The sequence below is a fragment of the Modestobacter sp. Leaf380 genome, from assembly GCF_001424485.1.
Lineage (GTDB): Bacteria > Actinomycetota > Actinomycetes > Mycobacteriales > Geodermatophilaceae > Klenkia.
On the sequence record NZ_LMQC01000002.1, the window covers coordinates 1 to 57,671 of the forward strand.

The 57,671-nt window shown below is 73.7% G+C and carries 50 protein-coding genes and 1 pseudogene (1 of these 51 running past the window's edge); 24 read left to right on the forward strand and 27 right to left on the reverse strand.

What is annotated here, in order from left to right; all coding sequences use genetic code 11:
* From ASG41_RS04085 to ASG41_RS04100, 3 genes and pseudogenes are all read right to left on the reverse strand, one after another.
* Positions 1–773 (reverse strand): annotated as a pseudogene (locus tag ASG41_RS04085) (hypothetical protein); the annotation flags it as partial.
* 484 nt (positions 774–1,257) lie between these two features.
* Positions 1,258–2,286, reverse strand: a complete 1,029-nt coding sequence (locus ASG41_RS04095) for a hypothetical protein (RefSeq protein ID WP_056290397.1) — start codon at positions 2,284–2,286, stop codon at positions 1,258–1,260.
* Between the two features lie 409 nt (positions 2,287–2,695).
* Positions 2,696–3,862, reverse strand: coding sequence for an MFS transporter (locus ASG41_RS04100; RefSeq protein WP_162245528.1), 1,167 nt, complete (start codon positions 3,860–3,862; stop codon positions 2,696–2,698).
* A 166-nt stretch (positions 3,863–4,028) separates the two neighbouring features.
* Here ASG41_RS04100 and ASG41_RS04105 point away from each other — a divergent pair, with 166 nt between their 5' ends.
* Together ASG41_RS04105 and ASG41_RS04110 are read left to right on the forward strand one after the other, a co-directional pair.
* Positions 4,029–4,607, forward strand: a complete 579-nt coding sequence (locus ASG41_RS04105) for a hypothetical protein (RefSeq protein WP_056290406.1) — start codon at positions 4,029–4,031, stop codon at positions 4,605–4,607.
* Between the two features lie 530 nt (positions 4,608–5,137).
* Complete coding sequence (locus ASG41_RS04110; protein ID WP_157519020.1) at positions 5,138–5,677, forward strand: endonuclease domain-containing protein; 540 nt, start codon at positions 5,138–5,140, stop codon at positions 5,675–5,677.
* A gap of 90 nt (positions 5,678–5,767) precedes the next feature.
* Here ASG41_RS04110 and ASG41_RS04115 read toward each other — a convergent pair whose 3' ends face one another.
* The 5 genes from ASG41_RS04115 to ASG41_RS04135 all read right to left on the reverse strand — a co-directional run bounded on the left by ASG41_RS04115 (position 5,768) and on the right by ASG41_RS04135 (position 10,296).
* Complete coding sequence (locus ASG41_RS04115) at positions 5,768–7,051, reverse strand: cyclopropane-fatty-acyl-phospholipid synthase family protein (protein ID WP_056290412.1); 1,284 nt, start codon at positions 7,049–7,051, stop codon at positions 5,768–5,770.
* Positions 7,048–7,884, reverse strand: coding sequence for a DUF1365 domain-containing protein (locus ASG41_RS04120; protein ID WP_200938712.1), 837 nt, complete (start codon positions 7,882–7,884; stop codon positions 7,048–7,050). Before ASG41_RS04120 ends, ASG41_RS04115 begins: the two co-directional genes overlap by 4 nt.
* Positions 7,881–9,179, reverse strand: a complete 1,299-nt coding sequence (locus ASG41_RS04125) for an NAD(P)/FAD-dependent oxidoreductase (protein WP_056290655.1) — start codon at positions 9,177–9,179, stop codon at positions 7,881–7,883. Before ASG41_RS04125 ends, ASG41_RS04120 begins: the two co-directional genes overlap by 4 nt.
* An 11-nt stretch (positions 9,180–9,190) precedes the next feature.
* On the reverse strand, positions 9,191–9,544 hold the full coding sequence (locus ASG41_RS04130; RefSeq protein WP_056290417.1) for a hypothetical protein: 354 nt from the start codon (positions 9,542–9,544) through the stop codon (positions 9,191–9,193).
* Positions 9,545–9,606: 62 nt separating this feature from the next.
* Complete coding sequence (locus ASG41_RS04135) at positions 9,607–10,296, reverse strand: alpha/beta hydrolase (RefSeq protein ID WP_056290420.1); 690 nt, start codon at positions 10,294–10,296, stop codon at positions 9,607–9,609.
* A gap of 105 nt (positions 10,297–10,401) precedes the next feature.
* Between ASG41_RS04135 and ASG41_RS04140 the strand changes: the two genes are divergently transcribed.
* The gene (locus ASG41_RS04140) at positions 10,402–12,186 is read left to right on the forward strand and encodes a bifunctional diguanylate cyclase/phosphodiesterase (RefSeq protein WP_056290423.1); all 1,785 of its coding nucleotides are present in this window, start codon (positions 10,402–10,404) and stop codon (positions 12,184–12,186) included.
* 18 nt (positions 12,187–12,204) lie between these two features.
* Here ASG41_RS04140 and ASG41_RS04145 read toward each other — a convergent pair whose 3' ends face one another.
* Positions 12,205–12,417 carry a hypothetical protein gene (locus ASG41_RS04145; protein ID WP_056290428.1) on the reverse strand — a complete coding sequence of 71 codons (213 nt, stop codon included), beginning with the start codon at positions 12,415–12,417 and terminating at the stop codon, positions 12,205–12,207.
* Between the two features lie 84 nt (positions 12,418–12,501).
* Positions 12,502–13,524, reverse strand: a complete 1,023-nt coding sequence (locus ASG41_RS04150) for an NADP-dependent oxidoreductase (RefSeq protein WP_056290431.1) — start codon at positions 13,522–13,524, stop codon at positions 12,502–12,504.
* Positions 13,525–13,622: 98 nt separating this feature from the next.
* On the opposite strand from ASG41_RS04150, the gene msrA reads away from it, so the two are divergent.
* Positions 13,623–14,279 (forward strand): peptide-methionine (S)-S-oxide reductase MsrA, encoded by a 657-nt coding sequence (gene msrA / locus ASG41_RS04155; RefSeq protein WP_056290434.1) that lies wholly within the window; start codon positions 13,623–13,625, stop codon positions 14,277–14,279.
* A 67-nt stretch (positions 14,280–14,346) separates the two neighbouring features.
* Here msrA and ASG41_RS04160 read toward each other — a convergent pair whose 3' ends face one another.
* Positions 14,347–14,778, reverse strand: a complete 432-nt coding sequence (locus tag ASG41_RS04160; RefSeq protein ID WP_056290437.1) for a hypothetical protein — start codon at positions 14,776–14,778, stop codon at positions 14,347–14,349.
* Between the two features lie 99 nt (positions 14,779–14,877).
* Here ASG41_RS04160 and ASG41_RS04165 point away from each other — a divergent pair, with 99 nt between their 5' ends.
* Positions 14,878–16,014, forward strand: a complete 1,137-nt coding sequence (locus ASG41_RS04165) for a class I SAM-dependent methyltransferase (RefSeq protein ID WP_200938713.1) — start codon at positions 14,878–14,880, stop codon at positions 16,012–16,014.
* Positions 16,015–16,155: 141 nt separating this feature from the next.
* Positions 16,156–17,778: a methyl-accepting chemotaxis protein gene (locus ASG41_RS04170; RefSeq protein ID WP_082556555.1), complete on the forward strand. Its 1,623-nt coding sequence runs from the start codon at positions 16,156–16,158 to the stop codon at positions 17,776–17,778.
* Between the two features lie 6 nt (positions 17,779–17,784).
* Here the strand turns inward: ASG41_RS04170 and ASG41_RS04175 are convergent, their stop codons facing one another.
* From ASG41_RS04175 to uraD, 4 genes are all read right to left on the reverse strand, one after another.
* The gene (locus ASG41_RS04175; protein WP_056290447.1) at positions 17,785–18,282 is read right to left on the reverse strand and encodes a phosphoribosyltransferase; all 498 of its coding nucleotides are present in this window, start codon (positions 18,280–18,282) and stop codon (positions 17,785–17,787) included.
* A 10-nt stretch (positions 18,283–18,292) separates the two neighbouring features.
* Complete coding sequence (pucL, locus tag ASG41_RS04180; protein WP_056290450.1) at positions 18,293–19,198, reverse strand: factor-independent urate hydroxylase; 906 nt, start codon at positions 19,196–19,198, stop codon at positions 18,293–18,295.
* A 74-nt stretch (positions 19,199–19,272) separates the two neighbouring features.
* Positions 19,273–19,590, reverse strand: a complete 318-nt coding sequence (gene uraH / locus ASG41_RS04185; RefSeq protein WP_056290453.1) for a hydroxyisourate hydrolase — start codon at positions 19,588–19,590, stop codon at positions 19,273–19,275.
* Positions 19,587–20,096: a 2-oxo-4-hydroxy-4-carboxy-5-ureidoimidazoline decarboxylase gene (uraD, locus tag ASG41_RS04190; RefSeq protein WP_056290455.1), complete on the reverse strand. Its 510-nt coding sequence runs from the start codon at positions 20,094–20,096 to the stop codon at positions 19,587–19,589. Before uraD ends, uraH begins: the two co-directional genes overlap by 4 nt.
* Positions 20,097–20,142: 46 nt before the next feature.
* Here uraD and aceB point away from each other — a divergent pair, with 46 nt between their 5' ends.
* The 5 genes from aceB (at position 20,143) to ASG41_RS04215 (ending at position 25,563) form a co-directional block, all read left to right on the forward strand.
* Positions 20,143–21,714, forward strand: coding sequence for a malate synthase A (aceB, locus tag ASG41_RS04195; protein ID WP_200938714.1), 1,572 nt, complete (start codon positions 20,143–20,145; stop codon positions 21,712–21,714).
* Positions 21,715–21,724: 10 nt separating this feature from the next.
* Positions 21,725–22,924 carry an aldolase gene (locus ASG41_RS04200; protein ID WP_056290458.1) on the forward strand — a complete coding sequence of 400 codons (1,200 nt, stop codon included), beginning with the start codon at positions 21,725–21,727 and terminating at the stop codon, positions 22,922–22,924.
* Between the two features lie 202 nt (positions 22,925–23,126).
* Positions 23,127–24,152 (forward strand): sensor histidine kinase, encoded by a 1,026-nt coding sequence (locus ASG41_RS04205; RefSeq protein WP_056290460.1) that lies wholly within the window; start codon positions 23,127–23,129, stop codon positions 24,150–24,152.
* Between the two features lie 56 nt (positions 24,153–24,208).
* A complete protein-coding gene (locus ASG41_RS04210; RefSeq protein WP_235564468.1) occupies positions 24,209–25,039 on the forward strand; it encodes an SDR family oxidoreductase in 831 nt (276 codons plus the stop codon).
* 5 nt (positions 25,040–25,044) lie between these two features.
* Complete coding sequence (locus ASG41_RS04215) at positions 25,045–25,563, forward strand: MarR family winged helix-turn-helix transcriptional regulator (RefSeq protein WP_056290662.1); 519 nt, start codon at positions 25,045–25,047, stop codon at positions 25,561–25,563.
* An 18-nt stretch (positions 25,564–25,581) separates the two neighbouring features.
* On the opposite strand, the gene ASG41_RS04220 is transcribed toward ASG41_RS04215, so the two are convergent.
* Positions 25,582–26,568, reverse strand: coding sequence for a LacI family DNA-binding transcriptional regulator (locus tag ASG41_RS04220; protein WP_056290466.1), 987 nt, complete (start codon positions 26,566–26,568; stop codon positions 25,582–25,584).
* 135 nt (positions 26,569–26,703) lie between these two features.
* Between ASG41_RS04220 and ASG41_RS04225 the strand changes: the two genes are divergently transcribed.
* Positions 26,704–27,777, forward strand: a complete 1,074-nt coding sequence (locus ASG41_RS04225; protein WP_056290663.1) for an ABC transporter ATP-binding protein — start codon at positions 26,704–26,706, stop codon at positions 27,775–27,777.
* An 82-nt stretch (positions 27,778–27,859) separates the two neighbouring features.
* Here ASG41_RS04225 and ASG41_RS04230 read toward each other — a convergent pair whose 3' ends face one another.
* Positions 27,860–28,870, reverse strand: a complete 1,011-nt coding sequence (locus ASG41_RS04230) for a LacI family DNA-binding transcriptional regulator (RefSeq protein ID WP_235564469.1) — start codon at positions 28,868–28,870, stop codon at positions 27,860–27,862.
* A gap of 243 nt (positions 28,871–29,113) precedes the next feature.
* Here ASG41_RS04230 and ASG41_RS04235 point away from each other — a divergent pair, with 243 nt between their 5' ends.
* From ASG41_RS04235 to ASG41_RS04255, 5 genes are all read left to right on the forward strand, one after another.
* On the forward strand, positions 29,114–31,213 hold the full coding sequence (locus tag ASG41_RS04235) for a beta-galactosidase (protein WP_056290472.1): 2,100 nt from the start codon (positions 29,114–29,116) through the stop codon (positions 31,211–31,213).
* A gap of 50 nt (positions 31,214–31,263) precedes the next feature.
* Complete coding sequence (locus tag ASG41_RS04240) at positions 31,264–32,619, forward strand: ABC transporter substrate-binding protein (RefSeq protein ID WP_200938715.1); 1,356 nt, start codon at positions 31,264–31,266, stop codon at positions 32,617–32,619.
* Positions 32,620–32,687: 68 nt separating this feature from the next.
* Positions 32,688–33,614 (forward strand): carbohydrate ABC transporter permease, encoded by a 927-nt coding sequence (locus ASG41_RS04245; RefSeq protein ID WP_056290476.1) that lies wholly within the window; start codon positions 32,688–32,690, stop codon positions 33,612–33,614.
* Positions 33,611–34,528, forward strand: a complete 918-nt coding sequence (locus ASG41_RS04250) for a carbohydrate ABC transporter permease (protein ID WP_082556558.1) — start codon at positions 33,611–33,613, stop codon at positions 34,526–34,528. Before ASG41_RS04245 ends, ASG41_RS04250 begins: the two co-directional genes overlap by 4 nt.
* Entirely contained in the window at positions 34,525–36,471 is a 1,947-nt protein-coding gene (locus ASG41_RS04255; protein WP_056290479.1) for a beta-galactosidase, read from the forward strand. Before ASG41_RS04250 ends, ASG41_RS04255 begins: the two co-directional genes overlap by 4 nt.
* 566 nt (positions 36,472–37,037) lie before the next feature.
* Here ASG41_RS04255 and ASG41_RS24100 read toward each other — a convergent pair.
* The 4 genes from ASG41_RS24100 to ASG41_RS04275 form a co-directional block, all read right to left on the reverse strand.
* Positions 37,038–40,469: an RICIN domain-containing protein gene (locus tag ASG41_RS24100; RefSeq protein ID WP_200938716.1), complete on the reverse strand. Its 3,432-nt coding sequence runs from the start codon at positions 40,467–40,469 to the stop codon at positions 37,038–37,040.
* Positions 40,470–40,767: 298 nt separating this feature from the next.
* Positions 40,768–41,490 (reverse strand): class I SAM-dependent methyltransferase, encoded by a 723-nt coding sequence (locus ASG41_RS04265; protein WP_056290483.1) that lies wholly within the window; start codon positions 41,488–41,490, stop codon positions 40,768–40,770.
* Between the two features lie 164 nt (positions 41,491–41,654).
* Positions 41,655–42,770 (reverse strand): alkene reductase, encoded by a 1,116-nt coding sequence (locus tag ASG41_RS04270; protein ID WP_056290486.1) that lies wholly within the window; start codon positions 42,768–42,770, stop codon positions 41,655–41,657.
* A 41-nt stretch (positions 42,771–42,811) separates the two neighbouring features.
* The gene (locus ASG41_RS04275) at positions 42,812–43,651 is read right to left on the reverse strand and encodes an SDR family oxidoreductase (RefSeq protein WP_056290489.1); all 840 of its coding nucleotides are present in this window, start codon (positions 43,649–43,651) and stop codon (positions 42,812–42,814) included.
* A gap of 177 nt (positions 43,652–43,828) precedes the next feature.
* Here ASG41_RS04275 and ASG41_RS04280 point away from each other — a divergent pair, with 177 nt between their 5' ends.
* Together ASG41_RS04280 and gndA are read left to right on the forward strand one after the other, a co-directional pair.
* A complete protein-coding gene (locus tag ASG41_RS04280) occupies positions 43,829–44,713 on the forward strand; it encodes a helix-turn-helix domain-containing protein (RefSeq protein WP_056290493.1) in 885 nt (294 codons plus the stop codon).
* A 97-nt stretch (positions 44,714–44,810) separates the two neighbouring features.
* Positions 44,811–46,277, forward strand: coding sequence for an NADP-dependent phosphogluconate dehydrogenase (gndA, locus tag ASG41_RS04285; RefSeq protein WP_200938717.1), 1,467 nt, complete (start codon positions 44,811–44,813; stop codon positions 46,275–46,277).
* Between the two features lie 24 nt (positions 46,278–46,301).
* Here the strand turns inward: gndA and ASG41_RS04290 are convergent, their stop codons facing one another.
* Positions 46,302–47,183 (reverse strand): helix-turn-helix domain-containing protein, encoded by an 882-nt coding sequence (locus ASG41_RS04290; RefSeq protein WP_056290496.1) that lies wholly within the window; start codon positions 47,181–47,183, stop codon positions 46,302–46,304.
* A 130-nt stretch (positions 47,184–47,313) separates the two neighbouring features.
* Here ASG41_RS04290 and ASG41_RS04295 point away from each other — a divergent pair, with 130 nt between their 5' ends.
* The gene (locus tag ASG41_RS04295) at positions 47,314–48,294 is read left to right on the forward strand and encodes an aldo/keto reductase (protein ID WP_056290501.1); all 981 of its coding nucleotides are present in this window, start codon (positions 47,314–47,316) and stop codon (positions 48,292–48,294) included.
* 46 nt (positions 48,295–48,340) lie between these two features.
* Here ASG41_RS04295 and ASG41_RS04300 read toward each other — a convergent pair whose 3' ends face one another.
* A complete protein-coding gene (locus tag ASG41_RS04300) occupies positions 48,341–49,552 on the reverse strand; it encodes a metallophosphoesterase (protein ID WP_235564470.1) in 1,212 nt (403 codons plus the stop codon).
* A 148-nt stretch (positions 49,553–49,700) separates the two neighbouring features.
* On the opposite strand from ASG41_RS04300, the gene ASG41_RS04305 reads away from it, so the two are divergent.
* The gene (locus tag ASG41_RS04305; protein ID WP_056290505.1) at positions 49,701–50,468 is read left to right on the forward strand and encodes an SDR family oxidoreductase; all 768 of its coding nucleotides are present in this window, start codon (positions 49,701–49,703) and stop codon (positions 50,466–50,468) included.
* A gap of 29 nt (positions 50,469–50,497) precedes the next feature.
* On the opposite strand, the gene ald is transcribed toward ASG41_RS04305, so the two are convergent.
* On the reverse strand, positions 50,498–51,649 hold the full coding sequence (ald, locus tag ASG41_RS04310; protein ID WP_235564472.1) for an alanine dehydrogenase: 1,152 nt from the start codon (positions 51,647–51,649) through the stop codon (positions 50,498–50,500).
* A 97-nt stretch (positions 51,650–51,746) separates the two neighbouring features.
* Between ald and ASG41_RS04315 the strand changes: the two genes are divergently transcribed.
* Positions 51,747–52,217, forward strand: coding sequence for an Lrp/AsnC family transcriptional regulator (locus ASG41_RS04315; protein ID WP_056290511.1), 471 nt, complete (start codon positions 51,747–51,749; stop codon positions 52,215–52,217).
* A 16-nt stretch (positions 52,218–52,233) separates the two neighbouring features.
* Positions 52,234–52,845, forward strand: a complete 612-nt coding sequence (locus tag ASG41_RS04320; protein WP_056290514.1) for a dihydrofolate reductase family protein — start codon at positions 52,234–52,236, stop codon at positions 52,843–52,845.
* Here ASG41_RS04320 and ASG41_RS04325 read toward each other — a convergent pair.
* From ASG41_RS04325 to ASG41_RS04335, 3 genes are all read right to left on the reverse strand, one after another.
* Positions 52,842–54,437, reverse strand: coding sequence for a methyl-accepting chemotaxis protein (locus ASG41_RS04325; protein ID WP_082556561.1), 1,596 nt, complete (start codon positions 54,435–54,437; stop codon positions 52,842–52,844). The genes ASG41_RS04320 and ASG41_RS04325 overlap by 4 nt on opposite strands.
* 157 nt (positions 54,438–54,594) lie before the next feature.
* Positions 54,595–55,329, reverse strand: a complete 735-nt coding sequence (locus ASG41_RS04330) for a response regulator (protein ID WP_056290521.1) — start codon at positions 55,327–55,329, stop codon at positions 54,595–54,597.
* Positions 55,326–56,933: a sensor histidine kinase gene (locus ASG41_RS04335; RefSeq protein ID WP_200938718.1), complete on the reverse strand. Its 1,608-nt coding sequence runs from the start codon at positions 56,931–56,933 to the stop codon at positions 55,326–55,328. Before ASG41_RS04335 ends, ASG41_RS04330 begins: the two co-directional genes overlap by 4 nt.
* Before the next feature lie 144 nt (positions 56,934–57,077).
* Between ASG41_RS04335 and ASG41_RS04340 the strand changes: the two genes are divergently transcribed.
* Positions 57,078–57,671, forward strand: the 5' portion of a protein-coding gene (locus ASG41_RS04340) for a tripartite tricarboxylate transporter substrate binding protein (RefSeq protein ID WP_056290524.1). Its footprint extends 444 nt past the window's final position; the window shows 594 of its 1,038 coding nt (coding positions 1–594); its start codon is at positions 57,078–57,080; the stop codon falls past the right edge of the window.

Below are 57,671 nucleotides of genomic sequence, written 5' to 3' on the forward strand. Positions count from 1 at the left end.
GCGGGAGCGGCCGGGGTGGTGGGGGTGGTGCAGGTGGCGGTGGCGTCACCCAGGACGCCGATGCCGTTGCCGCAGGCGGTGATCGGTGCGGTGACGGTGATGCCGTCGCCGGTGCCACTGCCGGTGCCGGTCCCTGCGGTCGGGGCGGTGGTGCCGGTGGAGGTGGCGTCCCCGCCGATGCCGACGGCGTTGCCGACGATGCTGACCGGGGCGGTCACGTCGATGCCGGAGCCGGTGGAGCCGGTCGGGGCGGGGGCGGTGGTGCCCCCGGTGGAGGTCGCGTCACCCAGGACGCCGACGGCGTTCCCGCCGACGGTGACCGGTGCGGTCACGTCCAGCCCGGAGCCCGTGGAGGCGGCCGGTGTGGGGACGGTGGTCGTCCCGGTCGAGGTGGCGTCACCGACGACGCCGATGGCGTTGCCGCCGATGGTGACCGGCACGGTGACGTCCAGCCCTGAACCGGAGTCGGCGCCGGAGTCGGCGGGGACGGGGGTGGAGGTCGGGGGTCCGGTGTAGCCGGTCTCGTCGGCGATCTGCGCGCCACCGGTCACGTCCGGCGCCGGCGCCGGGGCGGGAGCCGGGGCGGGGGTGGTGCTGCCGCCGATGGCGGCGGTGTTGTCCCCGATGGTGATCGGGACCGAGACGCTGGCGGGGCCCAGGTCCAGGGTGAGGTCGGCGTCCAGGGCGGGCAGCTCCAGGCCGCTGGTGGCGGTGGCGGTGGCGTCGGTGAGGACGCCCAGGGTGTTGTCGGTGATCGTGACCGGGACGGTCACGTCGATGTTGTCGTCGGCTCTCCAGGCCGCTGGTGGCGGTGGCGGTGGCGTCGGTGAGGACGCCCAGGGTGTTGTCGGTGATCGTGACCGGGACGGTCACGTCGATGTTGTCGTCGGCTGAGGCGATCCCGCTGCCGACGGCCAGGAGGCCGCCGGTGAGCAGGGCCGTCTGGAGGCCGCGCTTGACCCACAGGTTCATCACGAGAGTTCCTTCTCCAGGAGTGGTGCTCGACTGAGGTGGACCAGCACCCGCACGAGAGGCGGGGGGCTGGGGACTGCCGGGCTCAGCGCGCAGAGGCTGAGCGGGCGGCGGTGTCAGTCGGGGGAGAANGGGCGCAGCCGCCACTCCGGGTCCAGGGCCAGGCCGACGTAGGGGTTCCTTCTCCAGGAGTGGTGCTCGACTGAGGTGGACCAGCACCCGCACGAGAGGCGGGGGGCTGGGGACTGCCGGGCTCAGCGCGCAGAGGCTGAGCGGGCGGCGGTGTCAGTCGGGGGAGAAGGAGGGGTCGAACGCGGTGTTGCCCGCAGCATCGCGGGCGGTGTCGGCGACGGCGGACAGGCCCGCGCCGAGGGCGGCCAGGGTGGCGTCCGACAGGTCGGCCGCCGTCTGGTCGGAGGAGGGGGAGCCACCGGCGGCACCGGCAGCAGGACCGCTCACCGGGGAGACCGGGGCGGCAGGGACGGCGGGAGTCGACGGCGCAGGGACCGCACCGTTCGGCACGGCGGTCGCAGCGGTCACGGAGCCGACGGGACCGGCAGACGTCACGCCGGACACGGGGGAGACCCGGGGCCCAGCCGCCAGCGTCGGGCCATCCGCGGCGGGACGGGCCGCGGTGGGGGCCGGGGTGCCGGGACCCGCGGCCAGGACCCGAGCCGGCGTCGCGAGGACCGGACCGGCCACCGGGGCCAGCGGCCCGAGAGCGGGGGTCAGCGGACCGACGACCGGCTCGACGGCCGGGACCAAGGCCCCGGTCACCGGCGACAGCGACGACACGATCGGCGCCAGCGCACCGGTCACCGGCGCCAGCAGGTCGACCACGGGAGCAGCCGCGCCGGCGATCGGGGCGAGAGCCTCCGCGACCGGCGCCACGAGCCCGGTCACCGGGACCAGCACGGGCGCGGCCGCCTCGACCACCGGCGCCGCGACCTGCACGACCGGGGTCACGACGGGTGCTGTGAGCTGCGCCACCGGGGCAGCCACCTGCGCCACCGGCGCCGCGACCTGCGCGACCACCGGAGCCACCGGAGCAGCGACCTGCGCGACGGTGGGTGCGACCGGGGCGACGACCTGCGCGACCACCGGAGCCACCGGGGCAGCCACCTGGGCCACCACCGGACTCACCGGCGCCGTCACCGTCGTCACCAGGTCAGCGACCGGTGCCGTCACCCCGGCCAGCGCAGAACCCAGTGAGGGGGCCTCATCGGCCTGCGCGGTCGCCTGACCGGCCAGCCACACCCCCACACCCAGCCCAGCAACGGTCAGGGCCCGCCCGGCGACCCGGGACAGACGCACACCACGACGAGAAGACACAGTGCACACCTCCACCCAGGGTCGACGGACGACGACACCCAGTACAACGGAACCAAGGGGTTCCAGGCACGGGGGAAGTTGNGAGGAGGGGGCCCGCCTGCTGGACACCCCCACGCCCAGCCCAGCAACGGTCAGGGCCCGCCCGGCGACCCGGGACAGACGCACACCACGACGAGAAGACACAGTGCACACCTCCACCCAGGGTCGACGGACGACGACACCCAGTACAACGGAACCAAGGGGTTCCAGGCACGGGGGCGGACGTCCTCCGATGGGGTGGACCGGCGGAACCGGCCGGTCACGTTCCGTAGGGCCCCCGGGGTCCCTGGGGCGCCCAGGCCACCCGCGGCACGGCGTCCGAGACCGGTGGCGGGGGTGCGGCCAGCCGCCCTCAGGCGGGGGTCGGGTGCCGCCGGGTGAGGACGGCGGCCAGCGCCGACAGCACCAGCACCAGGACCGCCAGCGCGACAGCGGCGGTGGTCAGCGAGCTGGCGGTCGCGATCTCACCGACCCCGACCACCGGCACCGTGATCCCCAGGTAGGCCACCACGAAGAAGCTCGACGTCACGGCGGCCCGCTCGTCGGGGGAGGCGAGACCACCGACCCGGGCGACCGCGGACTGGAAGGAGAACCCGACGCCGGCTCCGGCCACCACCGCGGACAGCAGGAAGAGCACCAGCGACCCGGCTGCCAGTGCGACGACGACCAGCGCCGTCCCCAGCGGGAGCAGCAGCGCACCGACCAGAGCGGCGCGGTCCGGGTCCCACCGCTGCACCAGCAGCTGCGCCGCGACCGCGGCCACGAACATCACCGCCACCGACAACCCGACGGTCTGTGGCCCGGGGTCGCCCAGCTCCTGCCCCAGGAACGACGACGTCAGGGAGGTGAACAGCCCGAGCACCGCGAACGCGGCGAACCCACCGACCGCAGCGGCGACGAACCTCGGCCGCCCGGCGCGGGGCACCGACAACCGCTGCGGCCGGACGGCGCCCAGCAGCCCGGTGGTCCGCGGCCGGGTCTCGGGCAGCAGCGGCAGGGCGAGCACCGGCAGCAGCAGGACCAGGAAGGCCACGTAGGGCCCGGTCGTCGGGCCCGGCAGGTGCTGGGCGACCAGGCCGGAGACGACCGGACCCAGGCCCAGCCCGCCCATGTTGGCCACCGTCGCCAGGGTGGTCGCGGTGCGCCGGTCGGGGTGCAGCTCGGCGATGGCAGCGGTCGCCGTCCCGGTGGTCAGCCCGACCGAGAGCCCGGACAGCACCCGGGCGACCAGCAGGCCCGGCAGCGTCGGGGCCAGCAGGAACACCGCGGTCGACGCGACCGCGATGCCGACGGCGAGGGCCAGCACCGGCCGCCGTCCGAGCCGGTCGGACAGGCCGCCGCCCAGCAGCAGCGCCGTCAGGGTGCCGACGGCGTAGGCGGCGAAGACCACCGTCACCTGCAGCTCGGAGAGGTCCAGGGAACGCACGTAGAACGGGTAGAGCGGTGCCGGCACCGTCCCGCCGAGCATGACCACCGTGAACAGCCAGACGACCAACCAGACCGCTCCGCGTCCCCGCACGGGGTGACCGTAGGCCCCGGCGTCACCGCTCATCACCGTGGGTGAGTGCGTCGGGCGGACGTTCATCCTTTCGTGGCTCGATCGTCCACGCACGGCGAGCTGCCCTCACGATCAGTCACCGGAGAGGCCGCCATCCCGGGTGGCCCGAGCTGGATACGGAGCGTCGATGACCACCCCGCACCACGGCCGCCCCCTGCAGGTGCAGCGGCTGCAGACGGTCCCCGCCGACCTGGTCGACTCCTTCTACGAGCTGTACCGCGCCGCCTTCGAGCCGCTGCGCACCCTGGCCGCGGCCCGGCACGTGCTGTCCCCCGCGGAGTTCGCCGAGGAGATGGCCGACGAGCGCATCGACAAGTACGTGGCCTTCGGCGAGGACGGCACCGCCCTGGGGCTGACCACCTTCACCGGCGACCTGACCGCCGTCCCCTGGATCGAGCCGGCCTACTTCGCCGCCCGGCACCCCGCCCACGCCGCCCGGGACGCCATCTACTACCTGGGCTTCACGCTCACCCACCCCGACGTCCGCCGCAGCCTGGTCTTCCGCACGACCCTGCAGCCGATCATCGACCGGGTCGTCGCCGACCGGGGCGTCGTCGCCTTCGACATCTGCGCGCACAACGACACCGTCCAGCACATGAGCGCGACGTTGGAGCAGTGGATGGTCGGCGCCTGCGACGGCACGATGCGCGCCCCCGACCGGCAGACCTACTACGAGATGGAGGTCCACGGCCCCCGCGTCGCCTGACCCGTGCCTGGTGGGACCACTGCGTCACGCGGAGTGCTGAGGACGCAGTCCCGCGGCCGAGTGCGTCCGGAGCACTCGCGGTCCTCGTCCACAGGTGCGGTCGGTGTCCACAGATCGTGGCGAGGGGCTGTCGGCCGGCCTCCGGGGGGCAGCTTGGGGCGGTGACCGTCGACCTCCGTGCGCTCCTGGGCCCCGACGGCGTCGCCCGCGTCGCGGACCTCGCGGCGCTCACGCATCGCACCAGCGTCAGTCGGTGGGTGGCCAGCGGTCGACTGCTCCGCCCTCTGCCGGGGCTCGTCGCGCTGCCGGAAGCGGCTGGGCACTGGCGGCCGCGTGCCCGGGCAGCGGTGCTCTGGAGCGGTGGCCTGCTGGCGGGCCGGTCCGCCCTCGCGGCGTGGGACGTCGTCGCGCAGCCGGGACCGGTGGTCCACGTGGCAGTCGGCCGGACGCAGAACATCCCCCCGTTGCCTCCGTGGCTTCGTGTCCACCGCGTCGATCGACCCGGCGGTCGGGTGCAGGACGGTCTCCCGGTGACGGGGTTGGCTGCGTCGTTGGTGGACGCCTGGGGTCACGCCCACGCCCCCGGCAACCCGCCGCTCCCGGTCGAGGTGGCGCGCGCGGGCGTCATCGGGGCCGTCCGGCGCCGGATGGTCACGGCGGGTGCGTGCCGGGAGGCGGCGGCCGGACTCCCGAGGCTCGCGGGCCGCTCCTCGCTCACCGGGCTGCTGGACCTGGTGGACGGCGGCTGCCAGAGCGAGTTCGAGGTCTGGGGCCTGCGGCACCTGCTCGACGTCCCGGGCCTCCCGCCGGTGCGGCAGCAGCTCCCGCTGCGTACGCGCATCGGGACGCTGCACCTGGACGGTGCGTGGGAGGACGTCCGGCTGGGGGTCGAGCTGGACGGCGCGGCCTGGCACCGGCAGCCCGACCAGCGGGAGCGCGACCTGCGCCGGGACGCCGCCGCCCTCGCCGAGGGCTGGGTGGTGGTCCGGGTCAGCCACCGGAGGGGCACCACGGAGCCGGGAGCCGTCCGACTGGACCTGGCCCGCGCGTACGCCGCTCGGCGGCGTTGATCACCGGCGGAGGGAGTGCTGGCGCACCGTTCTGGGCTCAGACCGGTGCGCCGGCACTCCCTGTCCGACGACGGGCGCCGGGCGCCGGGGTCAGCGGGGGAAGGGGTCCCTGGCCAGGCCGAGCTGGCTGACGCCGAGGTAGCCCGAGCGGAAGCCGGCCTCGCAGTAGGCCAGGTAGAACTCCCACATCCGGCGGAAGGTGCCGTCGAAGGAGCCCTGCAGCTCCGGCCACGCGGCGATGAAGCGCTCGCGCCACATCTGCAGGGTGACCGCGTAGTGCGGGCCCAGGTCGCGGCGCTCGACGATGGACAGGCCGGTGTGCGCGGTGAGGTTGTCCTCGATGGAGCGGATCGAGGGGATGATCCCGCCGGGGAAGACGTACTTGTGGATCCAGGTGTAGCTGCGCCGGGTCGCCGTCATCCGGTCGTGCGGCATGGTGATCGACTGCAGGCCGACCCGCCCGCCCGGCGCCAGCAGGGTGTCCAGGGCGGTGAAGTAGGTGGCCCAGAACTGCTCGCCGACGGCCTCGATCATCTCCACGGAGACGACGGCGTCGTACTGGCCGGTGGCGTCCCGGTAGTCCTGCAGCTTCACGTCGACCAGGTGCGCGACGCCCGCGGCCTCGGCGCGGGCCCGGGCGAGGGCCTGCTGCTCGGAGGACAGCGTGAGCGTGGTGACCCGGGCGCCGCGCTGGGCGGCGCGGATGGCCAGGGCGCCCCAGCCGGAGCCGATCTCCAGCACGTGCATGCCCTCGCCGACCCGGGCCATGTCCAGCACGCCGTCGATCTTGCGGAGCTGGGCGGCGTCCAGGTCGTCGCCGGGCTCGAACCAGGCCGAGGAGTAGGTCATGGTCTCGTCGAGGAAGGCCTCGAAGAGCTCGTTGGACAGGTCGTAGTGCCGGCTGATGTTGTGCCGGCTGTTCTCCTTGGTGTTCACCTCGCCGATGGGCTGGGTGCGCTCCACCAGGTGCCGCAGCCGCTGCAGCGCCGGGTGCACCAGCGAGGCCATCCGGGCGGCGAACGGGGTGAGCAGGTCGGCCAGGTCGGTGTCCGGGCCGGTCGTCCAGTCCCCGGTCATGTAGGCCTCGCCGAAACCGATCTTGGCGTCGGCGCCGAGCCGGTGGAACACGTTGGCCGGGCGGACCATCCGCATCGTGGGGGCGTGCCGGTCGCCGGCACCGAGCACGGTGCCGTCGGGGAAGACCACCCGCACCGGCAGCGTGGAGACGGCGTGCCGGAACAGCCGCTCGGCGACCGCGGCCCGGAACGGGTCCCGCGGCGGGGTCGCCAGGCCCGGCCAGTGCGCCTCGTCCGGACGGGGCACGGGGAAGCGCGCGTCCTCGGTCCGGCTCGTGTTGTGGTGCACCGTCGTCATGGCCTGTCCTCGTTCGCGGTCGGGGCGTGCTGCCGGGCAGTGTTCGCAACGACCCCGGCAACCGGATCATGCGGGGGGCGGGGGACCAGCGGCAGACGCCGTGCCCACAGGCGGATGCCCTGGAAACGGATCAGCGTCGACACCCACAGGCTCATGAGGGGCCAGCGCACCAACCGGGTGACGACGGCGCGCGTGGTGGCCGCCGTGGACCGCCCCCGCAGGGTGGCCACGAACGGCGTCCGGCCGCCCACCTGCAGCGCCATGGTCACGTGCAGCTGCTCCCCGGGGCCGGTGAACCGCATCAGGTAGCGGCCGTCGACGGTGTTGAACGGGGAGACGTAGAAGTCCTTCTCGGCCTGCGCGCGCCCGGCGTCGTCCGGCCGCAGCAGGTAGGCGTGCCGCTCGCCGTAGGTGTTGTGCACCTCGGCGACGATGCAGGCCAGCGAGCCGTCGGCCCGGTAGCACCAGTGGGTGGACAGCGGGTTGAACACGTGCGGCCCGCTGCGGGCGTTGGCCAGCATCACCACCCGAGCGACGTCGTCCACGCCGTTCAGCGCGGCGAAGTGCGCCACGTTGGCCTTGATCGTCGACGACGGGTCACCCAGGTGGTCGGCGGCCTCGAACCGGGCGGCCCAGCCCAGCCCGCGGGGGAGCCGGGGCAGGTCGTCCAGGTCGACCAGCCACAGGTAGCCGCCGTGGTCGAAGGTGTGGCGCAGCGGGGCGGAGCGGGTGTGCCCGACCCGGACGTCGTACAGCGCCGGCGTCGCCACCGGGGTCCAGTCCTGGACCGTGCCGACGGTCGGGTCCGGGTCCGCCTGCACCCCAGCGGTCACCAGCCGCTGCCGAGGGACTCCGCGGCCCGCACGCCCGACGCGCAGCCGTCCTCGTGGAAGCCCCAGCCGTGGTACGCCCCGGCGAAGGCGGTGCGCCCGGTGTTGAGCGCGGGCAGCCGGCGTTGGGCGGCGACGGACTCCGGGGTGTAGGTCGGGTGGTCGTAGACCATCCGGCGCAGCACCGTCGTGGGGTCGATCCGGTCGGTGGCGTTGAGGGTGACCAGGTAGTCCACCGGCTCGTCGATCGCGTGCAGCTTGTTCATCCAGTAGGTCACCTGGACGGCCTGGGTGTCGTCGGCGCAGCCGGGCATCCGGTAGTTCCAGGACGCCTTGGCCTGCTCGGCGCGCGGCATGATCGAGGCGTCGGAGTGCAGCAGGGTCTCGTTGCGCGAGTACTCGAACGCGCCCAGGGTGGCCCGCTCGGCGTCGGTCGGGTCCCCGAGCAGTGCGAGGGCCTGGTCGGGGTGCGTGGCGACGACGACGACGTCGGCTGCGTGCCGCTGCCCGTCGGCGTCGGTGAGCTCGACGCCGTCGACGTGCCGGGTGAGCGTGGTGATGCCGGCGCCGGTCTGCACCGCCGTCAGGCCCTTGGCGGCCTTCTCGACGTAGGCCCGCGAGCCGCCGGTGACGGTGCGCCACTGCGGGGAGCCCGAGACCGAGAGCATCCCGTGGTTGGCCAGGAAGCGGAACAGGTAGACGGCCGGGTACTGCAGCGACAGCCCGGTGCCCGAGGACCACACGCAGGACACGACCGGGACCATGAAGTGCGCGACGAAGTAGTCGGAGTAGCCGCCCAGGGCCAGGAAGGCGCCGAGGGTCAGGCCGTCGAACTCGCTGGTCCCGCCGCCGCCGCGCTCGTGGTCGGCGCCGGCCAGCTCGAGCAGCCGGTGGGCCTGGCGGTGGAACCGCTTCACCTCGACGAGCATCCGCAGGTAGGCCGGGTTGGCCAGCTGCTTCTTCTGCGCGAAGACCCCGGACAGCCCGCGGGCGCCGGCGTACTCCAGCCCGCAGCCCTCGCAGACGATCGACATGCTCATCTCGGTGGGCTGGGTGGACACCCCCAGCTCGGCGAAGAGCTTGAGCAGGTTCGGGTAGGTCCGCTCGTTGTGCACGATGAACCCGGTGTCGATGGGGACGACCCGGTCGTCCGGCGTCGCCACGTCGTGGGTGTGCGCGTGCCCGCCGAGCCGGTTGTCGGTCTCGAAGAGGGTGACGTCGTGGGTGCGCTGCAGCAGGTGCGCCGCGGTCAGCCCGGAGACCCCGGACCCGACGACGGCGGCGCGGGGGCGCGCCATGGCCGCGGCCGTCACTTGCCGGCCCCCTTGAGGGACGCCGCGCACAGCGCCGCGTAGCCCAGCGCGACCGCCAGCGACTTGGCCTTCTTGTCCCCGGTCGGGGCGTTGAGCCCGAAGGAGACGGCGTCGGTGAGGTCGGAGACGATCCGCATCACGGTGGCGGCCTGCAGCTGCGGGCCGGCCGGGGCGACGGTCATCGCCACGCCGATCGCGATGTCGCGGGCGCCGAGGGAGTGGTGCAGGGTGCGCAGCGCCCGGGACGACGGGCCGAGGCCGGCGGCGTTGCCGTAGAGGTCGGTCTTGACGAACTCGAGCACGCCGAAACCGGCGGTGGCGACTCCGAGCACACGGGACAGGACGGGCATTCTCTACTCCTCGGCAGGGTGGGGCCTTCTCGGCACCGGTCCTCACCCCGAGGAGCGGGCCGTCACAGCGGGACGGCCAGGCCCTCCGGGCTCGGTTGCTGGAGGGCGTTCGTCACGTCCTCGCGCATCGGTTCGAGCCCCGTGCCGGCGAGCACGATGTCACGGGCGAACTCGTGCCAGCGGTGGGCCCTGCGCAGCATGGTGTGGCCGCCGGGCGTGGTGAAGCGCGCGACGCGCGCGCCGGCCCGCCGGGCGCGCACCGCGAAGTCCGCGGAGAGCCGCGCCGGGACCCACCGGTCACCGGACCCGTGCAGGATCGCGACGGTCTGGTCGCGCAGGTGCATGACCGGCTCGCCGGGCGGGGTCCAGGGCGCCAGCGCGCAGACGGCGGTGACCTGCGGGTCGCCGCCGGCCTTGAGCGCGGCCCGCCCGCCCATGGAGTGCCCGACCAGCACGATCGGCACGTCCTTGCCCAGGTCGTCGCGCAGCGCGTCGATGGAGTGCTGGACGTCGCGGTAGGCGTCGGCGGCGTCGCCGTTCCAGCCGGCCACCCGGTACCGGACGAGGGCGGTCTCGATGCCGCGCGGGCCCAGGTCGTTGCGCACGTAGGCCTCGAAGGCGCGCATCCGGACCAGGGAGAGGGCCTTCTCCTTGGGCGGGGCGATGCTGGCCGCCGTCCCGCCGTGGCAGAACAGCGCGACGCCGCGGGTCTCGCCGTCGACGGGGTGACGCTCGAGCTGGGGTTCGGTCACGGACACTCGTCGATCGTGGGCGCTGTGCGGACGTCCTGCACCCCCGAGGGGTGATCGCGGCCCGATCGGCTCATGTGATCCTCACCGCGCGCCGAAGGGACGACCATGGACCCGGGCCCGCAGCGCTGGTACGCGCGGACGACGCTGCCCGTCGCCGAGTGGGTCGTGCGGCACCGGTGGATCGCCCGCCTCGCCGTCGCCCAGGCCGTCGGGGTGGCCATGCTGGCCGGCTCCCTGGGCCTGGGCCGGCCCGTGGCCGCCCAGGTGCTGCTGGTGATCGGGGTGCCCGCGCTGCTGTCGCTGCCGGCTGCCCTGCCGCCCCGGGTGCGGACCATGCTGGCCACCGGGAGCCTGGCGCTGGGGGCCTCCGTGCTGGTGCCGCTCACCGGTCAGGGCGAGACGTTCGCCTGGCTGCTGCTGGCCCTCACCGTCAGCGCGCTGTACCAGGACTGGGTCATCGTGCCCACCGTGCTGGTCGTCACCGGCGCCCACTTCACCCTGATCGAGCTGGGCCCCAGCGGGCTGGACCCCTTCGACCTGGTGCCGCTGCTGGCCACCGTGCTGGCCGGCGCGGTGCACCACCGCAGCTGGCGGCTGGCCGAGGTCGAGGCCCGCACCGACCCGTTGACCGGCCTGGCCAACCGCCGGCGGCTGCGCGAGGCCGCGGACCGTCTGCTGCGCCGGGGCGGCCCCGCGAGCCTGCTCTTCCTGGACCTGGACGGCTTCAAGGCCGTCAACGACAGCCGTGGGCACGCCTTCGGCGACGCCCTCCTGGTGGAGGTCGCGGCCCGGCTGCGGGCCTGCGTCCGGGACGGCGACCTGGTGGTCCGGCTGGGCGGGGACGAGTTCGCCGTCCTGGTGCCGGGGGACCCCGTGCACGCCGAGGACGTCGCCCGCCGGGTGCGCGTCGACATGGCGGTGCCCGTGCAGCTCACCGGCCGGGCCGTGCGCGTGACGGCCAGCATCGGTGTCGCCCGGACGTCGGGTACCGCCGGGCGGCGCAGTGGTGCCGACCTGCTCCGGGACGCCGACGTCGCGATGTACCAGGCCAAGGCGGCCGGCCGGAACCGCGTGGTGGTGTGCGACGAGGGCATGGCGGAGGCCGTGCTGGACCGCGCGGCCCTGGCCGAGGACCTGCTCGCCGCCCTCGCCGCGGGCGACCAGCTGGCCGTGCACCACCAGCCCGTGGTCACCCTGCCCGCCGGCGTCACCGCCGGCTACGAGGCGCTGGTGCGCTGGCAGCACCCGGTGCGCGGTCCGGTACCGCCGCTGGACTTCGTGCCGCTGGCCGAGGAGACCGGAGCGGTGCTGGCGCTGGGCCGCTGGGTGCTGCGCCAGGCCACCCGGGACGCCGCGGCGGGCCTGGGCGGGGAGGTCGGACCCAGCAAGGTGGCCGTCAACGTGTCCTCCCGGCAGCTGGCCGACGACGGTTTCGTCGACGACGTCTGCGAGGCCCTGCGGGACAGCGGCCTGCCGGCGGACCGGCTCGTGCTGGAGGTGACCGAGACCTCGCTGGTCGAGGACCTGGACAGCGTCTGCGAGCGGCTGCAGGAGCTGCGCGCGCTGGGGGTGCGGATCGCCATCGACGACTTCGGCACGGGCTGGTCGAGCCTGTCCTACCTGCGCCGGCTGCCCGTCGACATCGTCAAGATCGACCGCAGCTTCATCACCGACCTGGGGCGGACCCCCGCGGCCACCGCGCTGGTGGCCACCATCGTCGAGCTGGCCCGCGGGCTGTCCCTCGACGTCGTCGCCGAGGGCGTGGAGCGGACCGACCAGCGGGACGAGCTGGCCCGGCTGGGTTGCGCGTTCGCCCAGGGCTGGCTCTTCGGCCGGCCCGTCCCGCGGGAGCCGGTGCGGCGCGCACCGGCGTCGCTCACCTCCGGCTGAGACCCAGCGGCGGGTGGCTCAGCGGCGGGTGCCGGTACCGCGCTTGCCGCGGAGCCGCCCGGCGCCCTGCTCGGCGAGGTCACCGGCCTTGATCAGGTTCCGGCTGACCGCCGAGGGGCCCTTCGCACGCTCGAGCCGCCGGCCGAGGGAGCGGAGCACCCGGGTGCCGAGCGGGACCAGGACGGTGAGCAGCAGCCACATGCGGATGCGCCGGGAGATGAAGAGCCACATGCGGCCCTCTCTGCCCCGCATCCACCCTGGTCAACCGCGTCGCCGGGAGCCCGGCGACGCGGTCCAGGAACCGGGAGGCGGTGCTCAGGCCGGGTCGGGGGCCAGCCGGACGACCATCTTCCCGGTGTTGCCGCCGCGCAGCAGGTCCAGGAACGCGGGGACGGCGTCGTCCAGGCCCTCGCGGACGGTCTCGCGGACCTGCAGCTCACCCGAGCGCAGCCAGCCGCTGACGGTCTCCACGAACTGCGGGCGCAGGTCGGCGTGGTCGCCGACGATGAACCCGCGCAGGCTCAGCTGCTTGCCCACCAGCAGGAACATGTTGCCCGGCCCGGCGGTGGGGCCGGTGGAGTTGTAGCCGGAGATCGCCCCGCAGAGCGCGGCCCGGCCGTGCACGCGGAAGACGTCGATGGCGGCCTCCAGGTGGTCCCCGCCGACGTTGTCGAAGAAGACGTCGATGCCGTCGGGGGCGGCCCGGCGCAGCAGGTCCCGGACCGGTCCGTCGTGGTAGTCGAAGCCGGCGGTGAAGCCCAGCTCCTCGGTGATCCAGCGGACCTTCTCCGGCGTCCCCGCACTGCCCACGACGCTGGCGGCGCCGGACAGCCGGGCGAACTGGCCGACCAGGCTGCCGACGGCGCCCGCGGCGCCGGAGACGAAGACGTCGTCCCCGGCGCGGAAGTCGGCCAGCCGGAACAGCCCCGCCCAGGCGGTCAGCCCGGGCATCCCGAGCACGCCCAGGTGCCAGGACAGCGGGATGCCTTCCAGGTCGGGGAGCACGCTGACCAGCGTGTCGTCCAGCACGGCGGTGTCGCGCCACCCGGCGTTGTGCAGCACCAGGGCACCCTCGGGGACGCGCTGCGAACGGGAGGTGACGACCCGGCCGACGGTGCCGCCCTGCATGGTCTCGCCGACCTCCCAGGCCGCGGCGTAGCTGGGGCCGGCGTTCATCCGGCCGCGCATGTAGGGGTCCACGCTCATCGCCACGTTGGCGACGACGACCTGGCCCTCGGTCGGGTCGGGGCGCTCACGCTCGACGAGCGCGAAGTCGGCGGGCGTGGGCTCACCGTGGGGGCGGGCGGCCAGCTGGACCTCGCGGGTGGTGATCGGCACGGGTGTCTCCTCTGCTCTCGGCGTCTCCTCCGGTCAGGGCGTGGGAGGCCGTCGGTGTTCCCGGGGCGGCGGTTGCGGGCCGGTCCTACATTCGGGGCATGTCGTTCTTCTCCCGCGCCAAGACGCAGTCCGTCACGGCCGAGGACGCCCTGCCGGGCCGCTCGGAGCCGATCCCGCACGTCCCCGAGCTGCACGCCGTCAACGGCAACCGCATCCAGCCGCCGTTCCCCGAGGGCATGCAGACCGCCGTCTTCGGCGCCGGCTGCTTCTGGGGCGTCGAGAAGGTGTTCTGGCAGCACGCGGGCGTCTACTCGACCGCGGCCGGCTACGCCGGTGGCTTCACCCCGAACCCGACCTACGACGAGGTCTGCTCGGCCCGCACCGGGCACACCGAGGTCGTGCTGGTCGTCTTCGACCCCGCCGTCGTGTCCTACGACGTGCTGCTCAAGGAGTTCTGGGAGGAGCACGACCCCACCCAGGGCATGCGCCAGGGCAACGACGTCGGCACCCAGTACCGCTCGGCGGTCTACTACACCTCGCCCGAGCAGCAGGCGGCCGCCGAGGCCTCCCGCGACCAGTACCAGGCGCGCCTGACGGCGGCCGGCTACGGCGACATCACCACCGAGATCCTGCCGCTGGGCGAGTTCTTCTACGCCGAGGACGTGCACCAGCAGTACTTGTACAAGGTCCCGAACGGCTACTGCCCGGTCAACGGCACCGGCGTCTCATGCCCGGTGGGCCTCACCGGCGTCTGACCCCGGACCGACACCGGCCGCCCCCCGCGCGAGAGCGGGGGGCGGCCGGTCGTGCGTCCGGGGACGGTCAGCGGGGAGGGGCGGGCGGCACCTGCTCCGGCGGCAGGTAGAACCGCTTGCGACGCTCCTTGCGGACCTCCTGGTCGTAGGCCTGCGCGAGCTCCGGGGAGGTCATCGCCTGGCCGCGCCGGGCGATCTCGGCCTCCCAGGCCAGCCGGGCGGCCGGGTCGGCCCGCCGGCGGCGCAGCACGCCCACCACGAACGCACCGACGAAGGCCAGGACGGCGACGACCAGCCCGCCGATCAGCTGATCGTGCATGAGCGACACCCGGTCGGCGTAGGACTGCTCGGACCCGTTGACGATGCAGCGGTCGCCGGGGGACATGACGTCGGCGCCGCACTCGACGCTGCCGGTCCCCAGCAGCAGGGCGAACGCCACACCCGCTGCGGCGACCACGAACAGCGGGATGCTGGGCCGGGAACTGACACCGGTGTCCACGAGGGTCTCCTCTCCCGGTGCGCCCCGTGCGACCGGTCCCGAGGAGCCTGCCGGACCACCGGTGCGGGCGCATCCTCCCGGTGGGGGACAGTGGACGGCGTGCCTGACCCCTTCTTCGACCAGCTCCGCCGCGAACCCGACGTGGACGCCCCCGACCTGGTCGCGGTCGACGCCACCGACCGGCTGCTGCTGGACGAGGCCGCCGCGGCGATCGCCGTGGCGCCGGACGCCGTCGTCACGATCGACGACTCGCACGGCGCGCTGACCCTGGGCGCGATCGCGCTGCACGGGGCCACCGGCGTCCGGGTGCACCAGGACCTGCGGGTGGGGGAGCGGGCGCTGGCCGCCAACGCCGAGCGCACCGGGCACACCGGCTCGTACACCCAGCACGGCCTGGACGCCGACCTGGTCCGGGGCGCTGAGCTGGTGCTGGTGCAGGCGCCCAAGAGCCTGGACGCGCTCCGGGAGATCGCCGAGACCGTCGCCCGCGACGCCGCCCCGGGCGTGACGCTGCTGGTCGGCGGCCGGGTCAAGCACATGACCCGGGCGATGAACGACGTGCTGGGCGACTCCTTCGGCCACGTGCACGCCACGCTGGCCCGGCAGAAGTCCCGGGTCCTGGTGGCGAGCGGCCCGACGCCGGGGGCCTCGAGCTTCCCCCGCCGGCAGGTCCACGCCGACCTCGGCGTCACCGTGCTGGCGCACGGCGCGGCCTTCGCCGGCACCAAGGTCGACCTGGGGACCCGGGCCCTGCTGGCCGCGCTGCCGGCGCAGGGCTCGGGCAGTGCCGTCGACCTGGGCTGCGGCACCGGCGTGCTGGCCGTGGCCCTCGCGCGCGCCGGGTACGACGTGCTGGCCAGCGACGCGAGCGCCGCCGCGGTCGCCTCGGCCCGGGCCACCGTGGAGGCCAACGGCGTCGCCGACCGGGTCACCGTCACCCGCGAGGACGCGCTGGACGGCGTCCCGGACGCCAGCGTCGACCTGGTCGTCTGCAACCCGCCGTTCCACCTCGGCGTCGCCGTGCACACCGGCGCGGCCGAGCGGCTCTTCGACGCCGCCGCCCGGGTGCTGCGGCCCGGCGGGGAGCTCTGGTGCGTCTACAACTCCCACCTGCCGCACCGGGCCACCCTGCAGCAGACGGTCGGCCCCACCCGGCAGCTGTCCCGGGACCCCAAGTTCACCGTGACGGCCTCCACCAAGCGGGCCGCGGGCGGCGGGATCCGCCGGATCGCGTGAGCGCCGAGCTCTGCCGGCGCGCGGCCTACCGGCTGGAGGCACTCGCCGCCCGGACGACACCGGGAGCTGGACCTCTCGGACTGCCCCGCTGAGCTGCGTGTTCGGCTCAACTCGGCTCGGACGGTGCCGTAAGCCCGGGGGATGCCCGCTGTCGCAGCGGACCGGTCCCTGGAGTCCACGATGGCGCACGCCCGCTGGTCCGACCTGCCCCTCGGCGGGAAGCTGTCCGTCCTCGTCGGCACGGGGGTGCTCGCCCTGGTGGGCGTGGCCACCGTCGGTGCGCTCGCGCAGGCCGGTGCGGTCGAGGGCGCTGCCGCGCAGAGCCGGGCTGCGGACGCGGTGCGGCTCACCATGCAGGCCGACATGATGCACGACGCGATCCGCGGCGACGTGCTGTCCGCGCTCGTCGCCCGCACGTCCGGCGACCTGACCGCGGCCGCTGCCGCCCTCGAGGAGCACTCGGCGACGCTGCGGTCGGACCTGGCTGCCGCGGCCGGCTCCGGCCTGGGCGCCGAGGTCACCCGGGCGGCCGACGCCGTCGGTCCGGACGTCGAGGCCTACGTCGCCGCCGCCGACGACCTGGTCCGCACCGCCGCCCAGGACCCCGACGCGGCGCTGGCCGCCTACCCCGACTTCGGCCGGGTGTTCAGCCGGCTGGAGCAGAGCCTGCCCACGGTCGCCACCGCCATCGACGCCCAGGAGGAGGCCGTCCGCGCCGAGACGCAGGCAGCCCAGTCGACCGCGCAGGCGGTGCTGGTGGGCACGGCCCTGGCCGCCACCGCGCTGCTGGTCGGGCTGGGCTGGGCGGTCACCCGCTCCGTCGTCCGGCCGCTGCGCGCGGTGGGCACCGTCGTCGCGGCACTGGCCGAGGGCGACCTGCGGGCGCAGACCGGCGTGGACAGCCGCGACGAGGTCGGCACGATCGCCCGCAGCCTGGACTCCTCGATGGTCGGTCTGCGCGGGCTGCTGGCCACCGTCGGGGCCAACGCCACGGCCGTCGCCACGGCCACCGGTCAGCTGGTCGCCACCTCCACGTCGGTGCTGGGCCTGGCCGGGCAGTCCGCCACCGGCACCGAGGACGCCTCGACGACGGCCGGCCAGGTGGCCGCCAGCGTCGACGACGCCGCCGCGGCGTCCCAGCAGCTCAGCTCCTCGGTGCGCACCATCGCCGCCAGCAGCGCCGAGGTGCTCGAGGTCGCCGCCCGCGCGGTCACCGTGGCCCGGTCCACCACCGAGACCGTCGCGCAGCTGGGCGTCTCCTCCCAGGAGATCGCCGGCGTCGTGGCCGTGGTCAGCTCCATCGCCGCGCAGACCAACCTGCTGGCGCTCAACGCCACCATCGAGGCGGCCCGCGCCGGGGAGTCCGGCAAGGGCTTCGCGGTCGTCGCCAACGAGGTCAAGGAGCTCGCGCAGGAGACCGCCCGGGCCACCCAGGACATCACCCGCCGGGTCGAGACCATCCGCGCCGACACCGAGCAGGCCGTGCAGGCCATCGCCGACATCACCGCGATCATCGGCCGCATCGACGGCGCGCAGCGGGACATCTCGCTGGTCCTGGAGCAGCAGGCCGGCACCGTGGCCAGCGTCGACGGCAGCGTCGGGGAGGCCTCCACCGGGGCGGCCCGGATCGCCCGCGCCACCGCCGGGGTGTCCGCCGTCGCCGCCCGCACCACCGAGGGCATGCAGGAGGCGCGGGTCGCGATCGACGAGGTGGCCCGGGTCGCCGGGGAGATGGAGAGCTCGATCAGCCGCTTCCGCTGGTGACCGCCCTCAGTGCGCGAGGCCCCCGCGCCGGTTGACGACCGGGGGCTGGACCGACCACGGGAAGTCGATCCAGTCGTCGGTGCGCTTCCAGACGTAGTCGCACTTCACCACCGAGCGCGGCTTCTCGTAGACCACCGCGGAGCGCACCTCGGCCACGTAGCCGGTGCAGAAGTCCCGGACCAGCTCCAGGGTCTTGCCGGTGTCGGCGACGTCGTCGGCGATGAGCACGTTCGAGCCGGTCAGGTCCACCCGGTCCAGGTTCGGCGGCAGCATCACCGGCAGCTCGAGCCGCTCGTCGACGCCGGTGTAGAACTCCACGTTCATCACGAAGAGGTTCTTCACGTCCAACGCGTAGCCCAGCGCCCCGCCCAGGAACAGCCCGCCACGGGCGATCGCCAGGATCAGGTCGGGCTCGAAGCCGTCGTCGGCGACCTGCTGGGCGAGGTCCCGGCTCGCCGTCCCGAAGGTCTCGTAGGTCAGCGTCTCGCGTTCCGGTGCGGTCACGACGGTGATCTCAGCAGAAGCCCGGCGTACCCGCCCAGGCCACCTCGGCCGGGGGGACGTCGTCGCGCAGCACCTGGCCCTCGATGAGCCCGTAGGGCCGGTCGGTGGCGTGGTAGACGGCGGCCGCGCTGCCCTCGGGGTCGTTGTCCAGGCCGAACGCGCCGAGGTCCTGCAGGAAGTGGTGCTTGTTCGGCATCGACATCCGCACCTCGGCGACCTCGGGCACCCTCTCCAGGACGGCGGTGCCCATCGCGAAGAGCGTCTGCTGCAGGGCCAGCGAGTGGGTCGAGGCGAAGGTCTCCAGCAACGTCGTGCGGACGGTGTCGAAGACGACGTCCCAGTCCAGGTCGGTGCCGACGTAGCGCCAGCGGGCGGTCACCGCGGTGGCCAGCACACGGTCCCGGGTCTCGGGCAGCGTCGTGTACGCATCGCGCGGGAAGCCCCAGAACTCCGACCCGGTCGACTTGAGCACCACCAGGTCGCTCAGCCCGGCCAGCACGTGCAGGTCGTCGCCGTCGGCGGTGACGACGGCGGTGCGCACCTCGCCACCGGCCCGGCGGAACGCGTGGTCGTGCGGCTGCCCGCCCACGCGGATCCGGTCCCACCCGTAGGACTCGACGGCGACCCGGGCGCCGGAGACCCAGTCGTAGGAGCCGGCGAAGTGGGTGGCCAGCCGGAGGCCGAACGCCTCGGGGCTGCCCACGCCGTCCCGGGCGAAGGCGAAGACGGTGTTCTTCTGCGCGTCCGTGGTCAGCACGTGGGCGTTGTCGCCGGTGAGGTGCGCGGCGGCGAAGTCACCCCGCAGCGCGGAGCTGACGTTCAGGTCGACCAGGGAGTGTCGCGGGGTGGAGCGGTCGACCGCGACCACCCGCACCTCGGCCTTCCCGTACTGGTTGGGTCCGAGCACGATCGCCATGCGCGCAGCCTCTCCGATCGGTGTTGCCGTGGTGTTGCACGTGGAACCACGAAGGGACCACGGGGGACGTCTCCTCACGAACCCCGGTAGGTGGAGAAGGCGAACGGGGCCAGCAGGAGCGGCACGTGGTGGTGCGCGGCCGGGTCGACGACGGAGAACTCCAGCGTCACCGAGGGGTAGAAGGTCTCCCGGTCCTGCGCGGCGAACCACTCCCCGGTGCCGAAGACCACCCGGTGCGGGCCCGCCTCGGTGTCGCCGTCGGCGAGACGGGCCCGGCCGTCGGCGTCGGTGACGCCCTCGGCCAGCACCGTGGAGCCGCGCAGCAGCTGCACCGTCATCCCCGCGGCGGGGCGGCCGAGCACCGAGTCCAGGACGTGCGTGGAGACGCTCACGCGACCAGCCCCCGGACCCGCAGCTCGGTGATCTGGGCGAGCTGCTCCAGCACCTCGGGTCGCTCCTGCTCCGGGGTGTGGGTCAGGCGGCGCTGCAGCTCGGCCAACATCTCCGCCGGGGTGCGGCCGGCGGCGCGGATGAGGAAGACGTGGTCGAAGCGGTCCTCGTACGCGCGGTTGCCCGCCAGGATCGCCTCCGTGACCTGCTCGTCGGCCGAGCCCATCGAGGACTGCTCCCGCCGGGAGGACGCCGCCTCCGCCGAGTCCCCGGACACCCGGTCGCCGATCCGGGGGTGCGCGGCCAGGGCCTGCGCGACCTCCTCCCACGGGAGCGCACGGGACACCTCGCCGGCCCGGGCGACCAGCGCGTCGGCCGAGCCGTAGGGCCGGCCGGCGGCCACCGCCGGGGCGAAGGAGGCGGCGGCGTTGCACGAGCGCAGCGCCGCCGTCACCTGAGCGACGTCCGCGGTGTCGAAGCTGGTCACGGTCCAGCCGTCGGAGGGCATGGCTGCGAGGATGCCAGGGCAGGTCCAACCGAGCTGAGGAGTGCGTGTGATCGACGTCCAGGTGGTCGGGCCCGAGGTCCAGCGGTCGGAGGAGGTGCTCACCCCGGAGGCGCTGCAGTTCATCGGGCAGCTGCAGCACCTCTTCGGCGCCAGCCGCGACGAGCTGCTGGCCACCCGCGCGCTGCGCCGGCAGGCCATCGCCGACGGCGAGCCGCTGGACTTCCGCAGCGAGACCGCCGACGTCCGGGAGATGGACTGGCAGGTCCCGCCGCCCCCGCCGGGCCTCACCCGGCGCCGGGTCGAGATCACCGGGCCGACCGAGCCGAAGATGGCGATCAACGCCCTCAACTGCGGTGCCGACGTGTGGCTGGCCGACCTGGAGGACGCCAACACCCCGCACTGGCACAACGTGGTCACCGGCCAGCTGGTGCTGCGCGACGCCGTCCGGGGGTCGCTGTCGTTCACCAGCCCCGAGGGCAAGCAGTACGCCGTCCGCCCGGACGCCGTGCTGCCCACGATCGTGCCCCGCCCGCGCGGCTGGCACCTGGACGAGCGGCACGTGCTCGTCGACGGCGACCCGGTGGTCGGCGCGTTCGTCGACGCCGGGCTGTACCTGTTCCACAACGCCGTCTCCCAGCTCGAGCGCGGCAGCGGGCCCTACTTCTACCTGCCCAAGATGGAGTCCCACCTGGAGGCGCGGCTGTGGGCCGACGTCTTCGTGCACTGCGAGCGCGAGCTGGGCATCCCGCGCGGCTCGATCCGGGCCACCATGCTCATCGAGACCATCCCGGCCGCGTTCGAGATGGACGAGATGCTCTACGAGCTCCGCGAGCACGCCACCGGCCTGAACGCGGGCCGCTGGGACTACCTGTTCAGCGTGGTCAAGGTCTTCCGGGACGCCGGGCCCGAGTTCGTGCTGCCCGACCGCTCCGCGGTCACGATGACCGCCCCGATGATGCGCGCCTACTCCGAGCAGCTGGTCGCGACCTGCCACCGCCGCGGCGCGATGGCGATCGGCGGGATGGCCGCGGCCATCCCCAGCCGCCGCGACGCCGAGGCCAACGAGCGGGCCCTGGCCAAGGTCCGTGAGGACAAGACCCGGGAGGCCGGCGACGGCTTCGACGGCTCCTGGGTCGCCCACCCGGACCTGGTCGGCGTCTGCCGCGAGGTGTTCGAGGGCGTCCTCGGGGACGCCGACAACCAGCTCACCCGGCAGCGGGACGACGTGCACGTGACCCGGGAGCAGCTGCTCGACGTCGCCGGCGTGCCCGGGGAGCGCACCGAGGTGGGCCTGCGGGCCAACGTCGAGGTCGGCATCCGCTACCTCGCCGCCTGGCTGTCCGGGAACGGCGCGGTCGGCATCCACGGTCTGATGGAGGACGCCGCCACCGCCGAGATCAGCCGCTCCCAGGTCTGGCAGTGGGTCCGCTCGGGCGTCGTGCTGGACACCGGGGAGACGGTGACCGCGGAGTTCGTGCACCGGGTCATCGAGGAGGAGGTCGCCGGCATCGGCGAGCTGGACCGGCTGGAGGACGCCCGCCGGCTCTTCGAGCAGGTCGCGCTCGCCGACGAGTTCCCGGACTTCCTCACCCTGCCCGCCTACGCGCTCATCGACTAGGGCCGGCGCCGTGATCCCCGAGGACGTCTACGCCGAGCTGGACCGGCGGCTCGCGCCGGTCGACGCGGCGCGGGCGGCGGCGTACCCGGGGGAGCGGTCCACCCGGCAGCCGGTGCACACCTGCTACGTGCCGGCCGACGCCGTCGTACCCGGGCTGACCACGGCCTGGGGGACGGCGGCGCTGGCCGCGCTGGACGAGCACGGCCTGCCCGACCTGGGGCTGGACCCCGGCCTGGTCGAGCAGGTGCTGCCCCGGGTGCGGGAGAAGCTGGCCCGCGAGCCCGTCGAGGACCTGCGGGTGGACAGCGAGGACGGCTACCGCGGCCCGCCCGACCGTGAGGACGACGACGTGACGACGGCGGCGCGGGTGCTGGCCGCCGAGCCGGTGCTGCCGCTGGTCTGGGGCACCCGGGCCAAGTCGCTGGAGGGCCCGACCCGGCACCGCGGTGTCCGGTCCCTGGACCTCTTCCTGGGCGGGCTGTCCGGCCGGGACCGGGCGGTGGTGACGCTGCCCAAGGTCACCGCCGTCGAGCAGGTGGCCGCGTTCCTCCCGGTGCTCGACGCGCTGGAGCAGGCGCACGGCCTGGCCCTGGACCTGGAGCTGCAGGTCGAGACCCCGCAGGCCGTGCTGGGGGCCGACGGCGTCGCCACGCTGGCGGCGATGCTGCACGCCGGCGGCGGGCGGGTGACGGGGCTGCACTACGGCACCTACGACTACTCGGCGTCCCTGGGCATCGCCGCGGCCCACCAGGCCAGCGACCACCCGGCCGCCGACCACGCCAAGGCCACGATGCAGGTCGCGGTCGCCGGAACCGGGGCGCGCGCGGTCGACGGCTCGACCAACGTGCTGCCGGTCGGTGACCGGGACGCGGTGCACCACGGGTGGCAGCTGCACGCCGGGCTGGTCCGCCGGGCCCTGGAGCGCGGCTTCTACCAGGGCTGGGACCTGCACCCCGCCCAGCTGGTCACCCGGTACGTGGCCACCTACGCCTTCTTCCGGGCCGCGCTGCCGGCTGCCGGGGCCCGGCTGGCGGCCTACGTCAGCCGGGTCGACGGCGGGGTCCTGGACGAGCCGGCCACCGCGCGTGCCCTGGCCACGGTGGTGCTGCGCGGTCTGGACTGCGGTGCGCTGGACGTCGCCGAGGTCGAGCAGGCCACGGGCCTGCGGCGCGACGACCTCGACGGCCTGGCCGGCCGGCGGGGAGCGTGATCACGACACGCCGGTATGTGCGCGCTCACATCTCGTGTCCGGACGAACGTCCAGGTCAGACGGGTGGTCGCCGGACAGTCGTCCAGACGGCGCGGGGGTGGCTGGCCCCCTGGGCCTGCAGTCCCCCATGATGGGCTGTCCGGACAGGTCGAGCCGGGTGGGTCGGGTGGGAGGTCACGTGGACACCGAGCGAGGTGCTGACGTGGCTGCGCCGTCCCCGCCGTCCCCGCCGCGCCTCTCGGCCGAGGCCCCGACCGCACCGGTCATCGTCGCCTCCCCGCTGCCCGGCGGTCCGGTGGACCGGCCCGGGACGGGACGGGTGCACCGCGTCGCCGTGGTCGGCGGTGACGACGAGCTGGTCGCCGTCGCCCTGGGCTGGCTGCGCGAGGGCGTCGCCGCGGGGGAGCTGACCGTGGCCGCCGTCTTGCCCGCCCTGGCCGCGCACGTGCGCGAGCAGCTGCCCGACGTGGAGGTCGTCGAGCTCACCGGGGACTCCCCGCGCGAGCCCGACGCCATCGCCTGCCAGCTCAAGCTGCTCGACCGGGCCACCGCCGAGGGGCGTCGACTGCGGGTGCTGGGCCAGGTCCGCGAGCGGGAGTCGCGGGCGTGGGACGAGCGGGTCCACGGCGAGGCCGCCCACCAGCACGTGTTCGCAGGTCAGCCGTTCGCCTCGCTGTGCGTCTACGACCGGCGGTCCACGCCGCCGGCCGTGCTGGAGGCCGCTGTCGCGGCCCACCCCGAGGTGGTCACCGACGACCGGACCGTGGCGAACGCCGGGTACCTGCCCCCGGAGCAGCTGCTGGCCTCGCTGCCCTGGCCGGTGGAGCCGCTGCAGGCCTACCCGCCGCTGCTCGCCGTGGAGGACGCGCCGTCCCTGCCCGAGCTCCGGCACCAGCTGGCCCGGGCGCTGCACGGCCGCGCCGGCAGCCGGGACGCCGAGGAGGACTTCCACCTGGCCGCGAGCGAGATCGCCGCGAACGCCTTCCGGCACGGTGGCCGCCCGGTCGGTGCCCGGGTGTGGGCGTCGGCGGACCGGCTGGTCTGCACCATCTCCGACGGCGGCCACGCCTACTCCGGCATCCTCTCCGGCTACCGCCCGGCCCACGGCGACGACCTGTCCCGCGGCGGCATGGGCCTCTGGCTGGCCCGCAAGCTCTGCGACCACGTCGACCTGCAGACCACCGAGGCCGGGCTCACCGTCCGGCTGTCCAGCGCCGTCCGGCACTGACCCCGCGTCGGGCTTGACTCGGACGGTCTCTCACCGCTGAGCTACCCCCTGTGATCGTGGTGACCGCGGCAGGCGGCAAGACCGGGACGGCGGTGGTCCGCGCGCTGCGGGCGCGCGGTGAGGACGTGCGCGCCGTGGTGGGCTCGGCCCGCCCACGTCCGGCGCTGGACGGCACGGGCGCCGAGGTCGTCGTCGCCGACCTGGTGGGCGCGCCCGGCGGGCTGCCGCTGGCGGGCGCGGACGCGCTGTACCTCATCTGGCCCAACGTCGAGCCCAGCGAGGCGGCCGGCGCGCCGACGGCCTTCCGGGCCGCGGCGGACGCCGGGGTGGGCCGCGTCGTCTACCACTCGGTGCTGCGACCGCAGCTGCGCTCGATGCCGCACCACGCGGCCAAGGACCGTGCCGAGGAGGCGCTGGACGGCGTCGGCGTGCCGTGGCGGGTGCTGCAGCCGTGCGCGTACGCCGACAACTTCGACGCCCAGCTGGCCACGGTCGCCGACACCGGGGAGCTGCGCAGCCCGTGGGGGCTGAGGACGGCGCAGTCGCTGGTGGACCTGCGAGACGTCGCCGAGGCCGCGGTCGTGCTGCTCACCGAGGACGGCCTGGACGGCGGCACGTTCGAGGCGGTCGGTCCGCAGCCGCTCACCGCGCCGGACCTGGCGGCCGCGGTCGGTACGCACCTGGGCCGGCCGGTGACCGCCGTCGACAGCCGGCCCGCCACGGGTGAGGACTACGCCGGCCGCTGCCTGCGCACGATGTTCGACTGGTACCGCGCGCACGGGTTCACCGGCAGCCCACGCGTGCTCACCACGCTGCTCGGCCGCCCGCCACGGACCTTCGCCGACCACCTCGCCGCGCTGACCAGCGACGACGCCGGGTTACGGTGACCGGCGTGGAGGACGCCCTGGACGTGATCCTGGCCCAGTGGGGCCGGGAACGGCCCGATCTGGACTGCTCGCCGATGGGCGTGATCGGCCGGATCAGCCAGCTGCAGCGCGAGGTGTTCCTGGCCCAGCGGGCCACCTTCGCCCGGCACGGGCTGGACGCGCCCTCCTTCGACGTGCTGGCCGCGCTGCGCCGGGCCGGGGAGCCCTACCAGCTGACCCCCACCGCACTGATGCGCACGGCGCTGGTCACCAGCGGTGCGATCACCCAGCGGCTGGACCGGCTGGAGGAGAAGGGCCTGATCACCCGGGGCCGCAGCGAGGCCGACGGGCGGGCCGTCGTCGTCACCCTCACCGAGGCCGGCCGGACGGCGCTGGACACCGCCCTGCCCGACCACCTGGAGACCGAGCGCGGCATGCTCGCCGGGCTCAGCGCCGCCGAGCAGCGGCAGCTGGCCGACCTGCTGCGCCGGTTCCTGGTGGCCCTGGGCCGGGTCCCCGACGGGCCGCCGCGCGACCCCAGCTGACCGCGCGGGGCGGGTGCCTCAGCCCGCGGCCGCGAGCCGTCCGGCGGTCGTCCCGCAGCTGCCCCGGACGACCAGCTCGACGTCGGGGGGTCCTGCGCTCGGTGGTCGTACGGCCGGGCCGTGGAGGAGCCCGTCGACCAGGCGGGTGGCCGGCCCGGCCAGGTGGTGTCGGACGACGGTCAGCCCCGGTCGGCTGAACGCGGCGCCAGGGGCGTCGCCGCAGCTCACCAGGGCCACGTCCTCGGGCACCCGGACGCCCAGCCGACGGAGGTCGGACAGCAGGTGCCACGCCGTCCGGTCGCTCTCCGCCACGACGGCCGACGCACCCGACGTGGCCAGGGCGGTGGCGACCGTGGGGCCGGTCCCGGCTGGGTCCCGTCCGACGGTGACGACCCGGACCCGAGCCGTCGACGGACCGACGGTGGACCGGCGCAGCAGGGCCTGTGCCCGGGCCGCCTCCGGGTCCCCGACCACCACGTGGACGACCGCGTGCCCGACGGACCGCAGGTGCCGCACCGCGAGCACCCCGGAGCTCGTCCACGTGTTGTGCTCGCCCTCCCAGTCGTGCGCTGACTGCAGGGGCACCGTCCCGGCTGCATCCCGCAGCCGCGGGAGGTCGACCTCCTGCGACGGGCACAGCAGGGCGATCCCGTCGACCTGCTGTGCGGCCAGCTCCTGCACTGCCCGGGTCAGGGAACCGGGGCACCCGTCGGGCACCGTGCGGACCACCAGGGCCCTCCCGGTCAGCCGGGTCGCGCGCTCGACGGCGGCCACCCACGTCGCCGACTCCGGGTCCAGTGGTCCACCCAGCACGACCCCGAGCGCGCCCGCCCGCCCGCTCGCCAGTGTTCGTGCCGCGCTCGAGGGTCGGTAGTCGAGTTCCTGCACCACCTGTTGGACCCGCGCCCGTGTCCCGGCAGAGACGTAGCGGTGCCCCTGGACCACCCGGGTGACGGTCGCGCGGGACACCCCGGCCCTGCGGGCCACCTCCTCGATCGCGTTCACGCCGGGGACGGTGCTGCGACGAGGGTCATGGACGCATCTTCGTGTTATCGGTAACATCCGTCTAGTGGGTCACACCGGTGAGCCCCACTCGACCCGCACCGGGGGCACGACGTGCCCCGGGAGGAGACCCACCCGATGGCAACCGTCGTGTACGACCGCGTCACCCGCGCCTACCCGGGGACGCCTCGACCCGCCGTCGACGCACTCGACCTGCAGATCGCCGACGGCGAGTTCCTGGTCCTCGTCGGCCCGTCCGGCTGCGGCAAGTCCACCTCGCTGCGGATGCTCGCCGGCCTCGAGGACATCGACGGCGGACGGATCCTCATCGGGGACAGGGACGTGTCCGACGTCAGCCCCAAGGACCGGGACATCGCGATGGTCTTCCAGAACTACGCGCTGTACCCGCACATGTCCGTCGCCGAGAACATGGGCTTCGCGCTCAAGATCGCCGGCATGGACAAGACCGAGCTGAGGAGCCGGGTCGAGGACGCGGCGCGCGTGCTGGACCTCACCGAGTACCTGGACCGCAAGCCCAAGGCCCTGTCCGGTGGTCAGCGGCAGCGGGTCGCGATGGGCCGGGCGATCGTCCGGCGGCCCCAGGTGTTCTTGATGGACGAGCCGCTGTCCAACCTGGACGCCAAGCTCCGGGTGCAGACCCGCACCCAGATCGCCTCGCTGCAGCGCCGCCTGGGTGTCACCACCGTCTACGTCACCCACGACCAGGTCGAGGCCATGACCATGGCCGACCGCGTCGCGGTGCTCAAGGACGGTCTCCTGCAGCAGGTCGGCACCCCCCGGGACCTGTACGACCGGCCGGCCAACTCCTTCGTCGCCGGCTTCATCGGCTCGCCGGCGATGAACCTGCTCCGGCTGCCGGTCGCCGACGGGGGAGTGCTCTTCGGCTCCCACGTGGTGCCGGTGCAGGCCGCGGCGCTCGCCGAGGCGCGCGAGGGGTCCCTCACCATCGGCGTGCGGCCGGAGGACCTCGCAGTGGGCACGGAGGGCCTGTCCGTCCGGGTGGAGGTCGTGGAGGAGCTCGGGGCCGACGCCTTCGCGTACGGTCAGGTCGACGCACAGGGGGCGCCGCAGCCGGTCGTCGTCCGCGTCGACGGGCGTGCCGTCCCCGAGAAGGGGACCGAGGTCCGGGTGCTGGCCCGGCCCGAGCGGCTGCACGTGTTCGCCGACTCCGACGGGCGGCGGCTCACCTGATCCACCGGGGCGTCCCCGTGTCCACGACCGGGGACGCCCCGGTCCGCCACACCGGCGTCGCGGGGCCGCACTCGAGCAGGTGTCAGGCCCCCGGTGCCCGGGTCGTGGACTCCCGCACCACCAGCGCGGACTGCAGCGAGGGTGTGGCCGGCACCTGTGTACCGGTGATGCGACCCAGCAGCTCGGCCACCGCGGCCCTGCCCTGGGCGGCGAAGTCCACGCGGACCGTGGTCAGCGGAGGGGTGAAGAACGCCGCCTCCGGGATGTCGTCGACGCCGGTGACGCTGACGTCACCGGGGACGGACAGGCCCCGCACCGTCAGGGCGCGCACCGCCCCCAGGGCCATCTGGTCGTTGGCCGCCACGACCGCCGTCGCACCCCCCGTGCCACCCAGCTGACCGATCGCGGCGTAGCCGGATGCTGCCGACCAGTCCCCGTGCACCAGTGCGACCGACTGCAGACCACGCCGCGCGACGGCCGACTCGTAGGCGCGGGCACGGTTGCGCGCGGCGGCCCACGTGGACGGTCCGGCGATGTGCACCAGGGACCGGTGGCCCAGGTCCGCCAGGTGGTCCACGAGGGCCGGCAGGCCGGTCGAGGACAGCTCGCTGGGTGCTCCCGAGCGGTCTTCGTCGGCCTCGGCGGCGATGAAGGCGGGCACCCGGAAGTCGGTGGCCTCCAGGGCCTCGGTCATCTCGTCGGTCGAGGCCAGCGCGAGCACCCCCGCGAGGTCGTGCTTGGCCACCAGCGCCAGAGCGCTGTCGATCGAGGTCCGGTCGGTCATGTCCAGGGTCACGATGTCGAGCAGGTACCCGGCCTCGCGGGCCGCGGCACTGGCTCCCTGGGCGATCCTGCTGGGACCGACCTGGTCGATCTCGTGGGTGAGGGCCCCCAGCCGATGGGACCGGCCGGTGGTCAGCGACCGGGCGGTCAGGTTCGGGCGGTAGTCCAGCGCCTCCAGGGCCTCGGTGACGCGCTCCCGGGTCTCGGGTCTGATGCCCTGGTAGCCCTTGAGCAGCCGGCTGACCGTCTGTCCCGAGACGCCGGCCATGCGGGCCACGTCGTAGATGGTGGCCGGACGGGCTTCGGACACCGCGGCGTCCGGTGACTGCGGGGTCTGACCCGACGCGGTCATGTGCTGGCTCTCCTGCCTGTCCCCGCGTGACTCGCGGTGGCGCACCGGTCGTCCGCCCGCTGCTGGACGGTCCGTGCGTCAGCTCACCACGTCTGGTGCACGTTACCGATGACATTCGCCAACCACAGCTCTTGTTATCGGTAACATCCCGTGCGAGTGTGGCGCGGCACACTCGCCTCGCACCGACGGAGAACCACCTCGATGAGCTCGCTGCCCACCTCGCACGCCCCCAGCCGGGTCCTCTTCGGCGCGGCCTACTACGCGGAGTACCAGCAGACCGACCGGCTGGAGCAGGACCTCGACCTGATGGCGGCCGCCGGTTTCACGGTGATCCGGGTCGGTGAGTCGGTGTGGTCGACGTGGGAACCCCGCGACGGCGAGTTCGACCTGGAGTGGCTGCTGCCGGTGCTCGACGGGGCCCACGCCCGGGGGATCAGCGTCGTCCTGGGCACACCGACCTACGCCGTCCCCCCGTGGCTGCAGCAGGCCCACCCCGAGATCGCCGCCGAGCGCAGCACCGGGGAGCGGATCCCGTGGGGCGCCCGCCAGGAGGTGGACTACACCCACCCGGCGTTCCTGTTCCACGCCGAACGGGTCGTCCGCGCCGTGCTGCGCCGCTACGCCACCCACCCCGCGGTGATCGGCTTCCAGGTCGACAACGAGCCGGGTCTGGAGCTGTTCCACAACCAGGGCGTCTTCAGCCGGTTCGTGCGTCGGCTCAAGGCCGAGTTCGGCGACGTCGAGACCCTCAACCGGGAGTGGGGCCTCGCCTACTGGTCACACCGCCTGGACGACTGGTCGGAGCTGTGGCGCCCGGAGGGCAACAGCTTCCCGCAGTACGACCTGGCCTGGCGCCGGTTCCAGGCCGAGCTCACCACCGAGTTCATCGGCTGGCAGGCCGCCCTGGTGGGTGAGTACAAGGCGCCCGGCCAGTTCGTCACCACGTGCCTGCAGTACCCCCGCCGGGGCCTGGACGACGAGCAGCTGTTCGCCGGTCTCGACATCGCCGCGGGCAACCCCTACTACGGGATGCAGGACCAGCTGGCGATCGGCCAGGAGCACGAGCCGCTGGACTACTGGGTCACCAGCGGGGTGCCGGGTCTCTTCCGCCAGGCCGACCGCATGTGGGCCTCCAAGCAGGCGCGGTACCTCATCACCGAGACCAACGCCCAGGGCATCGGGGCCGCGGACACGACGTTCCCGCCCTACCCCGGTCAGCTCAAGCAGGCGGCGTACGCGTTCGTCTCCCGCGGCGCGGCGATGATCGAGTACTGGCAGTGGAACACGCTGCCCTACGGAGCCGAGACCTACTGGGGCGGGATCCTCCCGCACAGCCTCCAGCCGGGCCGGGTGTACCGGGAGATCGCCGAGATCGGTGCCGAGCTGCAGGCGGTCGGCACGACCCTGGACGGCTACGAGCCCGACGCCGATGTCGCGGTCCTGTGGTCGAACCCCAGCCGGTTCGCCCTGCAGTTCATGCCGCCCTTCCGCACCGACGGGGTGGCCGACGACGCTGCCTACGAGAAGATCGTCGACGCCTTCCACCGCGGTGTCGTCGACTCCGGTCGACAGGCCCGGCTGCTGCACACCGGTCAGGCCCTGGCCCTGGGAGCGCAGGCGCTGGTCGACCGCTTCCCGGTGCTGGTCGCCGCCGGGGTGTACGTCGCCACCGACGACGAGCTGGACCTGCTGGCCGAGTACGCCCGGCTGGGCGGTCACCTCGTCCTGGGTCCCCGCACCGGCTACGCCGACGAGCAGGCCCGGGCCCGTGCCGCTGTGTCGCCGGCGCGGCTCGCAGCGGCGGCCGGCGTCCACTACGCGGAGTTCAGCAACCTGCTCGCCGCCGTCCCCGTGCACGCGGTCGGCCCCGACCTCCAGGCCACCGGTCACGCCCGGGACTGGGTCGACGGGCTGGTGCTCGACGGCGCCACGCCCCTCGCCTCCTACGACCACCCGCACTTCGGCACCTTCCCGGCCGTGACCACGCACGCCCACGGTCGGGGTCGGGTCACCGTGGTCGGTTGCCTGCCCTCCCCGGACCTGGCGGCCGCCGTCCTCGCCTGGGCCCAGCCCGCCCCGGTGGCTGCGGCCCTGGGCGCCGCAGGGAGCCCCCAGGTGACCGTGTCGTCGGGCCGACTGCCGGACGGACGGCGGGCCTGGTTCGTCTTCAACTGGGGCTGGGCCCCCACCGATCTGGTCCTGAGCTCTTCCGTCCAGGACCTGACGACCGGGAGCCTGCACACCAGCGGCTCCGCGATCGCCCTCGATGCCTGGTCGACGCACGCCCTGGTCGACCAGTGACCCACCCCCGGCCGCCCTGGCGCGGGACTGCACCCACAGAGAGAGCAACGATGAAGAAGGCACCGCGCACCGCACTGGCCATGGCGACCAGCGCCGCGATCCTGGGCATGACGCTCGCGGGATGTTCCTCCGGTGGCGGGGAGGACGACACCGCAGGCTCCGAGCCGGTCTCCCAGGCCGACATCGACGAGGCGCTGCAGACCCCGACCGAGCTGACGTTCTGGACCTGGGTGCCCGACATCGAGGACGAGGTGGCCCTCTTCGAGGCGGCGTACCCCGCCATCGACGTCACCGTCGAGAACGTCGGCCAGGGCCTGGACCACTACCAGAAGGTGCGCACGGCCCTCGAGGCCGGCGACGGCGCCCCCGACGTCATCCAGGTCGAGTACCAGTACATCCCCTCCTTCACCCTCACCGACTCGTTGCTGGACCTGACCCCCTACGGGGCCGCGGACATCAGCGGCGACTACGTCGACTGGGCCTGGAACCAGGTCTCCTCCGACGAGGGCATCTGGGCGATCCCGCAGGACATCGGCCCGATGGGCAACCTCTACCGGTCCGACATCATGGCCCAGGCCGGCGTCACCGAGCCCCCGGCCACCTACGCCGACTACGCCACCGCGGCCGAGCAGGTCCGCAGTGCCACCGGCAGCTACATCTCCAACCTGCCGAGCAACGACCCGGCCCAGGTCACCGGTCTGCTCTGGCAGGCCGGCGTCCGGCCGTGGAGCTGGGACGGCGACCAGACGGTCTCCATCGACGTCAACAGCCCCGAGGCGCAGGAGGTCATGACCTACTGGCAGGACCTGATCGACCGCGACCTGGTCGGGACCGATGCCGACTTCAACGACGCCTTCTACCAGGGCCTGTCGACCGGCACCTACGCCGGCTGGCTGACCGCGGCCTGGGGCCCGATCTTCCTGCAGGGCACGGCCGAGGCGACCTCGGGCCAGTGGTCGGCAGCCCCGCTGCCGCAGTGGGAGGAGGGCCAGGAGGTCTCCGGCAACTGGGGCGGGTCCACCGACGCCGTGCTGTCCACCACGGAGAACCCGATCGCCGCGGCGGCCCTGGCGCAGTTCATCAACCACGACCCCGAGTCGACGGCGCTCTTCGCCAACCAGCAGTTCCTCTTCCCGGCCAGCACCGAGCTGCTCGCCGACGAGTCCTTCACCGGCTCCGAGGTCGCGTTCTTCGGTGGTCAGAAGGTGAACGAGCTCTTCGCCGGCATCGCCGAGACGGTGGACACCGACTTCACCTGGCTGCCCTTCATGGAGTTCGTCTACTCCTCGTTCAACGAGACCGTCGGCACCGCCATCGGTGACCGCGGCGACCTCGTCGGCGCCCTCGACGACTGGCAGGCCCAGATCGTCCGCTACGCCGAGGACCAGGGCTTCACCGTCGAGTAACCGTCCGCGGTGGGGCGGCACCAGGACCTGGTGTCGCCCCACCCGGCCCCGTCAGGCAGAGGAACCCCATGGCGAGCACCACCACGACGCACCGACCCACCGCGACCAGGCGGCGCAAGCAGGCTGCGGCCGCCTACCTGTTCATCGCACCGTTCTTCCTGGTCTTCACCACGATGCTGGTGGTCCCGCTGGGCTACTCCCTGTACCTGAGCCTCTTCCAGGACCGGCTCATCGGCGGGACGTCCTTCGTGGGGCTGGACAACTACGTCCAGGCCCTCACGGACTCGGCGTTCTTCGGCGGGCTGGGACGCATGGCGGTGTTCCTCGTCGTCCAGGTGCCGATCATGCTCGGGGTGGCCCTGTTCCTGGCCCTGGCGCTGGACAGCGGTCGCGCCCGAGGCTCCAAGGCGCTGCGGCTGGTCTACTTCGTGCCCTACGCCGTCCCCGGCGTCGTCGCCACCCTCATGTGGGGCTACCTGTACGGCCGCGACTTCGGCCCGATCGCCCAGCTGGCCCGGGCCGTGGGTCTGGACACCCCGACCTTCCTGGACTCCGGCAGCATCCTCGGCTCGATGATGAACATCGTCACCTGGGAGTACGTCGGCTACAACATGATCATCATGTACGCCGCGCTGCGGTCGATCCCGACCGAGCTCTACGAGGCCGCCGAGATGGACGGTGCCAGCCAGGCCCGCATCGCCTGGAGCATCAAGATCCCCGCCATCCGCCCGGCGATCCTGCTGACGGTCATCTTCTCGGTGATCGGGACCTTCCAGCTCTTCAACGAGCCCAGCCTCCTGGACACCATCGCGCCCAACGCGATCTCCAACGCCTTCACCCCGAACTTCTACGCGTACAACCTCGCCTTCGTGAACCAGGACGTGAACTACGCAGCCGCGATCGCCTTCCTCCTCGGGCTCTTCATCGCGGTCGTGTCCTACGTCGTCCAACTGGGCTCCGCACGCGGGGAGCGCAAGCAGGAGAGCTCCCGATGACCACCACGTTGCTCCCGCCCGTGGAACGCCCCACGGCACCCCCGGCACGACGACGGCGCAACCCGCGCGACCGGCGCAGCACCCCGCTGACGGTCCTGCTGTGGCTCTGTGCCGCCTACTTCCTGCTGCCCCTGGTCTGGCTGGTCATCGCCAGCACCAAGGACAACGCGGACCTGTTCTCCACGTTCGGGCTCTGGTTCGGCGAGCGGTTCTCCCTCTGGGACAACCTGGTGTCGGTGTTCACCAACCGCGACGGCATCTACGGCCGGTGGGCGCTGAACACCGTCTTCTACGCGCTGGCCAGCGGTGGCGGTGCGGCCCTGCTGTCCACGATGGCCGGCTACGCCTTCGCCAAGTACCGGTTCCCGGGCTCGCGGGCCCTGTTCAGCGTCACCCTCGGCGCGATCATGATCCCGCTGACGGCGCTGGCCCTGCCGACCTACCTGCTGTTCAACACCTTCGGGATCACCGACACCCCGTGGGCAGTCATCCTGCCCTCGCTGGTCAGCCCGTTCGGGGTCTACCTGATGCGCGTCTACGCAGCAGACGCCGTCCCGGACTCGCTGATCGAGGCGGCCCGGGTCGACGGGGCCGGGGAGTTCCGCATCTTCTGGCAGGTCAGCCTGCGGCTGCTCGGGCCCGGCGTGGTCACGGTGTTCCTCTTCGCGCTGGTCGCCACCTGGAACAACTACTTCCTGCCGCTGATCATGCTCAACCGTTCCGAGCTCTACCCCCTCACCGTCGGGCTGGCCCAGCAGCAGCTGGCCAGCGCCCAGGGGGGCGGTGGCTCCCAGGCCCTGTTCTCGACAGTGATCACCGGCTCCCTGGTGAGCATCGTGCCGCTGGTCGTGGCCTTCCTCTTCCTGCAGCGCTACTGGCAGTCGGGTCTGGCGGCCGGGTCGGTCAAGCAGTGATCGGCGGCCACCGGTTCCTCTACGGCGGGGACTACAACCCCGAGCAGTGGCCCGAGCCCGTGTGGACCGACGACGTCGCCAGGATGCGCGAGGCGGGTGTCACCACGGCCACCGTGGGGGTGTTCTCCTGGGCCGACCTGCAGCCGCGTCAGGGCGCCTTCGAGTTCGGCTGGCTGGACCGCGTGCTCGACCTGCTGCACGCCGGCGGCATCGGTGTCGACCTGGCCACCGCGACGGCGTCCCCGCCGCCCTGGGCCGGAACGGGGCACCCGGACCTCTACGCCGTCGACGAGCGTGGCGCCCGGTACTGGCACGGCAGCCGGCAGCACTACGCGCCCACGTCGGTGCGGTACCGCCGCCTGGCGGCCGAGCTGGTCCACGCCATGGCCGAGCGCTACGTCGACCACCCCGCCGTCCAGATGTGGCACGTGAACAACGAGTACGGCTGCCACGTGGCACTGGACCACTCGGCGTCCGCCGAACGGGCCTTCCGCGAGTGGCTGCAGGACCGGTACCTCACCATCGGCGGCCTCAACGACGCGTGGGGAACCTCCTTCTGGTCCCAGCGCTACGGCACCTTCGACGAGGTCACGACCCCCCGGCACGCGCCCTACAGTCGCAACCCCGCCCAGGTCCTGGACTTCCGCCGGTTCTCCTCCGACGCGCTGCTGGAGTGCTACCTGGCCGAGCGGGACGTCCTCCGGGCGGCCGGTGCCATCCAGCCGATCACCACGAACTTCATCGGGTTCAACAAGAACGTCGACTACCGCACCTGGGCGCCTGAGATCGACGTCGTCAGCGACGACTGCTACCCCGACCCCGCCCACCCCGACGGGTACCGGCACGGCGCCTTCGAACGCGACCTGGTCCGTGGGCTGAGCCCCGATCGCCCCTGGCTGCTGATGGAGCAGGCCAGCAGTGCGGTCAACTGGCGCCCCCGCAACGCGCCCAAGTCACCGGGACAGATGGCGGCCTGGTCGATGCAGTCGATCGCTCGGGGTGCCGACGGCATCCTGTTCTTCCAGTGGCGGCAGTCCCGGGCCGGTGCCGAGAAGTTCCACTCCGCGATGCTGCCGCACGCCGGGACGGGGACCCGCACCTGGCGGGAGGTGTGTGCCCTCGGTGCCCGCCTGCGCGAGCTCCCCGCGCTGCCAGCTGCCGCACCCGCGCCGGTGGCGCTGGTCCACGAGTGGGAGAACTGGTGGGCGCTGGAGGGCACGGACCACCCGGCCGACCTGGACCACCAGCAGGTGCTCACCGCCTGGCACCTGGCCACCCAGGACGAGCACCTGGCCTGCGACGTGACCGGGGCGGCGGGGCCGTTCGGGGACCGGCGGGTCGTCCTGGCCCCGGCGTTGTACCTGCTCCGCGCCGAGGCCGCCGCAGCCCTGGTCGCGTTCGTGACGGCGGGTGGGACGCTGGTGCTGACGTCCTTCAGCGACGTCGTCGACGAGTGCGACCGCCTCCGTGAGGGCGGCTTCCTGACCCAGCTGCGCGACATCGCCGGCATCGAGGTCCTCGAGCACGCCGGTGTCCCCGACGACGCCGCCCGTGCCGTCGGGCAGCTCGACCTGACCCTGGGCGGGATCGTGGAGGACGTCGAGGCGCGGGAGGCGACCGTGCTCGCCCGCTTCACCGACGGGCCCTACGCCGGCGGCCCGGCCCTGACGCGGAAGACCCACGCCTCCGGCGGTTCGGTGGTCTACGCGGCGGGACAGCTCGACCGGGCGTCGGCCCGGGCGGTCCTGCAGCTCGTGGTCCCCCAGGACGCCCGGGACCCCGACTTCGAGGGTCTCCCCGAGGACGTCGAGGCCGTGCGCCGTGGCGGGGTCGTATTCGTGGTCAACCACGCCGCCCACCCGGTCCACGTCCGGGTCGGCGGCACCGACCTGGACCTCGAGTCGCAGGAGGTCGCGGTCCTCGACGGCACCCGGCGGGTGTGAGCGTGGCGCCCGGCGCCGCCCACCCCGGGGGCATGGACGGGCGGCCGTGCGACAACTGCGGCGGCGACCGGTTCACCCGTCGCCGCCGCTGCCGTCTGTGCGGCACCCTGGGGGCGCCGCCGGCCCCGTGCGTGCCCGGTGCGGTCCGCTCGGCACCCGTCCCCCCACCAGACGGGGGTTCCGCCTGGTCCTCTGGACCGCCGGCTGTCTGAAGAACTGTCGTCCGCACGGTCGGGTCGTCCTCTGGCCGCGCGGCTGCGGGTGTCGGAGCCGCGTGACGACGACGGCACCGAACCCGGGGTGGGCAGCGGCACCGGATCCCGATCGTCCCGGCACCCTCCGTGCTGCCGCTGTCAGGCGTTCCCGCTGGTCCCACGAGCGTGACGGAGGGGACGGTCCTGGGCGAGCGCGTGGCCTGGGCAACGCCGACGGGGACGCCGTGCTCGATGATCGGGGTCGGTGGGCTGGCCGTCCACCGACCTCCCCGGATCGGATGGGCCCGGTACGACAGCAGGGCCGGGCGTGAACCGCCCGGCCCTGCTGTCCTCACGAGGTGACCGGTCGGATCACCGCACCGTGACCGTGCGGCTCACCGTCAGGCCGTCCGCTGTCGCAGCGGTCAAGGGTGCCGTGCCGAGGGGTACGTCCGCGGGGATCCGCACGGTCGTGCGGGCGGTCCCGTTGACGTCGGTCACGGCCGTGCCCAGGACCCGGTCTCCGAGGGTGTAGGTCACGTCGGCGTACCGGCTGAACCCGGCCACCGAGATCGTGAGGGTCCCACCGGGGGCGGCCGCGGAGCCGGCGCGCACCGACACCGCAGGGTCCGGGTTGATCGTCACCGTCGCGGTGCGGACCGTCGAGACGTTCCCCGCCCGGTCCACGGCCCGGGTGGAGACCACGTGGTCCCCGACCGTGGAGATGACGACAGCCGCGGTGTACGGCTGCCACGCGCTGCCGTCGACCCGGTACTCGAGGGCGGCGACCCCGGAGTGGCCGTCCGTCGCCGTCGCGGACACCGTGATCGGGTTCCTCGGCGTACCGATGGTGACGTTCGGTGCCCGGGTGGCCGTCGCGGCGGGCAGGGTGCGGTCCACCTTCACCACCGTCTGGGCCTGGGAGCCGGCCACCGTCTCCCCCCCGGCGACCAGTCGGTGGTCGATGAGGGTGCTCCCGTTCTTCGACACGGTCAGGGAGGTGGTGTAGGTGCGCCACGTCCCCTGGTCGATCCGGTACTGGACACGCTGCCCGGCCGGAGCAGTGAGGGCGACCAGCACCGGCTCCTGGTACCAGCCGTCGGCGGAGGCCTGGTCTGCCGAGGTGATGCGCACGTCCGCCGTGGTGGCCGGGGGAGCGACGGTCAGCACGACCTCGCGGGTGGCCTCGGTGTTGCCGGCGACGTCGCTGGCCCGGTACTGCAGCCGGTGCGCCCCGGTGGCCGTGACCGCGATGCCGTCGGCGGGCACTGCTGTCCACGCGCCACCGTCGAGGGCGTACTGGACGGCACCCACGCCGGAGCCCGAGTCCGCCGCCGTGACCCGCGCCGTGATGGTCGACCCGGCTTGCGCCGTCCCGGATGCCGGGTCGGTCGCGACGCTGCTGACCGGTGCTGTGCGGTCCACCCGCACCTCCAGCGAGCCTTCAGAGCCGGTGACGGGGGAGCCCCCGACGGAGGCCCGGTACTGGAGCGTCGTCACCCCCTCCGTGGTGACGACGACCGGACCGGTCACTGTCTGCCACTCACCGGTGGCGGCCAGCCGGTACTGCGCCGAGGCCGTCGAGGGTGACGGCGTCAGGGCCACCGAGACGTCTCCCCGGAACCACCCGGCCTCGTTCGCCGGCGACGCCGACGACGGGACGGCGGTCACGGAGACGTCGGCGACCTGCACGGTGTCCCGCACGAGCGGGCTGGCGTCGAAGGACACCGAGATGGTGGTCTCCCCACGCCCGGTGTAGGACGCCGGGAGCACGAGCGTGGCTCGCTGCTCGGCATCGAGGGTGACCGAGCCCAGCGGCGTCGGGGACCCGCCTCCCGCCGGGTGGGCGAAGACGCGGCCCACGGTCCCGGCACGGGAGTCGACACCGGTGCGTGCGACCGGGGTTGCGTCGATCGTGATCGTCGAGCCCGGCAACACCGACTGTTCGGCGACCAGGTCGGACGACGGCGTCCCTGCCGCGAGCGCGGCGGCCGAGGGTGCCACGGGGACCAGGAGCCACTCCTGCTCGTCGTCGGCGTTGCCGCCTCCGGTCACCGGGGGCTGCAAGACCGGCGTCCCGTTCGAGACGCCGACCACCAGCTGGGGGTTCACGACGGACTGGATGCGGACGTGCCCGTCGCTGCTGGGCACCAGCGTCCAGGTGCCGCCGGCCCGGTCGTCGACCCACTGGGCGAGGCGCTGACCCGGGGTGGCGTTGCCGGTCCAGATCGAGGCCTCGCGACCACCGGACCCGTTGAGGAACGTGACTGCCCCACCGGCCTCGGGGACGACGTGCCAGGACTGGGTCGCGGAGTCAGCCGCGGACCCCGACGCCTCGAGCCGGATGTCGGGACGGTCGGCGTTGCCGCGGTCGGCGTCGTTCGTGCTGTCGCCGGTGCCCCAGACCTGACCGGTGCGGCGGTTGACGACCTCGTAGTAGGACCCGACAGAACTGCCGAGATCGACCTCGCCGTAGCGGATCGTGGAACCTGCGGTCGCCCCGCCCCAGACGCCCTGGAGCACCACGATGCGGCCGGTGTTCGAGACGTACTGCATGGTCCGGCTGTAGCCCGAACCCAGGGTCGTCCGGTAGCGCGTCCACACGCCGTCGCTGCGACCGCTCGCGTTCACCCAGATGTCGCCGTTGCCGTCGGCGTTGTAGGTGATGCGGCCGTCGGGGAGGACCTCGAGGACGGGGCTGCCCCCGTTCTGCAACTGGCCCGACCCGGCGTCCGTCGGGAGGTCGCTGATGTTCCCGCCGGCGTCCCCGCTGCCGAACCGGAAGTCCAGCGGGCTGTCCGCGAACTTGTAGTGGGCGATGTTGCCCCCGCCGAAGTACTCGAACGTCATCATCCACCGGCCATCGGTCGTCGGGACGACCGTCGTCATGCCCGGCCGTCCGCCACCGATCGACACGTCACCGGGGGCGCCGAACGTCGTGCCCGAGACGTCCAGCACGGGCTCGCTCCACGACCCGGTGCCGTCCCAGGTCCGGTGCGCCAGGATCTGTGCCCCGGTGTCCTGGCCGGTGTCGTTGTCCGGCCGCAGGGTGGGCACCCCGGTGACAGCGTCGTACCCCGAGTAGTCGTTCTCGTCGGAGTAGTAGGCGACGAGTCGGCCGTCGTGGACGAGCAGGTGCGGCTCCCACACGGGGTCGATCTGCCGAGCGGTGTTGGCGGCAGCGATGTTCTGGCCGATGGCCCCGGCGCTGCCACCCTGCCAGCCACCCCGGGCGATGATGTCCTCGAAGGACCAGTCCGCGCCCTCGTTCGTGCTCGAGTACAGCGCGATGGCCAGGTCGCGGCGGTCTCCGTCGTTGGCGGGCACCCAGTTCGGGTCGGCGGCCTTGCGCTCGGTGTAGTACTCGTCCTGCCCGGAGACCACCGTGGCCAGGAGCAGCGTCCCGGCGTCCAGTTCACCGACGTCCTCAGGCAGGACGTACAGGTAGGGGTTGGTCCAGTTGCTGGTGTAGGGGTCCATCGCCGGGTCGTCGCTCATCTCGGCAGGCGAGGCCACGGTCGTCAGCGGCTGCCAGGAGCTGCCGTTGTCGTCGCTCTTGTAGAGCGGCATGGTCTGGCCGACAGCGCCGTCGTTCCCGGCGGTCACCGTCGACAGCTCGAACGCCGCCACCAGCCGACCGCTGGGCAACTCGGCGCTCTTGGGGTAGATGGCGCAGTTGCCCCGGCCCTTGAGGCACTCGTTGCCCCCGAGTTCGTACATCACGCCACCGGTCGGGGCGTACGCCCGGGCAGTGGGTGGATCGGCCACCGCCACGACCGTCATCGCGGTCAGCGCTGCTGCCACCGCGCCGGCTGCTCTCAGGGACCTGCGTCTGTGCACGTCGTCTCCAGGGTGAGGGATGTCGTCGTCGACTCCGTCGCCGACCACGACCGGTCGCTCCCGCAGGCAGCGGTAGCGGTCGGGCCCGCCCGCCTCGTCCGTGGACCGTCGGCTCGCCACGTGGGGCGGTCGACGGACGAGGGACCCGCTGTCTGATCAGCACGGGTGGACCGAGATCCCGAGGTCCGGGCATCTCGCAGGGGTGCCTCGACTGTGGTGCAACACTCCCGCCCGGCTGATGTTATCGATAACACAGAAGGGGTCAATGTCCCTGGAGATCCAGGTGTCGAGCAGGTGTCGGCTCCTCCACCAGGACCGATGCACCCGACGGGTCCTGGTCAGGGGGATCAGCCAGCAGTCGGGTGACGCGAGCGGGAGGCAGGTTGCCCCAGACGTCGTGCCGGCTGCCGCCGCGGGCCGCGAGCAGGTGCTCGACGCGGGCGTGCCGGAGGCGGTCGGCGTGGCTGCCGGTCAGTCCACGGAGGTGGCGGCTGCCGAGGTAGGCGAACCAGGTGAGGGACCCGCCGGGCTGCAGCAGCTCCTCGTAGCGGTCCAGCGTGCTGCGGACGAAGTCGGGGTCGAAGTTCGTGAACGGCAGCGCAGAGACGATGACGTCGTAGCCGGCGGCCAGGTGTGGCTCGGCGTCGGCGAACGCGACGCCGTGCAGACGCGCGTCGACGGGGGCGCCGGTGAGCAGGTCCCGGAGCGCGGGCAGGAAGGCCGGGTTGACCTCCACGACGTCCAGGCGGCTGCCCGGAGCCAGGAGGGGGAGGAGGACCCGGGTGACGGCCCCGGTGCCCGCGCCGACCTCCAGCACGGTGAGCGGGCGACCCGTCCGCTCGAGCACGGGGGCGGTGAGGCTGCGGGCCAGCCGCGAGCCGCTGGGCGCGATCGCGCCGGTGAGGACCGGTCGCGACCAGCTCTGCCGCAGGAAGGACCACCGTGCGCTGCCGCGGGCCCACGCGGTGCAGACCGCCGCGGTCACGAGGGCCGCCGGCAGGTGACGGTGTGCTGGCGGCGGCTGAGCACGGCCAGGACGAGCAGGGCGCCCACGGGGTCTCCTCGGGGTGGGTCGGCGGTCACGGTGGGCTGGGTGCCTGGGGACGAGGGCGTCCCGCCGCCGGGGGGGAGGGCGGCGGGACGACCCGTTCAGACGCCGGCCTGCTGCAGGGTCGGGTAGTCGGTGTAGCCGGGGGCGCCGCCCTCGGCGCCCGAGGCGTAGAACGTCGCCGGGTCGGGGGCGTTGAGCGGGTGGTCACCGGCCCAGCGCTCGACGAGGTCGGGGTTGGCGATCAGCGGTCGTCCCACGACGACGCCGTCGGCGAGGCCGTCGGCGAGGACGTTGACGGCCTGCTCACGCGTGGTGCCGGTGGCGGTGGCCAGGTTGACCACCGTCGTCCCGCCGAAGGTGCGGCGCAGGTGCTGGACCAGGTCACTGCCGGGCTCGGGGTGCAGCACCGACAAGTAGGCCAGACCCAGCGGCGCCAGCCCCTCGACCAGGGCGGTGTAGGTGGCGAGGACGTCGTCGGCGTCGGGCTCCTGGACACCCTGCACGCCGACCCCGGGGGAGACCCGGATGCCGACCCGCGCGGCGCCGATCGCGGCGGAGACCTCGGTGGCGACCTCGATCACGAACCGGGCACGAGCCTGGGGGCTGCCGCCGTAGACGTCGGTGCGGGTGTTGGAGTCCGCGCCGAGGAACTCGTGCAGCAGGTAGCCGTTGGCCGAGTGCAGCTCGACGCCGTCCAGTCCGGCGTCGACCGCACGCCGTGCAGCGGCGACGAACTCGGCCTTGACCGAGACGGCCTCCTCCGTGGTCAGGGCCCGCGGCACGGGGTAGGGCTGCGGGCCGCTGGGGGTGAACACCTCGCCCTGGGTGATGGCGATCGCCGAGGGTGCGACGAGGTCGTCGGTGCCGGTCACGTCGGGGTGCGACACCCGGCCAGCGTGCATGACCTGGGCGACGATGCGACCACCGCGGGCGTGCACGGCGTCGGCGACCCGGGCCCAGCCGGCGGTGTGGGCGTCGGTGGCCAACCCGGCCTGGCCGGTGTAGCCGCGCGAGCCGGTGCTGGGGAAGGTGCCCTCGGTGACGATCAGGCCGGTGCTGGCGCGCTGGGCGTAGTACTCGACGTTGAGGTCGCTGGGGGTGCCGTCGACGAGCGAGCGCATCCGGGTCAAGGGCGCCATCACGACGCGGTTGGGGAGCTGGAGGTCACCTGCCTGCAGCGGGGAGAAGAGGTCGGGCGTGGGGTGGGTGCTCATGGCTGTCCCTCGGTCTGGGGTGCGTGTGGGGTGGGCGGGGATCAGGCGTCGTGCGACAGCGATGCGCTGAGCTCGCGGTGGGCGTCGATCTCGGCCTGCAGCGTGGCGATCCGGGCCTCGATGCCGGCCATCGCGTCGGCACCGGCCACGAAGCGGGCGGGGGGCTCCTCGGAGGTGGCCAGGTCGATCAGCGCGGCGGCGAGCTTCGCGGGGTCACCGGGCTGCTGGCCGTTCATCCCGGCGAAGGCGGCGACGGTGGCCTCGGTGCCGGCCGCGTAGTCCTCGATCGTGGAGTCGGCGACGGTGGTGGACTCCGGGCTGAGCAGCTGGGTGCGGAAGAACCCGGGCTCCACGGTCAGCGTGCGGATGCCGAAGCCGGCGACCTCGGGGGCCAGTGACTCCATGAAGCCCTCGAGGGCGAACTTGGAGGCGGCGTAGGCGGAGGTGAAGGCGCCGCCGACGATGCCGGCGGTGGAGGTGATGGTGACGACGACGCCGGAGCGCTGGGCCCGCAGCAGCGGCAGCACCGCCCTGGTGACGTTGAGCGGGCCGGTGAAGTTGGTGTCCATCTGGGCCTGGAAGTGCTCGGGGCTGATCTGCTCGAAGAACCCGGCCTGGAACGAGCCGGCGTTGTTGACCAGGACGTCGAGCCGACCGAACCGCTCGACCGCGGCGTCCACGGCAGCCTGGATGCTGGCCGGGTCGGTCACGTCCAGCGCGACGGCGAGCAGGTCCGGGGACTCACCGAGTGCAGCGGTGACCCGGGCGGCGTCGCGGGCGGTGGCCACGACCTGGTGGCCGGCGGTCAGTGCGGCGCGGGCGATGTCGACGCCCATGCCGCGGGCAGCTCCGGTGACGAGCACGACCTTCTTCTCGGACACGGTGTTCTCCTCTGCGGTCGAGGTGGGCCTGCGGTGTGCAGGACGTGTGCGCCTCGATGCCGTCAGGAGCAAGACAACGCGGGATCGACAGCACCAGCCAGACCCGCTGGAGAGGGGTACTCGCAGTGACTCCTTCGGGCGTTCCCGCAGCTCAACGTCGCCCCTACGCTCGATCCCGTGAACGACAAGGAAGCCGCCCGGAACGCCGTCCAGGAGTTCCTCAGCACGCGGCGCGACCGGACCACCCCCGAGCAGCTCGGTCTGCCGAGCTCTGGCACGCGGCGACGAGTCAAGGGGCTGCGGCGTGAGGAGGTGGCCCTGCTGGCGGGGATCAGCCCGGAGTACTACGTGCGCCTCGAACGCGGACAGGCGACCGGTCCCTCGGCCAGCGTCGTGGACGCCATCTCCCGGGTGCTCGGGCTCGACGACGACGAGCGCACCCACTTGGACCGGCTGCTCGCCGCGCTCACCCCGGGGACCCGACGACGGGTCCGGCCCGCGCCCAAGGAGACCATCAGCCCCGGGGTGCAGGTGCTGCTGGACTCACTGGACCACCTGCCGGCCATGGTGTTCAACTCCCGGCTCGACGTGCTGGCCTTCAACGACCTGGCCCGGGCGCTCTACGCCTCGGTGCTCCCGGCGGAAGGCCCGGTCAACACCGCCCGGTTGCTCTTCCTGGACGAAGACCGCTTCCGGTCCCTGCAGCCGGACTGGGACGACCTGGCCGACGACGCGGTCTCCATCCTGAGGATCGAGGCCGGACGCCGTCCCGACGACCCGGCGCTGACGACGCTGATCGGGCAGCTGTCCACCCGCAGCGCTGCGTTCCGCACCCGCTGGGCCGCGGCGAACGTCCGGGCGCACCGGGGCGGGAGCAAGACCTTCCAGCACCCGGTGGTCGGCCACCTGGTGCTGCCCTTCGAGAACCTCACCGTCGACGCGACCGGCGACCAGGTCCTGACCGTCTTCACCCCGCAGCCCGGCACCCCGGCGCACGACTCGATCCAGCTGCTGGCCAGCCTGGCGGTGTCGGGGACCCGCGGCCCCGCGCGCACGGCCTGACCGTGCGACGCCGACCTCGACCACGACCTGAGCCACGGCCCACCGACCACGACCGATCGACCACGACCCACCGACCACGACACGCAGGAGGCACACCGTGACCGACGGACGAGACGTCCCCACCGGGCAGGCGAACATCGGGGTGGTGGGTCTGGCCGTGATGGGCTCCAACCTGGCCCGCAACCTGGCCAGCCGGGAGGGCAACACCGTGGCGGTCTACAACCGCTCACCCGAGCGGACCCGCACTCTGCTCGCCGAGCACCCCGAGGCCGGGTTCCTCGCCTCGGAGACCGTCGAGGACTTCGTCGCCTCCCTCGCCCGGCCCCGGACGGCGATCATCATGGTCCAGGCCGGCGCGGGAACCGACGCGGTCATCGAGCAGCTGGCGGCACACCTCGAGCCCGGTGACGTCCTCGTCGACGGCGGGAACGCCAACTTCGTGGACACCATCCGCCGCGAACGCGACCTCCGCGAGCGGGGTCTGGACTTCGTGGGCACCGGGATCTCCGGCGGCGAGGAGGGGGCCCTGCACGGGCCCTCGATCATGCCCGGCGGATCGGTCGAGGCCTACCGGACCCTGGGCCCGATCCTGGAGTCCATCGCGGCCGTCGCCGAGGGCAAGCCGTGCGTCACCCACGTGGGCACCGGCGGGGCCGGCCACTTCGTGAAGATGGTGCACAACGGCATCGAGTACGCCGACATGCAGCTCATCGCCGAGTCCTACGACCTCCTCCGCCGGGTGGGCGGCCTGGACGTGCCGGCGATCGCCGACGTGTTCGCGGAGTGGAACGGCGGGGACCTGGAGTCCTACCTGATCGAGATCACCGCCCAGGTGCTCCGCCAGACCGACGCCCGCAGCGGGGGACCGCTCGTCGACGTCGTCCTGGACGAGGCCGGCTCCAAGGGCACCGGCGTCTGGACCGTGCAGAACGCCGTCGGACTCGGCGTGCCCGTCTCGGGGATCGGTGAGGCGGTCTTCGCCCGGGCCGTGTCCAGCAAGCGGGCCCAGCGCGACGCCGTCCGGGCGGCGGCGGGACCCCGACCGGCGGCCCATCCGACGCCCCCGGACTTCCAGGACGACGTCCGCGCGGCGCTGTACGCCTCCAAGGTGGTCGCCTACGCGCAGGGCTTCGACACGATCGTCGCCGGCGCGCAGCAGTACGGCTGGGACATCGACCTCGGCGCCATCGCCGAGATCTGGCGGGGCGGCTGCATCATCCGGGCGCAGTTCCTCAACCGCATCGTCGAGGCCTACGAGCGGGACCCGCAGCTGACCTCGCTGCTCGAAGACCCGTACTTCGCCCGCGCCGTCTCCGCGGGGGAGGAGGCTTGGCGGCGGGTGGTGTCCACCGCGGCCCTGTCGGCGGTTCCTGCCCCGGGGTTCGCGTCGGCCCTGGCGTACTTCGACGCGCTCACCTCACCGCGGCTGCCCGCTGCCCTCATCCAGGGGCAGCGGGACTTCTTCGGTGCCCACACCTACCGGCGGATCGACACCCCGGGGGTCTTCCACACGCTGTGGTCCGGGGACCGCACCGAGATCGAGACGGTCCCCTCCTCGCACTGACCGAGGGTGAGCCCCGCACGGGGCTCACCCCGGGCCGGGTGCCCCGGTGGTCCTGCCGGCAGCCCAGCTCGCGAGCAGCTGGAGGGCGTCGTGGGCCGGGGACCCCGGTGCTGGGGCGAAGACGGTCATCGTGTGGTCGGCGGCGGCGTCGACCAGGAGGTTCTCGTAGGGCAGGACGAGCTCGCCGACCAGGTGGTGGGCGAAGAGCTTGACCCCGGCGTTGTGCGCCCGGACGTCGTTGCGTGCCCACCGGGTGCGGAACGGGGCGCTGCGGGTGGACAGCTGACCGATGAGCTCGTGGATGGCCTGGTCGTCAGGGTGCCTGCCGGCCTCGATGCGCAGCAGACCGACGGTGTCGTCGGCGAGCTGCTCCCACTGCGGGAAGAGCCGGCGGGCACGGTGCTCGTCCAGGAAGAGGAACCGGGCGCTGTTGGGCCCCCCCTCCAGGTCGAACAGAGGCGCGTAGAGCACCCGGCCCAGGGCGTTGGTGGACAGCAGGTCCAACCGGGCGTTCTGCACCACGGCCGGCAGGGTCGGCATGGCGTCGAGCACCACCTGCACCCCGGTGCTCACGACCTCGGTGACCGGTCGTCGGCGCCGTTTGCGCGCCTCGGGGGTGAGCTCGGCGAGGAGTCGGCCCAGGTGGGCGCGCTCGTCCTCGCCCAGTCGCAGCGCCCCGGCGACGGCGTCGACCACGCTCGGCGAAGGGCCGGTCGCCAACCCGCGCTCCAGCCGCACGTAGTACTCGGCGCTGATGCCGGCCAGCAGTGCCACCTCCTCACGCCGCAGTCCCGTCACCCGTCGCCGGGTCCCGACGACCAGACCGCAGCTCTCGGGGTCCACCCGGGCCCGGCGGGTGCCCAGGAACGTCCGTAGAGCCGTCCGAGCGGCGTCCTTGTCGACCATCAGGCCAGGCTAGGGCGGTGGCAGTCCCGGAGAGAGTCCCTCCGAGTACCCCCTCTCGGCAGGGACTGCCACGCACGCGCGCCCGGGGTCACGGTGGGGGACCACACGACCGACTCTCGCAGGAGCAGACATGCGCAACGCACAGCTCGGGGCCCTCGCGGTGTCCCGGATCGGCCTGGGCGCCATGACCATGGCCGGCACGTACACCTCGGGTGGAGGCCTGGACGACGCCGAGTCCATCGCGACGATCCACCGCGCCCTCGACCTCGGCGTCACGCACGTGGACACCGCCGAGATCTACGGCCCCTACCACTCCGAGGAGCTGGTCGGGCGGGCGATCGCCGGGCGACGCGAGTCCGTCGTCGTCGCCACCAAGTTCGGGCTGGTCTCCCACGCCGGCAACGGCCCGGGGACCATCGACAGCGACCCCGCCAACATCAAGACGGCGGTCGAGGGCTCCCTGCGCCGTCTGGGCACCGACCGGATCGACCTGTACTACCAGCACCGGGTCGACCCGACCACGCCCATCGAGGACACCGTCGGTGCCCTCGCCGACCTCGTGGTCGAGGGCAAGGTGCTGCACATCGGCCTGTGCGAGGCCTCGTCGACCACGATCCGCCGGGCGCACGCGGTGCACCCGGTCGCGGCGCTGCAGACGGAGTACTCGCTGTGGGCCCGCGACGTCGAGGACGAGCTGCTGCCCGTGCTGCGGGAGCTGGGCATCGGGTTCGTGCCCTACTCCCCGCTCGGGCACGGGTTCCTGACCGGCGCGCTGCGCACCCCGGCGGACATCCCCGACGACGACTGGCGCAAGACCAATCCGCGCTTCGTCGGGGCGGCCTTCGAGGCCAACCTGCGGCTGGTGGAGGAGGTCCGCGCCGTGGGTGCGGATGCCGGCGCCACGCCCGCCCAGGTGGCGCTGGCCTGGCTGCTGGCCCAGGGGGAGGACATCGCCCCGATCCCGGGCACCCGCCGGGTGAGCCGGGTGGAGGAGAACACGGCCGCGGACCGGGTCGTCCTCACGGCGGCGCAGCTCGCGCGGTTGGACGCGCTGACGCCGGCCACCGGGGCACGCCACGACGAGGCGAACATGGCCAGCATCGACCGCTGAGCCCGGCGAGTGGGGCCCGGGACCCATGGGTCCCGGGCACTGCCGGTCAGGTCGGGACCAACTCCACGACGGTGAGCTCGGGACGCGCCCCGACCCGCATCGGCGGCCCCCAGTACCCGACCCCGGCGGTCACGTACAGCTGGGTGTCGCCGTGGCGGGAGAGCCCTCGGACGGCGGGCTGCTCCAGCCCGACCACGTGGGTCAGGGGCCACAGCTGCCCGCCGTGGGTGTGGCCGGACAGCTGCAGGTCCACGCCGGCCGTGCGGGCCTGCTCGACCTGCACCGGCTGGTGGGCCAGCAGCACGACCGGGGTGTCCACCGCACGGCCGGCCAGGGCGGCCGTCAGGTCGGCGCCGTGCCCCCGGACGCCGGCATCCCGGGCGGTGACGTCGTCGACGCCGGCCAGGTCGAAGGCCGCCCCGCCGCGCGAGAGAGTCACTCGCTCGTTGCGCAACACGTCGACCCCGAGGGTGGGCAGGTGTGCCATCCACTCGGCGGTGTCCACGTAGTACTCGTGGTTGCCGGTGACGAAGAAGGTGCCGTCCCGGCTCGCGATGTCCCCCAGGGGTGCGACGTCTCGCCGGAGGTCGGCGACCGAGCCGTCGACCAGGTCCCCGACGACGGCCACGAGGTCGGGCTCGGTGGCGTTGACCATCCGCACGAGACGGGCGAAGCGGTCTCGTCCGTACAGCGAGGACAGGTGGGCGTCGGAGAAGGTGGTGATCCGGTACCCGGCCAGCTCCGGGGCCAGCTCGTCGATCGCGACCCGCACTCGTCGAACCACCGGCGGGGCGGCCGCGGCCCAGGTGCCGTACCCCACCGTGCCCACGGTGGCCGCCCCCGCGGTGACGGCCAGGGACCGGGACAGGAACAGCCGGCGGGAGGCGTCCGCGACCTGCCGGGGCGCGGCGGGCTCCGCCGCAGGAGCCACGGGGGTGGCGGGGGGGACGTGCCTGCGGTCCCGGCGGAGCAGCCACCACCGCAGGGGTTCGAGCGCCAGCAGCGCCAGCACCAGGTAGACCAGCGCACCCAGCCACCCGAACCCCACCAGGTCCAGCGGCGCCTGGACCTCGCGGGGGAGCACCTGGCGCCCGGCGTCGGCGGCGATGGAGCTCGCCGTGAGCGCCACGACGGCGCAGGTGGCGACACGACGGGTCCCCCCGGGTCGGGTCGTGTCACGGACCAGCCGAGACCAGACCAGGGCGAGCGCGCCGAGGAGGACGAGGGCGAGCACGGCGTAGAACACCAGGGCGGACACGGGGCGACGGTCCTCGGCACCTGACCCCGCGAGACAGGTCCTGTCAGTACCCCCTCCTGGCAGGCTCTTCCTCGGCGGCCTCGACCGTCCTCCACTGGTGACAGAGCCCGGGCACACCGCCGGGGCATCGTCAGAGGGGTCACCGCACATGTCATCGCGCCTGGACAACACCGTCGCCGTCGTCACCGGAGCCAGCAGCGGCATCGGTGAGGCCACCGCCCGCGAGCTGGCGGGCCTCGGCGCGACCGTCGTCGTCGTCGCCCGCCGCGCCGACCGACTGGACACCCTCGTCGCCACCATCGAGGCCGCCGGCGGCACCGCGCTGGCCATCGCCGCGGACATCGCCGACCGCGGGCAGGCCGAGGCCGCGGTGCAGACCGTCATCGACCGGTTCGGCCGGCTCGACGTCCTGGTCAACAACGCCGGTCTGATGCTGCTGGGGACCGTCCTGGACCAGGACGTCGAGGAGTGGGAGCGGATGATCGCGGTCAACCAGAAGGGCCTGCTGTACCTCACCAAGGCGGCCCTGCCGCACCTGCTCGCCGCCGCCGCGGACGACCTGCGTCAGGTCGCCGACATCGTCAACGTCTCCTCCATCGCCGGTCGTCAGGCCTGGCCCGAGTTCGGCGTCTACAGCATGACGAAGTCCGGCGTGCAGGCCTTCACCGAGGCGCTGCGCCAGGAGGTCACCCAGCGGTACGTCCGGGTCGGGGTCCTCGAGCCCGGTGCCGTCGCCACCGAGCTCGTGGCCCAGAACAGCCAAGCCGTGCAGGACGCGCTGGCTGCCTCCGACGCCGAGCGGATCCGCGAGCGCCTGCAGCCCGAGGACATCGCCGAGAGCATCGCCCACATGGTGACCCGCCCCCGACGCTCGTCGATCGCCGAGCTGTGGGCCATGCCCACCTCACAGGCCTGACCCGGCGGTGGCCGACCCCGGTGCCGGCGTCAGGCCAGCAGGTCGCCGGCCCGGGCGACCGGGAGCCCGTGCGCCTGCCCCACCGGCTCGCTGACCAGCTGCCCGCCCAGGCTGGTGAGGCCCGCCGCCAGCACCGGTGAGACCTGCGCCGCGCCCCGGACGCCGTGGTCGGCGACGGTGAGCAGGTACTGCAGGGTGGCCGAGGTCAGCGCCAGGGTGGAGGTGCGGGCGACGGCGCCGGGGATGTTGGCCACGCAGTAGTGCACGACGCCCTCCTCGACGTAGGTCGGGTCGGAGTGCGTGGTGGGCCGGCTGGTCTCGAAGCAGCCGCCCTGGTCGATGGCGATGTCGACGGCGACGCTGCCCGGCCGCATCGAGGCGATCATCTCCCGGCTGACCAGCTTCGGGGCCTTCGTGCCCGGGACCAGCACGGCCCCGATGAGGACGTCGGAGTCGGCGACGTAGGCGGCCAGCCGCGCCCGGTTGGGCTGCACCAGGTCCAGCCGGCCCTCGAAGACGTCGGAGAGGTAGGCCAGCCGGGACGGGTTGGTGTCGAAGACGCGCACGATGGCCCGCATGCCGACGGCGATCTTGGCCGCCTCGGTGCCCGAGACCCCGCCGCCGATGATCGTCATCTTGGCGGCTGGGGTGCCGGGGACGCCGCCCAGCAGCAGGCCGGCGCCGCCGGCGGGGCTCTCCAGGTGGTGCGCCGCGGCCTGCACGGCCATCCGGCCGGCGACCTCGCTCATCGGGGTCAGCAGCGGCAGCCGGCCGTCGGGGGTCTGCACGGTCTCGTAGGCGATCGAGTCGATGCGCCGCTCCAGCAGGAAGTCGGTGAGCGACCGGTCGGCGGCGGCGTGCAGGTAGGTGAAGAGCTGCTGGCCCTCCCGGAAGCGGTGGTACTCGGCGGGGACCGGCTCCTTCACCTTCACGATCAGGTCGGCGGCGAACACCTCGTCGGCGGTGGCCACGACCCGGGCGCCGGCGGCGGTGAACTCCTCGTCGCTGAACCGGGACCCCACGCCGGCCCCGGACTGCACCAGCACCTCGTGGCCGTGGTGCACGAGCTCGGCAGCGCCGTCGGGCTGCAGGGAGACCCGCTTCTCGTTGTCCTTGATCTCGCTGGGGATGCCGATCCGCACGGTGGGCCTCCGGTGGTGGTGGGTGATGCGTGGCACCATCCACCCAGCTGCTGCGGTCGGGGACCAGGGGGGACGAACAAGTGCGCAGGTTCAAGGCCTCCGACCGCAGGATCTGCGGCGAACGCGGGGTGGCGGGGTGACCGACCGGCCGGACCCACGCCCGCCCCGGCTCCTCGACGACGTCGACCGCCGGCTGCTGGAGCTGCTCCGCGCCGACGGCCGCCGGCCCAACAACCAGCTCGCCGCCGCGGTCGGGGTGTCGCCGTCCACCTGCCTGGCGCGGGTGCGGGCGCTCGTCGCCGACGGCGTGGTCACCCGGTTCACCGTCGACGTGGACCCCGACGCGCTGGGCCAGTCGCTGCAGGCGCTGGTGTCGGTGCGGATCCGGACCGGGGCCCGGCACCAGCTGACCGCCTTCGCCGACGGGTTGCGCGGCCTGCCCGAGGTGACCCAGTTCTTCTACCTGGCCGGGGCGGAGGACTTCGTCGTCCACGTGCGGGCGCGCAGCACCCACGAGCTGCGCGACTTCGTCACCGACCGGATCTCCACCCAGCCGATGGTCGCCGCTACCAACACCAGTCTGATCTTCGAACACGAGCACCGATGACCCCGGAGGTCCCCTGATGGCGCGCCTGCTCTACTCCGCGATCTGCTCGCTGGACGGCTTCACCGCCGACGCCGCGGGCGACTTCGGCTTCGCCTTCCCCGACCCGGAGGTGATGGCCTTCGTCAACGAGCAGACGGCGGCCGTGGGGACCTTCCTGCACGGGCGACGGATGTACGAGCTGATGCGCGGCTGGGAGACCGACCCGTCCTGGGCCGAGGGCACCTCCGGCGAGGCCGACTTCGCCGCGCACTGGCAGCGGGTGGACAAGGTGGTGTTCTCCGCGACGCTGGACCCCGCCGAGGTCGTCACCCGCCGGACCCGGCTGGAACGTGTTTTCGACCCGGTCGCCGTCCGCGCGCTGGTGGCGGGGGCGGACCAGGACGTCACCGTCGACGGCCCGACGCTGGCCGCGTCGGCGTTCCGCGCCGGGATCGTCGACGAGGTCCACCTGCTGCTGGCCCCGGCCGTCGTCGGCGCGGGCCTGCGGGCGTTGCCCGACGACGTCCCGACGGCCCTGCGGCTGCTGGACACCCGGCGGTTCGAGGGCGGGTTCGTGCACGTGCGGTACGCGGTGCAGGGCGGGCCTCCCCGGTGGTCGCCCACCGGGGAGGCCGGCCCGACGGGCTAGAGCCGGAAGGACGCCACCAGGTCCGTCATCGACCGGGACGACGCCGTCAGCTCCTGCGCGGTGGCCGAGGTGCGCTCGGCCGCCGCGCGGGTGCCGGAGACCGAGCCGGAGATGGCCTCGATGGTGTCGGAGATGCGGGCAGACCCACCGGCGACGTCGGTGACGTTGCGGACCACCTCGTTCGTGGTGGCCGACTGCTCCTCCACCGCTGCGGCCACCATGGACTGCAACTCGTCGATCCGGGCGATGACGTTCGCGATGTCACCGATGGCGACACCGGCTGCCTGCGCGTCGTTCTGGGTGGCGGCGACCCGGGAGGTGATCTCGTCGGTGGCCCGGGCGGTCTGCTGTGCGAGCTCCTTGACCTCGCCGGCCACGACCGCGAAGCCCTTGCCGGCGTCGCCGGCCCGAGCCGCCTCGATGGTGGCGTTGAGGGCCAGCAGGTTGGTCTGCTCGGCGATCGCGGTGATGAGCTTGACGACCTCACCGATCTCCCGGCTGGAGGCGGTGAGGCGCTCCAGGGTGTCGGCGGCCTCCTGGGCGTTGGTCACCGCACCAGCGGCGACCTGGGACGCCTGGCTGGTCGAGGTGGCGATCTCGCGGATGGCCACCGACATCTCCTCGCTGGCCGAGGCGACGGTGTCGATGCTGGAGGCGATCTCCCGGCTCGCCCCCGAGACCTGCTGGCTCTGGGCCTCGGTCTGGCCGGCCTGGTGGGCCAAGGACTCGGCGATCGCCGACATCGACGCGGAGGACTGGGTCATCACGTCGGCGTTGGCGGCGATGGCGCGCACCGTCTCGCGGAGGTGGTCGAAGGAGGCGTTCAGCGCGGCGGCGGTCATGCCGATCTCGTCGCGGCTGGTGCTCTCGATGCGCAGGTCCAGGCGGCCCTCGGCGAGGGCCTCGGCGACCTCGCGGGTGCGGGCCAGCGGGCGGGTGATCATCCGGGTGACCGCCACGAGCACCGCCAGCAGCAGGAGGGAGCCCACCGCGGCCACGCCGGAGATGACCCACGTCGCCGTCGTCGTCGCGTCGTGACCGTCCTCGGCGGCGACCTGGGCGGCCGCGGCCTCGGCGCTCTGCATGTCGTCCAGGGCGGTGTTGATGTCGGCGTAGGCCTGGAGGGCGGGCGAGGCCCGGTAGGCGTCCACCCAGCCGGCGTTGTCCCCGAGGATCGCCAGGGGGTCCAGGTCGTCGACCCGGGCCTGACGGTAGGTGGCCAGGTTGGCCTGGAAGTCCTCCTGCTGGGCCGTGGTGCTCGCCGGGCCGGCGGCGAGGTACAGCTCCCAGGCCCGGTCGACCTCGGCGTCGTGGGTGGCCCGGTTGACGTCGCGGACCTCCTGGGTCTTCACCTCCGGCTCCTGCGTGATGAGCATGTCGGTGTTGTCCTTGGCGCTGGAGTTGAACGAGGCGCGCACCCGGCCCAGCTCGACGGCCGCCGCGACGGTGGAGCTGTACATGGTGTCCAGCCGGTCGCTGAGCCGATTCGCCTGGACCAGCGACACCGCGGCCACGACGCTCACCGTGACCACCGCCAGCACCCCGATCGTGGCCAGCTTGACCCACATCCTGGCGTTCCTCAGGTACGACATGTCCCCGCTCCCTCCGCCTCCACGGACGTCGCGGAGCACGGCACGGACATCGGTCCGAAACCGCTTCAGTCCAGTCGTGACGCGAGAAAGTGGAGTGACCGTCCGGCGCCGGTCGACATGTCGAGCGGGGTGTCGGCGCGCGGTGTGGCGCGTGGCCTCAGCCCGCCGGCGCCTGAGCCGACCGCCACCGGTAGCCGTTCTCCGGGCGCCCGGCGCGCCCGTACCGCGGCCGGACGTCGGCGAAGCCGGTGCGCTCCAGGTGGTCCAGGTAGCGGCGGGCGCTCACCCGGGAGAGCCCGCACAGCTCGGCGACCTCGACGGCGGACAGGTCGTCCGCGGTGGACCCGCGCAGGGTCTCCACGACCAGGTCCATGGTGCGGTCCGAGAGCGCCTTGGGCAGGGTCAGGGGGCGCAGGGCGACGGGGCGGGGCGCCAGGCCCAGGAGCCGGTCCACCTCGTCCTGGCCCAGCGGGCCCTCGGCCTCCTCGCGCAGCCGGCGGAAGCGGTCCCGGTGCTCGGCGTAGTCGCGGAGGCGGTCGGCGAAGACCTGCAGAGGGAAGGGCTTGACCAGGTAGCTGGACACCCCGCCGGCCATGGCCTCCCGCACGGTCTCGATCTCCCGCGCAGCGGTGATGGTGATGACGTCGACCGGCACCCGGCGGGCCCGCAGCTCTCGCAGCACGTCGATGCCCGAGCGGTCGGGCAGGTGGACGTCGAGCAGGACCAGGTCGGGCCGGGTCCGGGTGACCGCCGGGAGCACCTCGGACCCCCGGTGGACGACGCCGACCACGGCGAAGCCCGGGATCCGCTGCACGTACCCGCGGTGGACCGCGGCGACGGCCTCGTCGTCGTCGACCACGAGGACCCGGACCGGCCGCTCCGGGCCGGTCACCGGGGACCCGTCGAGGACAGCTGGACCGCCGGCGCCGGGCGCCCGGCGTCGGCCGGCCGGAGGGTGACGGTGACCCGGGCCCCGCCCAGGGGCGACCGGGAGAGCACCGCGGACCCCGACCGGCGTTCGGCCAGCCGGGCGACGAGGGCCAGCCCGATGCCCCGCCCGTGCGCGCCGCGGTGGGCCTTGGTGCTGACCCCGGTCTGGAAGACCCGGTCGCCCAGGTGCTCGGGCACGCCGGGGCCGTCGTCGTCGACGCGCACCACCGTCTGCTCCTGGTCCTGCCGCACCTCCAGCTCCACCCGCCCACCGGGGCCGACGGCGTCCGCGGCGTTGTCCAGCAGGTTGCCCAGCACGGTGAGGACGTCGTCGTCGGGGACGCCCACCCGGCTGGCGGGGTGCACGTGCAGGCGCGCCCCGCGCTCCCGGACGACGGCGGCCTTGGCCAGCACCAGGGCCGCGGTGCCGACGTCCCGGACGGCGACCAGCTCGTCGGCCCGCAGCAGCCCGCCGCCACCGCCGATGCGCTCGATGTAGGCGCTGGCCTGCGCGGGCTCGTCGAGCTCGATGAGGCCCTGCAGGACGTGCAGCTGGTTGCTGAACTCGTGCGCCTGGGCCCGCAGGGTGGCCGTCAGGCTCCGCTGGTCGTCCAGCTCGCGGACGGCGCTGGAGATCTCGGTGCGGTCCCGCAGGGTGAGCACCCGGGCGACCTGCCGGTCGCCGACCACGGCGTTGCTGCGGCTGGCCAGCAGCAGCCGCTCGCCCACCAGCAGCGGCTCGTCCACGACGTCGTCGGCCCCGGTCAGCAGGTCGACGACCGCGGGGTCCAGCGCCTGGTCGGCCGCGAGCCCGGTGAGCTCGGCGTCGGTGTCCAGCAGCCGGAGGGCCTCGTCGTTGACCAGCACGACCCGGCCGTCGGCGTCGACGGCGATGACGCCCTCGCGGATGCCGTGCAGCATCGCCTCCCGGGTCTGCAGCAGGTGCGCGATCTCGTCGGGTTCCAGGCCGTAGATGCGCCGGCGGACGGTACGCGCGACGAGCAGGGAGGCCAGCACCCCGGCCAGTGCCGCCCCGGTCATCCAGGCCACGAGCATGGGGACGTCCTCCTGGAGGTCCTCCTGCAGGGCGGTCTCCAGGATGCCGACGGAGGCGGCCCCGATGACCCGGCCCGAGGCGTCCCGGACCGGGACCTTGGCCCGCAGCGAGACCCCGAGCGTGCCGGTCTCGGTGCCCACGAAGGTCTCCCCGGCCAGGGTGCCGCTGGGGTCGGTGGACACCCGCTGCCCGATGCGGTCGGGGTCGGGGTGGCTGTAGCGCACCCCGTTGACGTCGGTCATCACCACGAACGTCATGCCGGAGGCCTCGCGCAGCAGCTCGGCCAGTGGCTGGAGGGTGAGGGCGGGGTCGGGTGCGGCGTAGGCGTCGATGACGCTGGGGAGTCGGGCGGTGGACTGCGCCACGGTGAGCACCTGCTGGCGGTAGGCGTCCCGGATCTGTCGTTCCTGCAGCTGGACGGCGAGGGTGCCGGCCAGCACCACGGTCACCACGACGATCGCCACCTGGAGGAGCACCAGCTGGGACCGCAGGGTCAGGGAACGCCGCACGAGTCGGGAGTGTGCACCACTGCAGAGTGACCAAATCGACCAATGTGTCCTCAACCACCAGAAACGCGTGACAGCCACCACCCCCGCCTAGCTTTCCCGTCGACCGAGCCGCTGTGTCGCGGCTCACCTCGACGAGGAGGACTCGTGTCCCGCTCCACGCTCCCCAAGCACCCCCGCCGTACCCGCACCGCCCGTCTCGTCGCCGCCGCCGGCGCGACCGCCCTGCTGCTCACCGCCTGTGGCACCACCTCCGGCACCTCCGGCGGCGGCTCGGCCGACGCCGAGGGCGGCGCGGAGCCCATCGCCCGCCTCCAGGTCATGGCCCCGGCCGACCCGGGCGGCGGCTGGGACTCCAGTGCCCGCGCGCTGGCCGCGGCCATGGAGGAGGAGGGCCTGGCCGACTCGGTCAGCGTCACCAACGTCGGCGGCGCCGGCGGCACCGTGGGTCTGGCCGAGCTCGCCGACGAGCGCAGCGAGGACTTCCTGATGGTCATGGGCCTGGTCATGGTCGGGGCCATCGAGACCAACGACTCGCAGGCCACCCTGGCCGACACCACGCCGCTGGCCCGGATCACCGCCGAGGACGAGATCGTCGTCGTCCCCGCCGAGTCCCCGTACGAGACCATCGAGGACCTCGTCGCCGACATGCAGGACAACGGCCGCGACGTCTCCATCGCCGGTGGTTCGGCCGGCGGCACCGACAACATCCTGGCCGGACTCATCGCCCAGGCCGGCGAC

Coding starts and splice junctions, on each gene's coding strand:
- ASG41_RS04240 (WP_200938715.1), top strand. CDS start 31,264: ATGAAGAAGGCACCGCGCACCGCACTGGCCATGGCGACCAGCGCCGCG.
- ASG41_RS04170 (WP_082556555.1), top strand. CDS start 16,156: ATGCCCGCTGTCGCAGCGGACCGGTCCCTGGAGTCCACGATGGCGCAC.
- pucL (WP_056290450.1), bottom strand. CDS start 19,198: ATGGCGATCGTGCTCGGACCCAACCAGTACGGGAAGGCCGAGGTGCGG.
- ASG41_RS04105 (WP_056290406.1), top strand. CDS start 4,029: ATGACCACCCCGCACCACGGCCGCCCCCTGCAGGTGCAGCGGCTGCAG.
- ASG41_RS04295 (WP_056290501.1), top strand. CDS start 47,314: ATGCGCAACGCACAGCTCGGGGCCCTCGCGGTGTCCCGGATCGGCCTG.
- ASG41_RS04140 (WP_056290423.1), top strand. CDS start 10,402: ATGGACCCGGGCCCGCAGCGCTGGTACGCGCGGACGACGCTGCCCGTC.
- ASG41_RS04115 (WP_056290412.1), bottom strand. CDS start 7,051: ATGACGACGGTGCACCACAACACGAGCCGGACCGAGGACGCGCGCTTC.
- ASG41_RS04320 (WP_056290514.1), top strand. CDS start 52,234: ATGGCGCGCCTGCTCTACTCCGCGATCTGCTCGCTGGACGGCTTCACC.
- uraD (WP_056290455.1), bottom strand. CDS start 20,096: ATGCCCTCCGACGGCTGGACCGTGACCAGCTTCGACACCGCGGACGTC.
- ASG41_RS04130 (WP_056290417.1), bottom strand. CDS start 9,544: ATGCCCGTCCTGTCCCGTGTGCTCGGAGTCGCCACCGCCGGTTTCGGC.
- msrA (WP_056290434.1), top strand. CDS start 13,623: ATGTCGTTCTTCTCCCGCGCCAAGACGCAGTCCGTCACGGCCGAGGAC.
- ASG41_RS04235 (WP_056290472.1), top strand. CDS start 29,114: ATGAGCTCGCTGCCCACCTCGCACGCCCCCAGCCGGGTCCTCTTCGGC.
- ASG41_RS04245 (WP_056290476.1), top strand. CDS start 32,688: ATGGCGAGCACCACCACGACGCACCGACCCACCGCGACCAGGCGGCGC.
- ASG41_RS04145 (WP_056290428.1), bottom strand. CDS start 12,417: ATGTGGCTCTTCATCTCCCGGCGCATCCGCATGTGGCTGCTGCTCACC.
- ASG41_RS04270 (WP_056290486.1), bottom strand. CDS start 42,770: ATGAGCACCCACCCCACGCCCGACCTCTTCTCCCCGCTGCAGGCAGGT.
- ASG41_RS04325 (WP_082556561.1), bottom strand. CDS start 54,437: ATGTCGTACCTGAGGAACGCCAGGATGTGGGTCAAGCTGGCCACGATC.
- ald (WP_235564472.1), bottom strand. CDS start 51,649: ATGGTGCCACGCATCACCCACCACCACCGGAGGCCCACCGTGCGGATC.
- ASG41_RS04305 (WP_056290505.1), top strand. CDS start 49,701: ATGTCATCGCGCCTGGACAACACCGTCGCCGTCGTCACCGGAGCCAGC.
- ASG41_RS04250 (WP_082556558.1), top strand. CDS start 33,611: ATGACCACCACGTTGCTCCCGCCCGTGGAACGCCCCACGGCACCCCCG.
- ASG41_RS04290 (WP_056290496.1), bottom strand. CDS start 47,183: ATGGTCGACAAGGACGCCGCTCGGACGGCTCTACGGACGTTCCTGGGC.
- ASG41_RS04125 (WP_056290655.1), bottom strand. CDS start 9,179: ATGGCGCGCCCCCGCGCCGCCGTCGTCGGGTCCGGGGTCTCCGGGCTG.
- ASG41_RS04225 (WP_056290663.1), top strand. CDS start 26,704: ATGGCAACCGTCGTGTACGACCGCGTCACCCGCGCCTACCCGGGGACG.